The sequence below is a fragment of the Kiloniellales bacterium genome (genome assembly GCA_030064845.1).
Taxonomy (GTDB): Bacteria; Pseudomonadota; Alphaproteobacteria; order Kiloniellales; family JAKSDN01; genus JASJEC01.
The window spans coordinates 1-55,645 of the sequence record JASJEC010000024.1 but is presented as its reverse complement, the minus strand read 5'-3'; the positions used below and the strand labels follow the sequence as shown (position 1 = coordinate 55,645).

Genomic DNA, 55,645 nt, shown 5'->3' with positions numbered 1-55,645 from the left:
TGCCTACGGGGTCAGCAAGGCGGGCGTCGCCTACATGACCCGCCAGATCGCGGCGGACTATGCCGAGGCGGGCATCGTCTGCAACGCCGTGGCGCCAGGAAAGATCCTGACCGGCAAGGGCGGAGCGGCCGTCGAGCCGGAGACCCTCGAATACGCCAGGGCGCGGACGCCCTGGCCGCGGCTCGGGCGGCCGGAAGACGTGGCCGGGGCAGCGCTCTTCCTGGCCAGCGAGGAAGCCAGCTACGTCACCGGCGAGAACCTGCTGGTCGACGGCGGCTGGATGGCGGGGTAGGGCGCCCTCCTCAGTCGATCAGGTCGCCCAGGCCGCCCAGGATCGATCCCTCGCCCTGTCGGTTGCCGCCGTTCTGCGGCGCCGCGGCCAGCATGCGGCCGGCCAGGCGGGAAAACGGCAGGCTCTGCAGCCAGACCCGACCCGGACCCGTGAGGCGTGCGAAGAAGGCGCCCTCGCCGCCGAACAGCATGGTCTTGATGCCGCCGGCCTGGACGATGTCGTAGTCGACGCTGTCGGTCAGCGCCGCGAGGCAGCCGGTATCGACGTGGAGCACCTCGCCGGGCGCCAGGTCCCTCGCGACCAGGACGCCGCCCATGTGCACGAAGACCCAGCCGTCGCCTTCCAGCTTCTGCATGATGAAGCCCTCGCCGCCGAACAGGCCTGTCAGGATCTTCCGCTGGAAGTGAATGCCGATGGAGACGCCCTTGGCGGCTGCCAGGAAGCTGTCCTTCTGGCAGATCAGCCGGCCGCCGAAATCGCTCAGCTTGAGCGCCAGGATGCGGCCAGGGAAGGGCGCGGCGAAGGCGACGCGGGCCTTGCCGAGGCCCTCGTGGGTGAAGACCGTGGTGAACAGGCTCTCCCCGGTGATGACTCTCTTGCCGGCGCCGACCAGCTTGTCGAAGAAGCCGCCCTCCTGGGCCGAGCCGTCGCCGAAGATCGTCGTCATGCCGATGTCGGCATCCTTGAACATCATGGCGCCGGCCTCGGCGACGGCGCTCTCGCCCGGGTCGAGCTCGATCTCGACGAACTGAATGTCCTCGCCGTGGATCTGGTAGTCGACGTCGTCGCTGCGGCTCTGGTGGGCGCGGCCGACCGAGGGAATGTAGCTGGCTTGTGACATGGGGCACCCGGCAGGTGGTTGCGGAAGCAAGATATAACGGGTATGGCAAAAGGGTTTAAGTATTCAGTAAAAAACACTGATTTTTATAAGGTTTTAACATCCTGACGTCATAATGAATCATTAACACCCTTCCGTTTTGAGACGTGGTTCTTTCCATGACCCGGGTTCGGCTCAACAGTAAGTCATTGATCGTCGTGGCGCTGCTGGCGCTGCCGGCGACGGCGGCCTATTTCATCAGCGCCGAGCAAATCGACCTCGTTGTCGAGGACAAGAGCGGCCGTGTGGGACGCAGCGGGACCTACGTCAACGTCGGAACGAGCCGTCACGACCGGCGGGACAGGTTCCTGATCTATACCCGGGACGAGGTCTTCGAGGTCAGCACTTCCTACGTCTTCATGAAGTTCGAGAGCGCGGAACGTTTTCACTCGCTCAAGGCCGGCAACAGCTACCGGGTCGTGGTCGCCGGTTGGCGGATCCCCATGCTCGGTCAGTACCGCAACATCATCGAAGTCTTGCCGAACTGAGGCCTTGCCGCCTCAGGGTCCGGTGAAGCTGACCGTGTGGAAGCGCCCGGAGCGCTCGTAGCCGATCTTGCGATAGAGATGGTTGGTGAGCGGGTTGTCCTCGTCGGCGAAGATCAGGCAGCAGGTAGAGCCGCGCTCGAGCAGGGTCCGGCTCAAGCGGGTCACGCAGGCCGTGGCGTAGCCCTGGTTGCGCACGTCGGGCGGCGTGTAGACGAAGTTGATCCGTGGAAAGGTCGGCGTCGCCCCGCCGGGATTGACGCCCGCGACGGAAACGGCTCGGCCATCGAGGCTCCAGAGATGAATCTCGCCTTCGGTCAGGCGCTGCCCCAGGTAGGCGCGGGCCTCCTCAAGTTCATCATGAGGCAAACCGGTCTCTTCGAAGAAGCCGTCCTGCCAGTCCAGCAGGAGCGCCAGGTCGTCTTGCGAAGCCTCGACGAGGGATCCACGGATCCTGGTGTCCGGAATGAGTCTGGTCAGGCTATAGAGGTTGAGCTGGAACTCCGGTTCCGGCGCGATATCGATATGTTCGCGGAGTGCCGCGACCAGCCCCTCGAGCAGGCCGGCCGGGCCGCTCACGCCCGGCAGGACAACTGCGCTTTCGGCCAGCCACCCGGCGAGGCAGGGAAGCGCAGCGGGGTCTCCGTGAGAGAGAACGAGCTTGAAAGGCGGCGTTTGTACGGCGGCGAGGCATATCTCACCGGCGCGCTCGACGGCCAGCATCTGCGCCGACGACCGCCGCTCCCTGTCCAGGGCGTGGAGCGCGCCGAGAAGGACCGTGTTCTCGGCTTCCCGCCCCGCGAAGTGCATCCGGGTCTCGCGCAAGAAGTCTGCCGGCGAAGGGTAGCCTCGGCAGCGATAGAGCGCAGGTGTCTTGGCACCGCCCATCGGGACACTCACTCTTCCAGCGCGATCCGTCGGCCGGTCTCGTGGGAGCGGTAGATCGCCTCGACGATCTCCATGTTGGTCAAATAGGCCCGACCGTCGTTGACCAGGGGCCGGCCGTGGAGCAGGTGGTCCACGACATGTCGCTGCAGGGCGAAGACGCAGTCGCCTGCGAAGCCTTGGGCGGGCAGGTCATAAGGCTCCGCGACTTCGGCGCCGCCGTGGTCCTTCCACCAGAGGCGGGCGTGGCCGTCGAGGCGCAGCACGCCGGCCGAGCCTTCCAGGTGCATCTCGCCCATGGTGAGCCGCGTGTTCTCGGCGACGTGATCGTTCAGCCGGTTGCCGTCGAAAACTCCTAGGGCGCCGGACTCGAACTCGAAGACTACGGTGCCCGCGTCCTCGCCGGCGATCACGGGGTTGACCCGGCGCAGCCGGGCGGTGACCGCGGTGACCGCGCCCATTAGGCTGCGAAAAGTATCGACGAAGTGGATGCCGGTCTCGTGGATCAGGAAGCGGGGCATGGTCTGGAAGTAGGGCTGCCGGTCGAGATAGGCCCGGGGACCCTGGCCGTCGCCGGGGCGCAGTCGGAAGTCGATACCGTGGAGCTGGCCGAGCCGGCTTTCGCCGATCAGAGCGCGGGCATGGGCGAACCAGGGCTGGAAGCGAAAGTTCTCGTGAACCACCAGGAGGATGCCCGCCTGTTCCGCCGTCTCGACCACCGCGACCGCTTCCTCGAGGGTCGGCGCCAGGGGTTTCTGGCAGATCACCGCGATGCCGCGCCGGGCCGCTTCCCGCACGAGGGCTAGGTGAGTCTCCGGCGGCGTCACGATATCCAGGAGATCCGGCTCGGCGGCCTCCAGCATGGCGCCGACCTCCTCGAAGACCGCCGGCACGGCGAAGCTCGCCGCGCGCTCCTGGGCGCTCCCGGCGTCGCGGCTGGCCAAGGCGACCAGCTCCGCTCCGGGAAGCCGCCGCCAGGCGTCGTAGTGGAATTGGCTGAAGTACCCGCTGCCGGCGACGGCAATCCGCAGGGGCGCGGTCATGCCGCCGCCGCCGGATTTTCCAGGCAGGCCAGGACGGCATCGGTGATCGCCGCGGTGCCGTGGCTGCCGCCGAGCTCGAAGGGCCGGAGCTCGCCGGCGGCGTAGGCCCGGTCGACGGCGTCACGCAGGCGACGTCCGGCCGCGTTGCAGGCGGGGAGCGACCGGCGCTCGCCGAGCCACTCGAGCATCATGGCGGCCGAGAGGATCATGGCCGTGGGGTTTGCCTTGCCGCTGCCGGCGATATCCGGCGCGCTGCCGTGGCAGGGCTGGAAGACGGCCTGCCGGTCGCCGATGTCGGCCGAGGGCGCCATGCCCATGCCGCTCATCAGGCCCGCGCCGAGGTCGGACAGGATGTCGCCGAACATATTCTCGGTGACCAGCACGTCATAGGCCCAGGGCTGGCGCACCATGTCGAGCGCCATGGCGTCGACGTAGCGGTGGTCGGCCGTGACGTCGGGGAAGCGTGCCGCGCGCTCGTCGAAGATCTCGCGGAAGAAGGCGAAGGCCTGGAGCACGTTGGCCTTGTCGACGCAGGTGACGCGCCCCGGGTGTCCCGCCGCCTTGCGTTGGCGCGCCAGCGCGAAGGCGAAGTCGAACAGGCGTTCGCAGGCGGGTCGGGTGATTTCTAGCGTATTGCGGGCGACCCGGTCGTCTTCCACCGTGCCGCTGGCGCGGCCGGCGAAGAGCCCCTCGGTCGACTCGCGGATCAGCACGAAGTCGGTCTCGGCGGCGCGGGGGTGGGCGAGGGGACTGGGCAGACCGGGAAAGATCCGCACGGGACGGATCCCGGCATAGAGCTGGAACTTTTCGCGCAGGTCGAGCTGCGGCGCGATCTCCCGCCCGTCGGGATAGCGGATTTCCGGCAGCCCCATGGCGCCCAGCAGGATGGCGTCGGCGCCGGCGGCCCGTTCCAGGGTGCGCGTGGGCAGAGCTTCCCCGCTGCGCCGATAGCACTCGGCGCCGGCCTCGAGAGTCTCGAACTCCAGCGCGAAGCCGGTCTCCTCGGCGGTCAGCCGCTCCAGCAGTCCGAGACAGGCGGTCATCACCTCGGGTCCGATGCCGTCGCCCGGCAGCACGGCGATGGCGAAGGTATGTACAGAAGACAAAGCTTCCTCCTCTCTCTCGCGCTGCGCGCGCGAACTCGCGTCGAAGGCGATCCTGTTCAGAGCGTGACGCCGCCGTCCGCGGTAAAGACCGCGCCTGTGGTGTAGCTCGATTCCTCGCCCGCGAGGTGGACGGCCAGGCTGGCGATCTCTTCGGGCTTGCCGAGGCGCCCGATGGGCTGTCGTTCGATGAAGGCCTTGCGCGCCGCCACGGGATCGTCGAAGGCGGCGATCCGGCCCTCCAGTGAGGGCGATTCCACCGTGCCCGGACAGATCGCGTTGCAGCGGATACCTTGCCGGATGAAATCGGCTGCGACCGACTTGGTCAGGCCGATCACGGCGGCCTTGCTTGCGCCATAGACGAAGCGGTTGGGCAGGCCGCGGATGGAGGAGGCGACCGAGGCCATGTTGACGATCGAACCGCCGCCGGCCTCGAGCATGGCCGGCAGGAAGGCGCGGATCGTGCGGTACATGGACTTGACGTTGAGGTCGAAGGAGAAGTCCCAGTCTTCTTCCGCGCAGTCGAGGATCGAGCCGTGATGGACGAAGCCGGCGATGTTGAGCAGGGCGTCGACCGCGCCGACCTCCTCGGCGAGCTTGGCGACGGCGGCCTGGTCTGTGACGTCGAGGCGTTTCGTCTCGATTCCCGTGGTGCCGGCTAGTCTCTCCAGCGCGGCCGCGTCGACGTCGGTCGCCAGGACCCCGGCGCCTTCGTCCGCGAGGGCCAGGGCCGTCGCCCTGCCGATGCCCTGGGCTGCGGCGGTTACCAGGGCTTTTTTTCCCTTCATCCTGACACCCAAGTCGCAAACCTCCCCTGTTGCTTCTAGCTGATCGCCTGGACGAGCGATGCCACAAATACCGCTCCCAGCCCGACCAGGACGATGGGATGCAAGGCAACCGTGCGCGCATCGGGACGGGCCCGTGTCGCCGGCGCGGCAAAGGTCATCAAGAGCAGGCCGAGCCACGAGACGGCGGCGACGTAGAAACTCCAATCCAGATAGCGGTTACGGGCCTCGCGCTTTTTCTCCCAACGGGCAAAGTTCTTCGGCCACAACATCAAACGTTCCAGGGAAACATGGCCGTCGGGGCGTGTTGTCGGGGGGAGAGTGGTGATTCCACCTTTCTCGCTCGTGATCCCTAGTTCGTCTTCCGATAACACGAGGTCGGTGGTCTTGGGAAAGAGATGGAGGAAGTATGAGAAAAAAGTCAGGACGATGCAGCAGGCCAGGAAGCTCTTGTTCGGGGAGAGATCGAAGCGGGGCCATCTCGACTGGATGACGGCGAGGCCATGAGCGAAGGAGGCGGCCAGCAGGCCGGCCAGAAAGATCAAGAGGAGCAGAAGAAAGAACCCGCGAAGCGGCTGAGAGATAGCCCTGTGGGCGGCGAACACGAAGAAGAGCCCGCCGGTATAGAGCAGGAACCCGAAGAGCGGCCAGAAAAGGCGATCGAATCTGTCGCGCATGAGTTGTCCTGCCGCCCGCCGGAGTTACGACTTACCGCTCAGAAGCCGACCGGATCATAGCGCGGCTAGCGTTAATGACTTTCCCGCGGAATCGGCGCGCCGCTGCCGCCGACCAGGAAGTCGAGATCGCAGCCCTGGTCGGCCTGGTTGACGTGGTCGTGGTAGAGCCGTGCCCAGCCTCTGCCCGTCGGCTCCTCGGGGGGCACCCAGGCCGCGCGCCGCCGGGCTATTTCCTCTTCGCTGACGTCGAGATGCAGCTTCCGGCCCTCGACGTCGAGCTCGATCATATCGCCGTCCTGGACCAGGGCGAGCGGGCCGCCGACCGCCGCCTCCGGCGCGGTGTGCAGCACCACCGTGCCGTAGGCCGTGCCGCTCATCCGCGCGTCGGAGATCCGCACCATGTCGGTGATGCCCCGCTTCAGGATCTTGGCCGGCAGGGCCATGTTGCCGACCTCCGCCATGCCGGGATAGCCCCGTGCGCCGCAGTTCTTGAGCACCATGACGCAGGTCTCGTCGATGTCGAGCGCGGGGTCGTCGACCCGCGCCTTGTAGTGGTCGATGTCCTCGAAGACCACGGCGCGGCCCCGGTGCTTCATCAGTTCGGGCGTGGCCGCCGAGGGCTTGAGGATCGCACCGCTGGGCGCCAGATTGCCCTGCAGGACGGCGATCCCGCCCTGGTCCTTGAAAGGCTCGCCAAACGCGTGGATCACCTTGCGGTCGTAGCAGACCGCTTCCTTGCAGTTGTCCCAGATGGTCCCGCCGTTCACGGTGACGGCGTCCTTGTGCAGCAGACCGGCCTCGCCCAGTTCGCGCAGCACGGCCGGCAGCCCGCCGGCGTAGTAGAAGTCCTCCATCAGGTACTCGCCCGAAGGCATGAGGTTGACCAGGCAGGGCACTTCGCGGCCCAGGCGGTCCCAGTCGTCCAGAGCGAGATCCACGCCGAGCCGGCCGGCCAGCGCAAGGAGGTGCACCACGGCGTTGGTCGAGCCGCCGATCGCGCCGTTGGTCCGGATCGCGTTCTCGAACGCCTCACGGGTCAGCACCTTGGACATGGTCATGTTCTCGCGAACCATCTCGACGATGCGCCGCCCCGCCATGTGGGCCAGCGCGTTGCGCCGCGAGTCGGCGGCCGGGATGGCGGCGTTGCTCGGCAGGCCCATGCCGAGGGACTCGACCATGGAAGCCATGGTCGAGGCGGTGCCCATGGTCATGCAGTGGCCGACCGATCGGGACATGCAGGCCTCGGCGTCCATGAAGTCGGCCAGGGTCATCTCGCCCGCCTTGACCATGGCGTCGAACTTCCAGACGTGGGTGCCCGAACCGATCTGCTCGCCGCGGAAGCGGCCGTTCAGCATCGGCCCGCCGGAGAGCGCCAGGGTCGGCAGGTCGCAACTGGCGGCGCCCATGAGCAGCGCCGGCGTGGTCTTGTCGCAGCCGACCAGGAGGATCACTCCGTCGAGGGGATTGGCCCGGATGGTCTCCTCGACGTCCATGGAGACGAGGTTGCGGAACATCATGGTGGTCGGCCGCATGAGGGTCTCGCCCAGCGACATGACCGGGAACTCCAGCGGGAAGCCGCCCATCTCGTAGACCCCGCGCTTGACCCGCTCGGCCAGCTCCCGGAAGTGGGCGTTGCAGGGCGTCAGCTCCGACCAGGTGTTGCAGATTCCAATCACCGGCCGCCCGTCGAAGAGGTGGTGGGGCAGCCCCTGGTTCTTCATCCAGCTGCGATGGTGGAAGCCGTCCTTGTCCGCCTTGCCGAACCATTCGGCACTGCGGTTCTTGGTCTTGCTGTCGTCGGGCATCGTCTTGGCTTTCCTCCCTGTTTTATCGCCGATCTTAGAGCGAGCGCGGGCGTCAAGACAGAAAATCCGCACAGGCGAGATTCTCGTGGATCTTGTCGCAGAGACGGTCGGGCGCTACGCGGCGGGCTTGCCGCCTTCGTTGGGGTTTGAGCTTCGGATGCGTTTCACTTCCTGCCCGCTCGGACGGGTCAGGTAGTCGATCACGAGGTCGCTGTCCAAGACCTTGCCTATGGCGACTTCGAGCGCTTCGTTGAAGACCTCGTCCACGAGAAAGGTCTGCGGTCTCCGGCCCTTGAAGACGGCGAGCTTCGCGTCGCCGGTGGAGACCGCCACCACGACTTCGACGAAGGGGTTGAACGTGCCCCCGCCCATGTAGGCGGCCTCCACGCTCACCTTCAGGGACTTCTCGGCGGGGTCCCCGACGCGGTAGTTCTTGGCTTCCAGGCCTAGGCGCAGGAGGGCTACGGCGGAGTCGGTCCAGTCATGCAGGTCCATCAGCCATCTCTGTTCCCCCCAGGCATCGATCAGGACTTCGTGACCGACGACCTGAACGTTACTGATGGTGACCTTCACCGGCTGGGTTGTCGCCGGCAGTCGGCTATCTTTCGACCAGACTGCGGTCTCGCTCGGGGTGTAGTAGTGCGTGCAGGCCGTGGCCGCGAGGATGAGGCCCACCGCGGCGAGCCGGCGTCCGCCCCGAAACGCGGCGCGACACGCCGAGGCGAAAGGGCGGAGATCCATGCTTCTGCCTTTGCCTTTCACAGGTAATCCTCGATGTAGGCCTGGACGATCTCGTCCAGGCTGTCTTCTTTCGGCAAACCGAGCGCGGTGGCGCGTTCGTAGCTGGCGTCGAGCGGCCAGGTTGCGACGATCGCCTCTATGAAGGGGTCGGGCTCGACGGTGATCTTGCCCAGCGGCCGGTCGCCGGCGACCCGCTGGAGCGCCTCGATCATCTCGGCCACGGTCACAGTATGGCTCGGCAGCTCGACCGCCCGGTCGTCGCCGAGCGCGGCGCCGTCCGCCTCGTGCAGCGCGATCAGGCCCTCGACGATTGAGCGGTAGCCGAGCACCGGCATGACGGTTTCCGGCTTGACCGGCAGGGCGCAGTCGACGCCGTTCAAGGGCTCGCGGAACAGGCCGCTGACGAAGCTGGAGGCGGCGGCGTTGGGCTTGCCGGGCCGGACGATCACGGTCGGCAGGCGTGCCGAGCGGCCGTCTAAGAAGCCCTTGCGGGTATAGTCGTTGACCAGCAGCTCGCAGATCGCCTTGGTCGCGCCGTAGGTCGTCTGCGGCGTCTGCTTGACCGTGTCGCCAACGGCCTTTGGCATGGCCGAGCCGCCGAAGACGGCGATCGAGGAGGCGAAGACCAGGCGCGGCAGGCCGGCGCGCGCCCGGCAGGCCTCCATGACGTTGAGGCCGCCGTCGAGGTTGACCCGGAGCGCCAGATCGAAGTCCTTCTCGCCGCCGCCCGAGACGACGGAGGCGAGGTGGAAGACCGAGACCTCGTCGCGGTCGACCAGGGCCTTGACCTCGTCCCGGTTCGAGATTTCGCCCAGGGCAACGGCGACCCTTGAATCGTCGAGCCCCGCAGGCAGGGCCTCGGGGGCCTGCATGTCGAACAGCAGGAGAGAATCGATCGCCGCGCTTCTTCCCGAGGGTGTGGTGAGTTCGCCTCTTTCCAGCAGTTTCTGGGCCAGGCGCAGGCCGATGAATCCGCAGCCGCCGGTGATGACCACTTTCATGATGGAGCTCCCAGGAGGCCGCGCGCGGCCAGGTTAGCCATGAAGGCGGCGATGCCCATCTCCCACGGCGGGATCTCGCCGCTCAGCCCGACGGTGTTGACCAGGGCGCCGAGCTTGGGACTGGAGATGGTGACGACGTCGCCCTGCTTGTGGGTGAAGCCCTCGCCGGGCGCGTCGCGGTCCTGCACCGGCACGAACATGGTGCCGGTGAAGAGCGCCAGGCCGTCGGGATACTGGTGCTCCGGGCCGATCGCCTGTCTGGCCAGATCGAGCAGGTCGCGGCTGATCTCGGCGATCGAGTTGACGCCCTCGAGGGCGAAGCCGTCGGCGCCCGCGACCCGCAGGTGGACCTCGGCGCGCCGGGCGTCGTCCAGGGTGAAGGTCTCGTCGAACAGCCGGATGAAGGGGCCGAGGGCGCAGGAGCCGTTGTTGTCCTTCGAGCGCCCGAGCAGGAGGGCGCTGCGCCCCTCGAAGTCGCGCAGGTTGACGTCGTTGCCCAGGGTCGCGCCCACGGTCTCGCCGCGGGCGTTGATCACCGTGACCAGCTCCGGCTCCGGGTTGTTCCAGGACGAGCGGGGATGCAGGCCGATCCGGGCGCCGGTGCCTACGGCGGAGAGCGGCTGGGCCTTGGTGAAGATCTCGGCGTCGGGCCCGATGCCGACCTCGAGGTACTGAGACCAGAGGCCGCGCTCGATCAGCGCCGCCTTGAGGCGATCGGCCGCTTCCGAGCCTGGTTTAACCTCGGACAGGTCCGTGCCGATCTCGGCAACGATTCGCGCACGGGCCGCCTCGGCACCGGCCGGGTCGCCCTTGATCTGCTCCTCGATGACCCGCTCCAGGAGCGAGCGCACGAAGGTGACGCCGCAGGCCTTGAGAGCCTGGAGGTCGGTCGGCGCCAGGAGCGAAGGTCGGGCCCGGTCGTGCCGGGCGAAGTGGCTGTTCGCGACGATTTCATCGATCCCGTCCACCAGCACCTCGCCCCCGCTCGCCGCGCCGCGGGCGGCGGCCGCCGGATCCTCGGCGTTGATCAGGTGGGTAACGGTGGGGAAAGCCCCCGTGACGTCGACAAGCGATTGGCCCTCAAGGACGACGACGCTGGGTCCGCCCGGATCGCCCGGCCGCCAGACGCGACCGAGCAAGGTGCCCGCCGCACCGTCTTCCGGCAGACACGTCTTGGCATCCAGTTCCGCGCCCATGGCCCCGCCCCCTGATCGCTCGTGCCCTCACTATGCCGCTGCGGCTTGGTTCCGCAAAGTTGCAATGCTATCCATGGAGAGAGCGATCGGGATCCATAAGCCAGAACAGCCACACCGGGGGAGGAGCATGAAGCCCGAGATCGTCATGGTCGGGCCGATGATGCCCCATGTCGTGGCCGCGTTGGATCAGGATTTTCAGATCCACCGCCTGTGGGAAGCGCCCGATGCCGGCGCACTCCTGGGAAAGGCGGCGGCGGCGCGCGGCATCGCGACGACCGGGGACCTGGGCGCCGACGCCGCCCTCATGGACGCGCTGCCCAAGCTCGAGATCGTCGCCTGCTACGGGGTCGGCGTCGACGCCATCGATCTGACGCACGCCGCCAAGCGGGGCGTGACCGTGACCAACACACCCGACGTGCTGACCGACGACGTCGCCAACCTCGCGGTCGGCCTGATGCTCGACGTCACCCGCGGCATCAGCGCGGCCGACCGCTTCGTCCGGCGGGGAGACTGGCTCAAGGGGCCCATGCCGCTTTCCCGGAGCCTGGTCGGCTGGCGGGTCGGGATCCTCGGGCTCGGGCGCATCGGGCTCGCCATCGCAAGGCGGGCCGAAGCCCTGGGCTGCACGATCTGCTACCACGGGCGCCGGCGCAGGGAAGACCTGAGCTATCCCTACTACGAGGACCTCGCCGCCATGGCCCGGGACTGCCGCCTGCTGGTGGTCTCCTGTCCCGGCGGCCAAGGCACCCGCCATCTCGTCAACGCCGAGGTGCTGGCGGCCCTGGGTCCCGAGGGCGTGCTGATCAACATCGCCCGGGGCTCGGTGGTCGACGAGCCGGCGCTGGTGAGCGCGCTGGAGGCGGGGACACTCGGCGGCGCCGGGCTCGACGTCTTCGAAGCGGAACCGCGCGTGCCCGAGGCGCTCTTCGCCATGGAGAACGTCGTGCTGCAGCCGCACCTGGGCAGCGCCACGGTCGAGACCCGCCACGCCATGGGCGACCTCGTGGTCGAGAACCTGCGCGCGCATTTCAACGGCAAGCCGGCGCCGACGCCGGTTAAGTAACACCTTAACAAGGGGGAAAAACTCCATGAAGTTGCTTCGTTATGGTCCGGCGGGCCAGGAGAAACCGGGCCTGTTGGACGCCCAGGGCGCCATCCGCGACCTCTCGGGCGAGGTCGCCGACGTCGCGGGCGAAGCCCTGCTTCCTGCCTCGCTCGAGCGGCTTAAGGCGATCGATCCCGCCTCTCTGCCCAAGGTCGAGGGCAATCCGCGGATCGGGCCCTGCGTCGGCGCCGTCGGCAAGTTCCCGGCCATCGGCCTCAACTACGCCGACCACGCCGAGGAATCCGGTCAGCCCGTCCCCGAGGAGCCGGTGATCTTCATGAAGGCGCCGTCGTGCATCTGCGGGCCCAACGACGACACGGTCATGCCGCGGCACTCGACCAAGCTGGACTGGGAGGTCGAGCTCGCCATGGTGATCGGCAAGCCGGGCGTCTACATCGAGGAGTCTGAGGCCGCCGGGCACATCGCCGGCTTCTGCGTGGTCAACGACGTCTCGGAGCGCAATTTCCAGCTCGAGAGCACGGGACAGTGGGTCAAGGGCAAGAGCGCCGACAGCTTTGGGCCGGTCGGCCCCTGGCTGGTCACCCCGGACGAGGCGGGCGACCCTCACAATCTGGGTATCTGGCTCGAGGTCAACGGCGAGCGCCAGCAGAACGGCAACACCGAGACCATGATCTTCAACGTCTACCACCTGGTCAGCTACGTCAGCCGCTTCATGAGCCTGCAGAGCGGCGACATCATCACCACCGGCACGCCGCCCGGCGTCGGCCTGGGCCAGAAGCCGCCGCGCTTCCTTAAGGTCGGCGAGACCGTGCGCCTCGGCATCGACGGCCTGGGCGAGCAACAGCAGCGCATCGTGGCGGCGCCATGACCAAGTACAGCATCTCGGCCATCCCCGGCGACGGGATCGGCAAGGAGGTCGTGCCTCAGGGCATCGCGGTCTTGGAGGCCGTCGGGGCGAAGCACGGCATCGCCTTCGACTGGCGGCACTTCGACTGGAGCTGCGAGACCTACCAGGCGACCGGCCGGATGATGCCCGAGGACGGCCTCAAGCAGATCGAGAATGACGACGCGATCTTCCTGGGCGCGGTCGGCTTCCCCGGCGTGCCGGACCACGTCTCGCTCTGGGGCCTCTTGATCCCGATCCGCCGCAGCTTCCGGCAGTACGTCAACCTGCGGCCCGTGCGCCTCTTCGAGGGCGTGCGTTGCCCGCTCGCCGGCCGCAAGCCCGGCGACATCGACTTCATGATCGTGCGCGAGAACAACGAGGGGGAGTACTCCGAGATCGGCGGCCGGCTCTACGCCGGGACCGAGGAAGAGCTGGCGGTTCAGCAGAACATCTTCACCCGCAAGGGCGTCGACCGGATCCTGCGCTACGCCTTCGAGCTGGCCCAGGGGCGGCCGGCCCGGCACGTGACCTCGGCGACCAAGTCCAACGGCATCATCCACTCCATGCCCTACTGGGATGAGCGCTTCGCCGCCATGGCCGAGAGCTACCCGGGCGTGAAGACCGACCAGTTCCACATCGACATCCTCTCCGCCCACTTCGTGCTGCATCCGGACTGGTTCGACGTGGTGGTCGGCAGCAACCTCTTCGGCGACATCCTCTCGGACCTGGGACCGGCGGTGACCGGCACCATCGGCATCGCGCCCTCGGCCAACCTCAACCCGGAGCGCGCGCATCCCTCGATGTTCGAGCCGGTCCACGGCTCCGCGCCCGACATCGCTGGCAAGGGGATCGCCAACCCGATCGGCCAGATCTGGTCCGGCGCCATGATGTTGGACCACCTGGGCCACCCCGAGGCCGCGGCCGAGATCGTCGGCGCGATCGAGAAGGTCTTGGCCGCCGGCGCGCCGTGCACCCCGGACCTGGGCGGCGAGGCGAATACCGAAGAGCTGGGGCAGGCGGTGATCGCGGCGCTTTGAGTTCACTTAGTTGGAGCAAGCCATGATCAAGACCATTCTCGTTCCGATCGACACCGGCGAGAAGCAGGCGGGGGCCGCCGCGCTCGGCCTTGCCGCGAGCATCGCCAAGGCTCAGGGCGCGAAACTCGTGCTGCTGAACGTGGTCGAGAAGGTGCCGGGCTACCTCGTCTCGCAGTTGCCCTCGGAGTTTCACGAGAAGGCGCTCGAGGACGCCGAGGCGGCGCTCGGCGAGCTGGCCGACCGGCACGGCCTCTCGACCGCGGAGGTGGTGGTGCGGGCGGGCCTGCCTTCGAGCGAGATCCTCGAGTGCGCCGGTGAGATCAAGGCCGACATGATCGTCGTCGCCTCCCACGATCCTGGGCTGGTCGACTACCTCCTTGGCTCGGTCGCCGCCCGCGTCGTCCGCCACGCGCACTGCTCGGTCCTGGTCGCGCGCAACCTGGAGGACTGAGGCACGGCACTCGGGAGGCCTGCGCGCTCTACATCCTAGTTTTAGAGCAGATTCACCGGGTTGATGGATCGCCCGTGGCGATTCCATCTACCCCGGATCTGCTCTAGGCGCCGAAGTGCCGCTCCAGCCGGTCGAAAGCCCGGTCGATCGTTTCGTCGTCGACGCAGAAGGCCATGCGGACGTGGCTCTCACCCGTCGGCCCGAAGGCGGCGCCCGGCGTCAGGGTGACCCTAGTCTGTTCCAGCATGCGCAGGCAGAATTCCATCGAATTCTCGTGATCCGCGAGGATCCGCGGGAAGACGTAGTAGGTCCCCTCGGGCTTCACGTAGTCGAAAACGTGGGGTATCCGGTCCAGCCGTTCGCAGATCAGCGACCGCCGGCGCCCTAGGATCTTCCCGAACTCGGCGACATGCGCCTGCTCCTCGGTAAGGGCGGCGAGGGCGGCCAGCTGGGAGACCCGCGGCGCACAGATGATGGTCGCGTCGTGCACCTTGAGCACCTGCTTTTTCAACGCCTCGGGCAGCACCATGTAGCCGATCCGCCAGCCGGTCATGGCGTGGGCCTTGGAGAAGGTGAAAAGGTAGGCGACGTGGTCGCCGAACTCGGGGACCGCCGCGAGGTTGAAGTAGTGCCCCGCGTTCTCGTAGCAGAAGTGGTGATAGGGATCGTCGAGCAGGACGAGCACGCCGCGCTCGCGCGCGATCTCGCCGACCCGCCGAAGCTCCGGCTCGCAGAAGATCGTACCGGTCGGGTTCGACGGCGTGACCAGGACGATCGCCTTGGTCCGCTCGCCGATCAGCCCAGGCAGGAGATCGAGGTCGAGCTGCCAGCCCCGCGCCTCGTCGAGGGGCCAGAAGACCGGCGCGCCGCCGCAAAGGCGGATCTGCTGGAAATGGGAGGCGAAGCCGGGGTCGGTTACGATGATCTCGTCGCCCGGGTCGATCAGCACGTGGAACAGGGCGTTGAGGCCCTGCATGTTGCCCGCCGTCACCATCACCTGACGGTCCGGATCGGGCGTGGCGCCGGTGGCGCGCCGGTGCGTCTCGGCGGCAGCCTGGCGCAGCGCCGGCAGACCGTCGGGCAGCGTGTATTTTCCGAGGTCCGGATCGCTGTCCAGGAGCCGTTGAATGGCGCGGCGGATCGCCTCGGGCGTCTGGAACGACGGCAGACCCCAGGTCAGCGAGGCTACGTCCTCCACCCTGGCCGCCCGCATGGCCATCTCCTTGATCGCGGAGACAGTCATCCCGGAAACGTTCTTGGAGACCAGGGGGTGACCTTCGATCATTGGGATAGCACTCCTGAGGCGTGACGTGCTGTATAGGAACCCGCCTTGCCAATGCGGCGCCCTGATCTCGCGCAAAGCGCGTGACTTCTCCCCGCACGCGGCGGTGGCCGATGGAAGCCCTCCAGAGAAACAGTGCGAAGCGGAGCTTGAATGATGACCGACCGGCTCGAAACCATGAAACAGAACGCGAAGGCCTTCTACGACCTGATGTTCAATCAGTGTCAGCCCGCGCGGGCCGTCGAGATCTACACCGGCGACGTCTACATCCAGCACAACACCCATGTTGCAGACGGCAAGCAGGCCTTTATCGACTACTTCGAACGCATGGCGCGGGACTATCCGGGCAAGAAGGTGCTTTTCAAGCGCGCCATTGCGGAGGGCGACTACGTGGTCCTGCACTGCCACCAGATTTGGCCCAACGAGGAGTACGCAGGCATCGACATCTTCCGCTTCGACGAAGAGGGCAAGATCGTCGAGCACTGGGACGCCTTGCAGGTGATCCCGGCCGTGTCCGCCAACAGCAACACGATGTTCTAGGGCCTGTGGACATTCACGGCGCGCTCCTGGCGGGAGCGCATTTGCGCCGGGGCCAGGAGCGGGAGGTGCCGTGGGGTTGGGCCCCACAAGTCCTTCCGTGACGCCGCCCCGGCGCAAATGCGCCCCGTCCCGAAGGGATCCGGCGCAATCGGCCCGCTGCCGCGTTGCTTGTCGTCGAATATGCTCGGCATGTCCTTCCTCCTCGCGCCTAACAGCGGGCCGATTTCACTCGGACCAGGAGCGTGCCCTGTATGTCCACAGGCCCTAGGTCAGCTGCTCGGGTTCTCCGACCGGCCGCCCCAGATCCGGGCCACCAGCTCGTCGGCCCGCGACAGGCGCCGCTGGAGGAACTCCTTGGTTCGCTCCTGGCCCGGCGAGTCGTCCCGGGCCCAGACGCGCAGCGTCGCCAGGAAGAGGCCGGTCAGGCCGACCTCCTCGAGCTGCCGGCGGACGCCCGTCGCATCCAGGTAGGCCGCGTCGCGCAGCCACTGGATGGTCCGCGAGAGGTTGAAGATCAGGGGCACCCAGTGGTGCGGGTGGGAAAGGTAGATCTTCTCCTTCAGCATCTCGACCGCCACGGTGTGCCTCGGCGAGAGGGCGTCGAACCAGCGGCAGAGCAGGAGGTAGAGCCGCTCCTTGGGCGGCAGTGCGGCGAAGCCTTCGGGCGGCGTGTCGAGCATGGCCTGCCAGCCGCGCTGGAAGAGAGCGTCGGCGACCGCGTCCTTGTCGCGGAAGTGGGCCAGGATCTCGGCCGGGGAGATGTTGAGCGCCGCGGCCACCTGGCTCAGGCGCAGGTCAGGCCAGTTGCCCCGTTCGGCCAGGTCCAGGGTGGTCTCCAGGATCGCGCTCCGCAGGTCGCGCTCGGCCCTGCGGGCCGTGGATCCGGTCTTGCCCGCCCCCGCTTTCTCCGCCATGGCACCCATTCCATCCCAGGTGGTCGAAAATTATAGAGCCGCGACCGCGCGGCAACAACGCGCGGCTAGATCTGCTCTAGCCGCCGGTCAAGCAGCGGTTCTCGAGCTGCTTCAGGGCCTCGCCGGCCGCGGCCTCGGTCTCACCGCCGCCTGCGCCGACCTCAAGGCTGGGTGCGAAGCCCTCGGCTTCCAGCAGCTCCAGGGCCTTCCGCGCGCCCCGGATCTGCTTTGCCCGCTCCAGGCTGTTGACGGACTCCCTCAGGGCAATGGCGATACCCTCGTGCCCGTCTGCGAAGGCCTTGGCGACTTCGCCCAGCGAGAGGCCGGTCAGCTGGGTCAGGCTGCGGATCACGTCAGCTCGCTTCTCGTTCTTGCCGGGCCGCAGCGTGAGGGTCAGGCTCTCGACCGGCTCGCTGCCGATCAGGCCGGCCGGCGCCTGCCGGGGCGCCGTCGCGGCAAGCTCTTCGACCAGGGAGTCGGCCCAGTCCTCCAGAGAGGGGTGCTCCACATCGCGGTCCGGATCGTCGTGCCAGTAGGCGATCAGGCTGCCTTCCTCGAGATCGTAGGCCAGGTAGTCCGAGTTGCCGTTCAAGCAGAGGGGGAACCAGGTGGGCCGATAGGGCTCCAGATAGTCGCTCTCCGGGTCCAGGAACAAGCGCCACTCCCTGAGGGCCTCGGCGATCGGGAGCAGGCGAAAGGTCTCGCCCTCGACCAGCCGCTGGTCGGGCGCCTGGCCGTCGTGCCAACGATAGAGGGTGGCCAGGTCCTCGGGAAGATCGAGGCCCACCGCCTCGGAGACCGCCTCGCCGAGGGCGCGGATCTCGGCCTCGGTTGCCGGCGCACGGAAGGCCGGCGCCGCCTCGGCTCGGTCGATCGCCGCCAGTCTTTCCTTGAGGGACATGAGCGGGTTCCTTGAGGTTTGTGGGGCCGTCGAGGCTAGTAGTTCGGCCTAAAGGATTTCCTAGCGCGGGCGCGCTCTGCGGCCGCGCGCTCCACCCGTGGCGGCGCAGAGCAAATTTTTGGCGGGAAAATGCAAGACTTCGGAAGGGCCTTGTCGATAGCGTGCAGCCAGCTTGGAGAAACGCCCGCATCGCTGCCGGGGGCCGCATCTTGGGAGTAGCGCCGCCATGAACCGTGAAGTGATCGTCTCCTGCGCCGTGACCGGCGCGGGCGACACCGTGGACAAGCACCCGGCAATCCCGGTGACCCCGAAGCAGATCGCCGACGCGGCGATCGAGGCGGCGCGGGCCGGGGCCGCGATCGCCCACATGCACGTGCGCGAGCCCGACGGCCAGCCGAGCCGGAAGCTGGAGTACTACGGCGAGGTGGTGGACCGGGTGCGCGACGCCGACGTCGACGTGGTGATCAACCTGACGGCGGGCATGGGCGGCGATTTCTTCCCGAGCGAGGAGAATCCGGCGGTCGGCGGCCCGGGCACGGACATGGTCGGGCCCCTGGAGCGGCTGGAGCATGTCGAGGCCCTGCTGCCCGAGATCTGCTCGCTCGACTGCGGCACGCTCAACTTCGGCGCCGGCTGCTACGTCAGCACGCCGGAGATGCTCCGCATCATGGCCAAGAAGATCCAGGAGCTGGGCGTCAAGCCGGAGTTGGAGTGCTTCGACACGGGCCACGTGCGCTTCGCGACCCAGCTGGTCAAGGAGGGGTTGGTCGACGACCCGCCGCTCTACCAGATCTGCCTCGGCATCCCCTGGGGCGCGCCGGCGACCACGGCGGCCATGAAGACCATGACCGAGGACCTGCCCGAGAACGCCGTCTGGGCCGGCTTCGCGATCTCGGCCATGGAGATGCCCATGGTCGCCCAGGCCATTCTGCTGGGCGGCCACGTCCGGGTCGGTCTGGAGGACAACCTCTATCTCGAGAAGGGAGTCTTCGCCAGCAACGGCCAGCTGGTCGAGCGCGCGATCCAGATCATCGAGTTGATGGGCGCGCGCGCCGTGACGCCGGCCGAGGCTCGTGAGAAACTGGGCCTGAGGGCGAGAAACTAGCCTTGTGAGTGCAAACACGTTTTTCTTGTCATTGCCGTGCGCGACACGGCAATCCAGGGCGGTTGGCAACCCTGGATGCCCGGATCAAGTCCGGGCATGACAAGATGTAGGGAGTGGCCTCGATCCCTTTTTGTGGAGTCCTGAGATGACGGGAGCAGAAGTCGTCACCAGAAGGCGTGGCGGGCGCTCGGCCCGGCGCGAGCTGCGCGCCGCGCCGATCCCCGAGGCGGAGCGGGCGGTGAAACCCGGCATGGAGGGCGGTCGCTACAAGCCCCTTACCGACGCCGAGGTCGAGAAGATCCACAGAGCCGCACTGGATCTGCTGGAGACGGTGGGACTGGCCGACGCCATCCCCTCCTGCGTCGAGATGGTGACGGCGGCCGGCGGCAAGCTGAGCGAGGAGGGGCGGCTGATCTTTCCCCGGACCCTGGTCGAGGACACCCTGGCAAACTGCGCCCGGCACTTCCCGATCCACGGACGGGACCCGAAGCACGACCTGGAGCCCTGGGGCAAGAAGGTCTACTTCGGCACCGCCGGGGCGGCGGTCCACATGGTCGACGCGATGACCGGCGAATACCGGGAGTCGACCTCGCTCGACCTCTACGACATCGCCCGTGTCGTCGACCGGATGGACAACATCCATTTCTTCCAGCGCTCCATCGTCTGCCGCGACCTGGAAGACCCGCGTGAGATGGATCTCAACACCTGCTACGCGGCGATCTCGGGCACCGCCAAGCATGTCGGCACCAGCTTCGTCCTGCCGGAGCATGCCGCGGAATCCCTGGAAATGCTGCACTACGTCGCCGGTGGCGAGAAGCAGTGGCGCGAGCGGCCCTTCGTGTCGCTGTCGTGCTGCCACGTGGTGCCGCCGATGAAGTTCGCGGAGGACGCCTGCCGGGCGCTCGAGGTCTGCGTGCGCGGCGGCATGCCGGTGCTGCTGCTGTCGGCCGGACAGGCCGGGGCCACCAGCCCGGCGGCGCTTGCCGGCTCGATCGTGCAGGAGGTCGCGGAAGTGCTCGCCGGCCTGGTCTATGTCAACCTGATCGTGCCCGGCCATCCGGCGATCATGGGAACCTGGCCCTTTGTCTCCGATCTGCGCACCGGCGCAATGAGCGGCGGCAGCGGTGAGCAGGCGCTGCTCAGCGCGGCCTGCGCCCAGATGGCGCACTTCTACGATCTGAGCGGCGGCGTGCCGGCCGGCATGACCGACTCGAAGGTGCCGGACGCCCAGGCCGGCCTGGAGAAGGGTTATACCCAGGCGCTGGCCGGCCTTGCCGGCGCCAACATGATCTATGAGTCTGCTGGCATGCATGCCTCGCTCCTGGGCTTCTGTCTGGAGAGCTTGGTGATTGATAACGACACGATCGGCGCGGTGCTGCGCGGCGTGCGCGGCATCGAGGTGACCGACGAGAGCCTCTCCGTCGAGACCATCCGCCAAGTCTGCATGGAAGGGCCGGGGCACTTCCTCGGGCACGAACAGACGCTCGGCCTGATGCAGGCGGAGTACGTCTATCCCGAGGTCGGCGACCGTTCGAGCCCGAAGGAATGGGTGGAGCAGGGATCGACCGATGTCCGCCAAAAGGCCCGCGCCCAGGTCAAGGCCATCCTGGCGGAGCATTATCCGGACTACATCACGCCGGATCAGGATGCGGCCATTCGCGAACGCTTTCCGGTCAGGATCGCGCGTGACAACATGCGGCTCGGCAACGACCGCTGGTAATCAGGAACGGGGATACGAAGACATGAAAAGCCATGCGCGCGTGGTGGTGATCGGCGGCGGTGCCATGGGGGCCGGCCTGCTCTATCACCTGACCAAGGAAGGCTGGTCCGACGTCGTGCTGATCGACAAGGGCGAGCTCACCTCGGGCTCGACCTGGCACGCGGCCGGCCTGATCCCGCACTTTATCGGCGGGCTCTCCATGGCCGCGATCCACGCCCACGGGGTGGAGCTCTACAAGACCCTCGAGGCGGAGACCGGGCAGGCGACGGGCTGGCACGGCTGCGGCGCGATCCGCCTGGCGACCAAGCCCGACGAGGTCGACTGGTTCCGCTACGTCCAGGGCCAGCTCGCCTACATCGGCGTGGAGATGCACATCATCGGCCCCAACGAGATCAAGAACCTGCATCCGCTGCTGAATGTCGAGGGCATCCTGGCGGGCGCCTACACGCCCCACGACGGCCACACCGACCCGGCCAGCGCGACCCACGCCATGGCCAAGGGCGCGCGCATGGGCGGCGCCGAGATCGTGCTGCGCAACCGGGTGCTCGACACCAAGCAGCGCGCAAGCGGCGAATGGGAGGTGATCACCGAGCAGGGCACGATCACCTGCGAGCACGTGGTCAACGCGGCCGGCTCCTTCGGCGACCAGGTCTCGGCCTGGATCGACTACCGGGTGCCGATCGTCAACATGAGCCACCAGTACCTGGTGACCGAGAACCTGGCCGAGGTGGAGGCGCTGGACAAGGAGCCGCCTGTGGTCCGCGACCCCATCGCCTCGGCCTACTACCGCCAGGAGCAGAAGGGCATCCTGATCGGGCCCTACGAAATGGAGAACGCCCAGGCCTGGGGCCTCGACGGGATCGACTGGGGCTTCGACATGGAGCTGCTGCCGCCCGACCTGGACCAGATCTCGACCAGCCTCGAGCACGCCATGCACCGGCTGCCCTGCTTCGAGACCGCCGGCATCAAGCGGATCGTCAACGGCCCGATCACCCACCTGCCGGACGGCAGCTTCCTGCTCGGCCCGGCGCCGGGCGTGAAGAACTACTGGATGTGCTGCGGCGCCTCGATCGGCATCACCCAAGGACCGGGCGCGGGCAAGTATCTCGCCCAGTGGATGGTGCATGGCCAGGCCGACATCAACATGTATGGCCTCGACCCCAGGCGCTACGGCGACTGGTCGCTCGGCGACTACGCCTTGCAGAAGTCGATCGACGAGTACCAGCAGATGTACCAGGTGCACTACCCGGGCGAGTTCCGCGAGGCGGGCCGTCCGGTCCGAACCACGCCGCTCTACGGCAAGCTCAAGAACCAGGGCGCGGTCTACGCCGAGGTCTTCGGCTGGGAGCGGCCGAAGTGGTTCGCGCCTGATGGGGCTGAAGAGGAGTACGGCTTCCGCCGGACCTCTACCTTCGATCACGTCGCCGAGGAATGCAGAGCGGTGCGCGAGAGGGTCGGGGTCTTCGACCTCTCGAGCTTCGCCAAGTTCGAGGTCGCGGGCCCCGACGCCGAGGCCCTCCTGAACCGGCTTCTGGCCAACCGCATGCCCAGGAAGGACGGCGGCATCGTCCTGGCCCATCACCTGACCGAGGCGGGCCGGATCGAGAGCGAGTTCACCGTGACCCGGGTGCACGAGGGCCGCTACTACCTGCTCTCGGCGGCGGTCGCCGAGCTGCGTGACCTCGACTTCCTGACCCAGGACCGGCGCGGCGGGGAGACGGCGACGGCGACCAACGTCACCGACGACTATGGGGTCCTGGTGCTGACCGGCCCCAAGTCGCGCGACGTTCTGGGCGCCCTGACCGACGCGGATCTGAGCAGCGGCGCGTTCCGCTGGCTGACCGCGCGGACCATCGCCGTGGCGGGCGTGGACCTCCACGCGCTCAGGGTCTCCTACGCGGGCGAGCTCGGCTGGGAGCTGCACACGCCCATGGCCCGGCTCGAACAGGTCTACGACGCCCTGATGGAAGTCGGCCAAGCCCACGGCATCGCCGACTTTGGCGCCTACGCGCTCAACTCCCTGCGCATGGAGAAAGGCTACAAGGGCTGGGGCTCGGAGCTGACCAACGAGATCACCCCGATCGAGGCGGGCCTGGATCGCTTCGTCGACTTGGACAAGGGTGACTTCGTCGGGCGAGAGGCCCTGGTTGCGCGGCGCGGCAACGGCATCGACCTCAAGCTGGTCTACCTCGACGTCGACGCCGCGGACGCCGACCCCCTGGGCAACGAGCCGGTCCACGCCAACGGCGCGACGGTGGGCGTGACCACCTCCGGCGGCTACGGGCACGCGGTCGGCAAGTCGCTCGCCTTCGCCTACGTGAAGCCGGCGCAGGCGGCGCCGGAGACAGCGCTCGAGGTCACGATCCAGGGTGAGCGGCGCGCCTGCCGGGTCCTGGCGAAACCGGCCTACGACCCGGGGAACGAACGCTTGAGAGCGTAGCGCCGTGGGCGGCGAGGGCGGCGAGGGCGGCGGGCTGCGGTTGCACCGCGACCGGGTCCAGCCCGAGTGGATCGACTACAACGGGCACCTTAACGAGGCCTATTACCTCCTGATCTTCAGCCGGGCGACCGACGCCTTTATGGACTTCATCGGCATGGACGCAGCCATGCGCGAGGAGACCAATACCTCGATCTATACCCTGGAGACCCACATCACCTACCTCCAGGAGGTCGGCGAGGGTGAGGGGGTCGAGGTCGAGACCAGGCTGCTCGATTTCGACCGCAAGCGCTTCCACCTGTTCCACATCATGGTGCACGGGGAGAGCGGAGACCGCCTCTCGACCGCCGAGTGCATGCTGCTCAACGTCGACATGAGCGTCCCGCGGGCCGCGCCCTTCGGCGAGGCCGTGCTTTCGCGGCTGCAGGAGGTGGCACGGGCGCAGAGCGCGCTGCCGCGCCCCGAGGAGGCCGGAAGATCGATCGCCATCCCGCGGCGGTCCTGAGGGCGCCGCCCGCGCAGTCACAGGTCTTAGGTCGCGGGAGCCTGGATCGCCGAGAGGGCGCCGTTACGGGGGAATTTGACGGCCCGGTAGTAGATCTGCTGCTGCCCGGTCACCTGGCCGAACCACATGGGCTCGTAGTCGTAGAAGATCTCAACGATGATGGCGTTCTGCGTCGGTCTTAGGCTGAAACCGGTGGGCAGGTTGGCCGCCTGTCCTTCGACGCCGATCTGACTGTCGTAGTCCACGCCCGAACCGGCGATATTGCGCTGCCAGCTGACCGCGACCGGCGGGGTGGCGTCGGGGTCGGGATTGGCGGTGACCGAGCTGATCACCACAGCGCCCTGCACGTCGAGCTGATAGGGCAGGGCGACCGTCGAGGAGGCGCCGAGGATCTGCTGCAGGTCCTGCTCGGTGACTTCCGGCGTGCGGGTTGTGAGATCGGCGGTGGTAGACGCGACCCGCCCGAGCTTGTTGTGCAACAGCACGTAGGTAGAGAGCTCGATGCCGCCCATCAGCAGGAAGAGAAGGAACGGCAGGACCATCACGAACTCCATGGCCGTGACGCCTTCATCGCCGCGTAGAAGCCTGCCAATTCTGTTGCCAGTGGTCATAGTTCGGGCCTCGCTCGCCGCCTGTCCAAACACTAAGTCGCTTGAGAGTCGAGGCAGAGGTCCGAGTTGCCGAAGGGCTCGTTGCGGACCGCGACCCGAGCGGTCAGTGGCACCTTGCCGTCGCCGCCGATCATGGGTGACAGGAGGTTGGTCATGAATTCGTGCTGATAGTCGACGACGTAGATCACCACATCGTTGCCACCGCCGGCGCCGGGGCTCTTGGCGATGTCCTCGTCCCAACTACCGTTGCAATTGATGTCGGTGTAGCCGTCGTCTATCCCCGGTTCGTAGACGCCGATCTCGCCCGCATCGCCGACGATCGGTTCGGCGGTGTCGATGTCGGCGAAGTCCTGGTAGATCTCGGTGGTGATGTTGTCGGCGGTGACCTTGACGATGCCGTAGCCGTTCTTGTTGATGATGTTGATGATCTCCTGCTCGCGACTGGCGCCGTCGGTACGGCCGGTAATCGCGTAGCGCGCGGCTTCCCTGAGGCCACCCTCGAGGGCCGTGTTGGCGAAGAACAGCATGCCCATCTCCATCACGCCGATGAGCATGAGGACGAAGAGGGGCACGACGAGGCCGAATTCGAGCGTCGCGCCGCCGTTTTCCTCGCGGACGAGATCTTTCCGGGTTCTTGTCATCGGGCAACTCTCAGTTCAGAGGTGAGGTCTTGGGCGATGCCCTCGAAGACGGCTTCGAGGGCGATGGCGTCGGGCGCGAAGTTGTAGTAAGGCGGGTTCGGTTCCTGGGCGACCTGCATCAAGAGGTTCTGCAGAGTTTCATCCTCATCGGCGTACTGGATGACGTAGATCGTGGCGCCTTCGTCCTTGGCGTTCTGGGCAATCGTGAGAAGACGTTCGTTCATCTTCGCTTCGTTGAGACGCCCACGGTAGGCGTCCTGTGATGTGACGGTGTTGGCGCCGTCACTGAGCAGCACGATTGCGCGCTTGTGGCCCCCCGTAACGACGCTGTCGGCCTGCGTGTAGGGCACGCCCGGCATGAGCACGCGCCAAGCCCAGGCGAGCCCTTGGGGAATGTTGGTGTTTCCCGCGGGGCTTAGCAGGTCCCGGATTTCCTGGCGAACCGCTTCCTGATCCGCAGTCAGCGGCGTGATGGTGTGACTGAGGCACTGACCGTTGTCCTGCTTGGGCTCCCACCCGAGCCAATCCACGTTGCTGTCGCTCAGGTTGACTTGGCCGCGCAGGAAATCCGCGTCGTCGTTGTCGGTGGTGTTGGTCCAGAGGGCCAAGGGGCCAGCCGTGATGAGGCGCGCATAGACGCAGCCGCCCCACCCGCTGGGCGGCGTGGTCAGCAAGGGCACGGGCGAATTGTTGGCGAAGTAAAGTCGGTCCTGCATTACGAAGTCGCCGGTGCCGTCGGACGGTGTGTCGACTATGCGGAAATCCGGTGTGACCGTTTGCCAGGTCGTGGCGGCGGCGCTGTAAGTTGTGCCGTCGCTGACGTTGACGTTGGAGTTCCAGGGCACCACACCAAAACGGACGTTGCCGTCGATGTTGTCGTTGCCGGTTCCGGCGACGAGTGTGTCGATGAGGATCTCGGCCGCGTCCCGCGCCGAGGAGATACGCGAGCCGGCCATCGAGCCCGACATGTCGAAGGAGAGCACGACGTCGACCGTGCTCAGGCCCGTGGTCACCGTGGTGCTCGCGCCGACCTCGATCGTGTCGACGTTCAGGAGGCGCATCAGGGTCGTGTCGATCTCTGCCGAGGCGCTGAGTTCGATAGTATTTCCGTCGGCGCTGACCTTGGGCGCGTCCAGGGTGACATTGGCGCCCAGGTAGCCCTGCGGGAAGTTCACGTCGAAGTACTGTTGCACGTCGCCCTCGAAGTACTCCGTGCCGACCGAGTGGATGCTGGCGAGAGCGGCGGCATCGAGTGCGTTGCTGACGCGGCTCTTGATCGCGTAACCACGGCTGGTGTCGACCGCGAGGCCGATGAAGCAGACCAGAGGAATAAGAAGCAGGCCGAAAAGCGGCAACGAACCGCCTTCTTCGCTGCTGGTAAGCTGTTTGATGCGATCCGACAGGTTGGATCCATGTTCTTGGCCGCGCATTCCGAGAAATCCCGAAATTAGTTAATTTAGTTATCAAATAATATAACAAAAAATCAAAATAATGGTCAAACTAATTGTTGTATTAATCAAATATTATTGTGGAGCATTTGAGATAAATTACTTTATTTTTTGACTTCTATAAAGGGTTGTAGTTTTGAAACTTGGCATGAAAACTGAAATTGTTGTTAGCAAATCGTCAATTTGCTGCTAGGCTTTGATCGGGGATTACACGCTGAACGGGTCAATGTTCAGCTTGGGTTAACCACGTAGGTTAGTCATGGCTAGGGTCTATAAGCGCTTCTCCAGTGCCGGGAGAGCCAAGGCCGTTGGCGCTTTCCAACGCCTGGAGCCGACCGCGACCTATTGGAACACCCGGCAGGCCTTTCCGGTAATCGACAAGGAAAGGCCCGGGTACGGCTATCGCCACCTGCTGCGCCGCGACGACGTGATCCGCTTCCTCGAACTGCTGCCGACCTGGAACGAGTTGTCCGAGGGCCTCGACGCCATTGTGCTGACCGCCGGCGATCCCGAGATGGAGGGGTGGTACACCGACGGCGTGGTCGGTATCTGCGCCTGGCGGCGCGGTCTTTGGCGCCGTCATCCGGCCCATTACTACGAGGAGAACCAGGGCGTCTTCGATCGTCTCGGCGTTCCCGCCGAGCGCCGCGGCGATTGGGTCCTGTGCAAGTTCACTCTAGCCCAGGCGCGCGCCTATCAGCTCCTGAACATCCTGCTGCACGAGCTCGGACACCATCACGACCGAATGACGACCCGCTCCCAGTTCGAGTGCTCCCGCGGCGAGCCATACGCCGAGGCCTACGCCCTCAAGTACGAGGCGATCATCTGGGAACGTTACTGGGAGGTCTTCGGTCTCGACTGAGTGGCGTCGCGCCCGCCGTCAGATGTGGAAGCTCTCGCCGCAGCCGCAGCGGCCCTTCTCGTTGGGGTTCTTGAACACGAAGCCGGTCTGGAACTGCTCCTCGACGTAGTCCATCTCGCTGCCGATCAGGAACATGACGGCCGTGGGATCGATGAAGATCTTGACCCCCTTGTCCTCGACCACGTCCTCGAACTTCTTCTGCTCCTCGGCGTACTCGACGAAGTAGCTGAGCCCGGAGCACCCACGGCTCTTCACCCCGACGCGCAACCCGATCACGGGCGTGTCGCTCTTCTCCATCAGCGCCCGAGCGCGCTCGGCGGCGATATCGGTCAGGGTAATCATCGGTGCGACCATGGCGGTTACTCTAGCTCCGTGTTCCTTAAGGCCAATATAAGCGCGCTCTAGGCTCAGATCATCCCCAGGGCGAGCCTGGCGTCCTCGCTCATCCGCTCCGGGGTCCAGGGCGGGTCCCATACGAGACGCACCGTGACACGCCCCGTCCCCTGAACCTTGGCCACCGTTTCGGCCACCTCGCCGGGCATCTCGCCGGCCACCGGGCAGCCCGGCGCGGTCAGCGACATGAGAACCTTCACGTCTCCCGAGGGCGCGATATCCAGCTCGTAGATCAGCCCCAGTTCGTAGATGTCCACCGGGATCTCGGGATCGTAAACCGTATGGAGCGCCTCGATGATCTCCACCTCGTTGGCGACAGTGCTGCCCTCCGGCAGCGGCTCGCCGGCGGTCGCCTCGAACTCGTCGGGCTGATCGAAGCCCGGCGGGTAGGGATAGGGGCGTTGATCCATCATGGCTATTCCGTCGTGACCTCTTGTTCGCCCTTCACCGCGGCGTTCATCGTGTGCCAGGCGAGGGTGGCGCACTTGACCCGGACCGGAAACTCGCGCACGCCGGAGAGCACGGCGAGGCGGTCCAGCGCCTCTTCGTCCGCCTCGGCCGAGCCGGGGTCGAAGTCTTCCTCGGTGCACATGCGGTGCACGCTGTCGAACAGCACCTGGGCCTCGGCGGTCGTCTTGCCCTTGAGGATCTCGGTCATCAAGGAGGCGGATGCGACCGAGATTGCGCAGCCGTGGCCGACGAAGGCGGCATCCTGGATGATGCCCTGGTCGTCAACCGTCAAGAACACCGTAAGCGTGTCGCCGCAGATCGGGTTGTTGCCCAGCGCCTGGCGGTTGGCGCCCTCGGGGTGGCCCAGGTTCCGCGGATTGCGGCCGTGATCCAGGATCACCTCCTGGTAGAGTTCTCGCAGTTCGTCGAGCATCAGCCGAAGATCTCTTTCACCTTTTCCAAGGACCCGGCCAGAGCGTCGACCTCGTCGAGCGTGTTGTAAAGGCCGAAGGACGCCCGCGCCGTCGCCGCGACGCCGAGGCGTTGCATCAGCGGCATGGCGCAGTGGTGCCCTACCCGAACCGCCACGCCCTCCCGGTCGACGATGGTGCCTAGGTCGTGGGCGTGTGCACCGTCCAGAGTGAAGGAGACAATGCCGCACTTGCCGGGCTGGGTGCCATAGATTCTCAGGCCTTCGATGGCCGAGAGCTTCTGGGTTGCGCGCTGCAGCAGTTTCGACTCGTGCGCCGCAATCCGCTCCATGCCGATCGCGGAGACGTAGTCGATCGCCGCGCCTAGGCCGATCACCTCGACGATCGGCGGCGTTCCGGCCTCGAAACGGTGGGGCGGCGGGGCGAAGGTCGACTTTTCGAAGGTGACCGAGCGGATCATGTCGCCACCGCCCAGGAAGGGCGGCAGGGCCTCGAGCAGCGCCATCTTGCCGTAGAGCACGCCGATCGCGTTCGGTCCGTAGAGCTTGTGGCCGGTGAAGACGTAGAAGTCGGCGTCGAGGTCCTGGACGTCCACGTGGGAATGGACCACGGCCTGGGTGCCGTCGACCAGCATGAGCGCGCCCTGTGCGTGGGCAAGCTCGGCGATCTTCTTGATCGGATTTACCGTGCCGAGCACGTTGGAGACGTGGACGATCGACACCAGCTTGGTGCGTGGTCCGATCAGCTCGGCCAGGGCGTCGAGCCTGAGCGCGCCGTCGTCGGTGATCGGCGCGACTTTGATGACGATGCCCTTGCGGTCGCGCAGCAGCTGCCAGGGCACGATGTTGGCGTGGTGCTCCATCTCGGAGATCACGACCTCGTCGCCCGCCGAAAGGCTCTGGCCGAGGCTGTGGGCCAGCAGATTGAAGGCCTCGGTGGCGTTACGGGTGAACACGATCTCGTTGTCCGAGGCGGCGTTGATGAAGCGGGCGACGGTGCCGCGCACGCCTTCGAAGCGCTCCGAGAGGTTCTGGCTGAAGTTGTAGACGCCGCGGTGGACGTTCGCGTAGCCCTCGGTCATAACCGCCTGCATCGCGTCCATGACCGCGGTGGGCTTCTGCGCGCTGGCCCCGCTGTCCAGGAACACCAGCGGCTTGCCGTAGACTTCCTGGCTCAGGATCGGGAAGTCCGCCCTGATACGCTCGACGTCGTAGCCGTCGGCTTGCTCTCTCGCCAATGAGACGACTTCGTTCATTCCGGCCTCCTCACTCGGCCTTGAGCCAGTCTGCGATGCTCGCCAAAAAGGCCGGGCAGAGGTCCTCAGCGGCGATCGCCTCGACCGCCTCGGTCAAGAAGGCCTCGATCAAGAGCGCGCGCGCCCGTGCCTCCGGCAGGCCGCGGGCCCGCAGGTAGAACAGCGCGTCGTGGTCCAGATCGCCGGCCGTGGCCCCGTGGGAGCATTTGACGTCGTCGGCGTAGATCTCCAATTCCGGCTTGGCGTCGATCTCGGCCCGGTCGGACAGCAGCATGGCCTTGCTGAGCTGGTGACCGTCGGTCTGCTGGGCGCCGGGATGCACCACAATGCGGCCCTGGAAGACGGCGCGGGCTTCGTCGTCCAGCACGCCCTTGAACACCTCGCGGCAGGAGGTGTGGGGAACGCAGTGCTCGATAACCGTCGTGTTGTCGCAGTGCTGGGTGCCGCGCATCATGTAGGCGCCGTTGAGGTGGCAGCGCGCACCCTCGCCGGTTAGGCGCAGCGACACCTCGTTGCGCGAGAGACGCGCTCCCAGGGCCATGGCAAAGCCGTCGTAGTGGGCATCCCGGCCGACCACGCCGTTCACGGTCGAGAGATGAAAGGCCTCGGGGCCCTCGGCCTGCATCTTGTAGTGATGCAGCAGGGAGCCCCGACCGAGCGAGATCTCCGTCGCGATGTTGGCGAGGCTGGGGGCCTTGCCCGCGCTGACGAAGTGCTCGATCAAGACGGCCTTGCTGTCTTCCTCGAGCACGATGAGGTTCCGCGGGTGGTGGGAAACGGCGCCTTGGTCGCTGTCCGAGAGGTAGATTACCTCGATCGGGGAGTCGATGGCGACGCCGCGCCCGACCCTCAGGACCAGGCCGTCCTGCATCATGGCGGTGTTCAGGTCTAAGAGCGGCTGATCCGCCTCGGAACCCAGCTGGCCGAGAAACTCCTCGACCGAGCCGCCGCCGTCGCGCAGGTGGTCGGCCAGGCTGCCAAGGCGCACGCCCAGGGGCAGGCGGGTCACCATGGAGAGGTCGGGTCGGAAGCGGCCGTTGACGAAGACCAGGCGGTGGTTGCTCGCCCCGGCCGGCAGCAGCGATGGGAGCCGGTCCGGTCCGGGCCGGTCGGTCGCGGCCGGCGTGAAGGCGAGCTTTTCCAGGGGCCGGAGGTTGGTGTACTTCCAGGCCTCCATCTTGGGGTTCGGCAGACCGGTCGCACGGAAGGCGCCTATTCCGGCCTCGCGCAGATCGGCCAACCAGGGCAGATCTCCACCCGGCAGCGCGCCCTTCAGCGCGCTGTACTGCTCGGTGTAGGGCAGGGCGGAAGGCGCGGTCATGCAGCCACCTCGTCGCTCGGCACGAACTCGGCGTAGCCCTTCTGTTCGAGCTCCCGCGCCAGCTCCTTTCCGCCGGAGCGTTGAATCCGGCCGCCGGCCAGAACGTGCACATGGTCGGGCACGATGTACTCCAGCAGCCGGTTGTAGTGGGTGATCACCAGCATGGCACGCTCAGGGCCGCGCAGCGCGTTCACGCCGTCCGAAACGGTTTTCAGGGCGTCGATGTCGAGGCCGCTGTCGGTCTCGTCGAGGACGGCCAGGCTCGGCTCGAGCATGGCCATCTGGAGCATTTCGTTGCGCTTCTTCTCGCCGCCGGAGAAGCCGACGTTGACCGCCCGCTTCAGCATGTCGTCGGCGATGCCGAGCTCCTTGACCTTGGCGCGCATGACCTTGAGGAACTGCATGGCGTCGAGTTCGCTCTCGCCGCGGTGGCGGCGCACCGCGTTGACCGCTTCCTTGAGGAAGGTCGTGTTGGCGACGCCCGGGATCTCCACCGGATACTGAAAGGCGAGGAACACGCCTTCGGCCGCCCGCTCCTCCGGATCGAGGCCGAGCAGGTCCTTGCCCTTGTAGAGCACCTCGCCGCCGGTCACCTCGTAGCCTTCCCGTCCTGCCAGCACGTAGGAGAGCGTCGACTTGCCCGAGCCGTTCGGGCCCATGATGGCGTGGACTTCGCCGGGCGCGATCTTCAGGTCGATGCCCTTCAGGATTTCCTTGCCCTCGACGGTGACCTGCAAATTCTTGATCTCAAGCATAGAACTTTTCGTCCTTCTCAGTTCGTCTCGGTCGGCCTCAGCCGACGCTGCCTTCCAGGCTGATACCGACCAGCTTCTGGGCCTCGACCGCAAACTCCATGGGGAGCTGCTGCAGCACCTCTCGGCAGAAGCCGTTGACCACCAGGGCGACCGCGTCTTCCTCCGCGATGCCCCGCTGGCGGCAGTAGAAGAGCTGCTCTTCGCTGATCTTGGAGGTCGTCGCTTCGTGCTCGATCTGGGCGCCCCGGTTACGGCTCTCAATGTAGGGCACGGTATGGGCGCCACACTGGTCACCGATCAAGAGCGAGTCGCACTGGGTGTAGTTGCGCGCCCCGGTCGCCTTGGGCGAAACCTTGACCAGGCCCCGGTAGGTGCTCTGAGAGCGGCCGGCCGAGATGCCCTTGGCGATGATCCGCGACTTGGTGTTGCGACCCAGGTGGATCATCTTGGTGCCGGTGTCTGCCTGCTGGCAATTGTTGGTGATAGCGATGGAGTAGAACTCGCCGACCGAATTGTCGCCCTGCAGGATGCAGCTCGGGTACTTCCAGGTGATCGCCGAGCCGGTCTCGACCTGGGTCCAGGAGACCTTTGAGTTGCGGCCCCGGCAGGCGGCGCGCTTGGTGACGAAGTTGTAGATGCCGCCGACACCGTTCTCGTCGCCGGGATACCAGTTCTGCACGGTCGAGTATTTGATCTCGGCGTCGTCCAGGGCAACCAGCTCGACCACGGCGGCGTGCAGCTGGTTCTCGTCGCGCATCGGCGCGGTGCAGCCCTCGAGATAGCTCACGTAGGAGCCGGCGTCGGCGATGATCAGGGTGCGCTCGAACTGCCCGGTATTGGCGGCGTTGATCCGGAAGTAGGTCGAGAGCTCCATCGGGCAGCGCACGCCCTTGGGCACGTAGACGAAGGACCCGTCGGTGAAGACCGCCGAGTTCAGGGTCGCGTGTTTGTTGTCGGTGTAGGGAACCACGCTGCCGAGATACTTCTTGACCAGCTCCGGGTGCTTCTGCACGGCCTCGGAGATCGAGCAGAAGATGACGCCGACGTCCTCGAGCTTCTTCTTGAAGGTGGTCGCCACCGAGACGCTGTCGAACACGGCGTCGACCGCGACCCCCGCGAGCCGTTCCTGCTCCTTCAAGGGGATGCCCAGCTTCTCGTAGGTCTTCAGCAGCTCAGGATCGACCTCCTCGAGGCTCTTCGGCCCGTCGGCCGTCTTGGGCGCGGAATAGTAGTAGGCGTCCTGGTAGTCGAGCGGCGGGAAGTCCACCTTGGCCCACTGCGGTTCCGGCATATCGAGCCAGTGACGGTAGGCCTTGAGGCGCCACTCGGTCAGCCATTCGGGCTCGTCCTTCTTGTCGGAGATGAAACGGACGATGTCTTCGCTCAGCCCCTTGGGCGCCGTATCCGCCTCGATATCGGTGACGAAGCCGTACTTGTACTTCTCGGTGACGTCCTGAACCTGCTGGACCGTTTCGACCGTTGCCGCCATGCCGTCCTCTACTCCTTGCGTATTTGCCTGAAGCGCAGCGTCTAGTGCGCGTTGGTCACGCCGCAGGGCGCGCCCTTCTCGACCTCGTCGAACACCATGCCGGGTGTCGACATGTCCTCCAGTGTTACCTGTGACAGAGCGTTTTGGATCGCCTTGTTGACCTTGTCCCAATTGCCGCGCATCGGGCAGAGCGACGCGACGTCGCAGTGGCCGTTGCTCCCGTCCACGCAAGCGGTCAGCGCGATCGGGCCTTCCAGGGCCTGAATGATCTGCGCCACGGTGATCTCGTCGGCCGGGCGGGAGAGGGTGTAGCCGCCCGCGGCGCCGCGCTGGGAGGCAACCAGGGAATCCCGCGCCAGAGCGTTCATCAGCTTCGAGACAGTGGGCAGAGGCACCCCGGTTTCTTGGGCGATCTGCTGAGCGGTCCGAACCCGGTTGCCGGGCCGAGCCATCTGTGCCATCACCACCACCGCATAGTCGGTCAAGCGATTGAGACGAAGCATTGGCGTTCCTTAAATCATACCGAATTGGTATGGTTTCGTAGATATCGGTTTTCCGGCTGAAATCAAGCTTTTTCGAACCGAAGCGGCGCTGAATCCGGGAGGATTCGTCGAACGCTCACCTCCGCGCGTTCCAGGGACACCGCTGGCCTCCTCGAACCCTTTCAAACGCTTGTGATCGCAAGTGATCCCGACGTGCGGCCGGCGGCTGCCATACTTCGGCTGCCCGATTGGGGGGAGCTGCGACAGGAGAAGTTGAGATGCAGTCGAGGAAGAGCAAACTGCTTTCGTCCACGGTGGTGCCCTTCGTCATGATGGCCGGTGTCGCCGTCGCGGGCATGGCGGTCGCCCCGGAGGTGGCCGCGCCACCCGCACGGGCGGCCTGCAACCCCTGCGCCGTGAAGAAGAGCAATCCCAGCGCCGCCGCGGCCTGCAACCCCTGCGCGGCGGCAAACCCGTGCAACCCCTGTGCTGCCGGCAATCCCTGCAACCCCTGCGCCGCCGCCTGCAACCCCTGCAATCCTTGTGCCGCCGGAGGCGGGCAGGCCAGCCTGAAGTGCGCCGTTCCACGGCTTCGCACGGCGGCCCTGTCCAACCCCTGCAATCCCTGCGCGGCAGCAGCCTGCAATCCGTGCAATCCCTGCGCGGCGGCCAACCCCTGCGCGGCAGCGGCCTGCAATCCGTGCAATCCTTGCGCAACGGCCAACCCCTGCAGCCCCTGTGCGGCGGGCAGTCCATGCAGCCCGTGCAATCCCTGCGCGGCGGGCGAACCGGCGGAACTCACCACGGCCGAAGCCGTGGCCGCCTACGACTGCCTGATCGGGGACATGCGGGCCGCCTACGCAAAGTCGAACGACCGCAACGCCGTCAGCTACGCCTCTTTCCGGCGCTACAGCACGCAGCCCTACGTATCGGCGACACACGGCAGCCGCTACGTCCAGAACTTCGCGAACGACCAGGCGCGCAACTATGGGCTCTTCGAGAACGCGGGCACCTTCCGGCCCGGCGCCGTTCTCGCCAAGGACAGCTTCCAGGTAAAGGGCAACGGCCAGGTCGCCATCGGCCCCTTGTTCGTCATGGAGAAGATGCGCGCCGGCTTCAATGCCGAGAGCGACGACTGGCGCTACACCATGGTCATGCCGAACGGCTCGGTCTTCGGGACGACCAAGGGCAAAGGCGCGCAGAAGGTTCAGTTCTGCATCGGTTGCCACCAGTCGGTCACGCCGGAGCAGGACAACGTCTTGCTGTTGCCGGAGGAATACCGGTCGAACTAGGAAACCGGCCAAGCCCTCTTGCGACTAGTCGCCGAGAATGGCGCCGGTGTCGCCGGCGGTTTCCTTGCCGGGCAGGACGGCGTGCAGGACGATACCTATGATGGCCGCCAGGGCCATGCTGGAGACCTCGGCGAAGTCGCCCAGCTTGAGGGTCGCGCCGCCGATCCCGATCACCAGGATGACCGAAGCGATCAAGAGGTTGCGCTTCTCGCCGAAATCGACCTTGCCCTCGATCATGGTCCGCAGACCAGATGCCGCGATCACACCGAACAGCGCAATGGCGACGCCGCCCATCACGGCCATCGGGATCGATCCGATGAAGGCGGCGACCGAGCCGACGAAGCCCAGCAGCATCGCCAGGACCGCCGCGCCCGCGACCACCCAGACGCTGAAGATGCGGGTGATCGCCAGTACGCCGATGTTCTCGCCGTAGGTCGTGTTGGGCGGTCCGCCGAGCAGGGAGGCCAGCATGGTCGCTAGGCCGTCGCCGAGCAGCGACCGCTGGAGGCCCGGCTTGACCAGGAAGTTGCGCCCGACAACGCGGCTCACCACCACCTGATCGCCGATGTGCTCGGCGATCGTCACGATCGCGACCGGCACCAGAAGGGGAAGGACTTCCCAGGGAATCCCACCGGTCGCGGCGGTCAGGCCGGAGAACAGGGCCACGAAGTCGGGCACCGCGAAGAACGGGGCGGCGGCGACCGGTCCGAAGTCGACGAAGCCGAAGACCAGGCCGACCAGGTAGCCGCAGATGATGCCGAGGAGGATCGGCACGACGGTGAAAAAGCCCCTCAGCACAATGGAGAAGGCCAGGACGCAGGCGAGCGTGAAGAGCGCCAGGACGAAGTGTCCCAGGCTGTAAGCTCCACCGCCCGCGGTGTTGGTGGCCATGCCGATGGCGACGCTCGCCAGCCCGAGGCCGATCACCATGATGACCGGCCCGACGACGATCGGCGGCAGCAGGCGCAACAGCCAGCGCACGCCGAACAGCTGGATCAGGACGGCGACCACGAGATAGACCAAGCCCGCGCAGAACGCGCCGAACATGGCGCCGGCGACGCCCGCCATCTGGGCCCCCGCGACAATCGGCGCGATGAAGGCGAAGGAGGACCCGAGGTAGACCGGGATCCGGAAACCCGTGACCGCCATGTAGAGCAGGGTGCCGAGCCCGCTGCTGACCAGGGCCACCGCGGGACTGAGCCCGGTCAGGATCGGCACCAGGATGGTAGCCCCGAACATGGCGAAGAGGTGCTGCAGGGAAAGCACCAGCCAGACGTGGGGCGCGGGGCGTTCGTGGGTCGCAAGGCCGTCCCGGCCTGCGCTGGTCGTCGTCTCGATCGTCATTGGTCTTTGACCCCAATTCTTGTCGGTTCGCAGCCGCTTCGCCCCGGAGCCCCGCCAGAGATTATAGGGCCGGGCGAGCGGCCTGTCGCCGGTCGGCGCGGCGGCGCCGGCTCCGCATTGTCGAGCGGGCGGCTTTGTGGGAAGAATCAGCGTCTTCGGTAAGGAAGTTGGCAAACGCTCGGAATTCAGTAACAAAGGCGCGCTACTACTGCGCGTGGCATCGCCATTCGGCTGGAGCCCCGTGAGGCTTGAGATGACCGGATCGAAACGCCCAAGTAAGCACATCGTTCTCACCTCCCACCCGGGCGGTGGCCAGAAGCCGGTGCCGATCACCTGGGCCTCCGCCGATCCCAAGGCCCGCGGGCCGGTGATCGGTTCCCTGACCAATCCGGGGCAGCGCAACGTGATCGGCGCCCACGCGGGCTCCTACGCGCTTTATCGGGCGCTGGCGATCGCCGCCGGGAGCCTCGATCCCCTGCACAAGGCGGATCTGACCAACACCGCGCCCACCGAGACCATCGGCCCCCACCCGCAGTGGTCCGACGCCGACAAGATTGTCTCACTCGACCCCTTCGGCCATCTCGCCGGCGAGGTGTTCAAGGATCTGATCGATCAGGGTCAGGACATCCGCCCGACCATCGCCGTCACGCGGGCCCGCCTGACGGTTCCCGAGATGAAGGAGCTCCTGCGTAGCGAACGGCTCAAGCCCGACGGGCGGGTGCTGCTCGAGAGCGGCGAGATAAACTGCATTAAGGCCGCCATTGAACCGGTGTGGTATCTGCCGGGGATCGCGCGCCGCTGCGGCGTCAGCGAGAAAGACCTTCGGCGCAGCCTGTTCGAGCATACCGGCGGCATGTTCCCGGAGTTGGTGACCCGCTCCGATCTTCAGGTCTTCCTGCCCCCGATCGGCGGGCTGACGATTTATTGCTTCGGCGACCCCGGCGCAATCTCCGATCCGGCCCGCAAGCTGGCCTGTCGGGTGCACGACGAGTGCAACGGCTCGGACGTCTTCGGGTCCGACATCTGCACCTGCCGGCCCTATCTCGTGCACGGCATCGAGATCTGCGTCGAAATCGCGCAGCAGGGCGGCGCGGGGCTGATCGTCTACAACCGGAAAGAAGGACGCGCTCTGGGCGAGGTCACCAAGTTCCTGGTCTACAACGCGCGCAAGCGCCAGGAGGGCGGCGACCGGGCCGATCAGTACTTCGAGCGCACGGAATGCGTCGCCGGGGTCCAGGACGTCCGGTTTCAGGAACTCATGCCCGACGCGCTCCACTGGCTCGGCGTCACCAGGATCGATCGCTTCGTTTCCATGAGCGATATGAAGCACGACGCCCTGACCCGCCAGGGCATCGAGATCGTCGAGCGCGTGCCGATCCCCGAGGACCTGATCCCGGTGGATGCCCGTGTTGAGATCGAGGCCAAGAAGGCGGCGGGCTATTTCACGGAAACGGCAGTGCCGGCCGAGTCCGACTTGGCGCGGACCAAGGGCCGCGGCCTTACGGATTACTAGGAACACCTTGGAGACCTTGACCGATCCGCGCGCAGCCGCCGCCTGGCTGCGCACACCTGCGGCGATCCGCGCGCGCTGCCGAATGGTGTACGACGCCGCCGAGGCCGGTGCGCTGCGCCACTTCGCGCTCGATTCCGGACGCCTCGGTGAGGCGGCGCGCTACGTGCTCGAGACCATGAGGGAGCGTTATCCGGCGCTCGACGTTCCCTACCACAGCCGTTGGCGTCACTTCGCCGTCGACGGCCGGGACCGCTGGTTGGAACTTCGGGATCGTCTGGCCGAGACGTCACTCGACGAGCTGGCCCGGATCCGTATCGACCTGGCGGTGACCAGCGTGCTGCTCGACGCCGGCGCGGGCGCCCAGTGGCGCTACCGCGAGCCCGGGTCGGGCGCGCTCCACGCGCGCTCGGAGGGCCTCGCGCTGGCCAGTCTTTACGCTTTCCAGGACGGTCTGTTCTCCACCGACCCGGCGCAACGATACCGGGCCGACGCCGACGCCCTGGAGGAGATCACGACCGAGGCGCTGGGTCGCTCTTTTCAGGCCGACGCCGGCAATCCCCTGGTCGGCCTGGAGGGCCGAGCCGCGCTGCTGCGACGACTCGGTGGCGCACTCCGCAACCGGCCGGATCTCTTCGGCGCCGAGCGGCCGCGCATCGGCGCGCTGTTCGACTTCTTGAAGGCGGCTTCGGGAGAGGACGGCCTGCCGGCCGCAAGCATTCTCGACACCCTGCTCCAGGCCCTCGGGCCGATCTGGCCCGGCCGGCTTGCCATCGACGGCGCGGTCCTCGGCGACGTCTGGCCGCATCCGGCGGCCGCCAGCAACGACCTGACCGACCGCCTCGTGCCCTTCCACAAGCTCTCGCAATGGCTGGCCTATTCCCTGGTCGAGCCTCTCGAGGCCGCCGGCGTGACGGTCACCGGACTCGACGACCTGACCGGCCTCGCCGAGTACCGCAACGGCGGCTTATTCCTTGACCTCGGAGTCCTGAGGCCCAAGCATGACGATGTCCTCGGCCGCAGGCACGCCGCGGACAGCGAGCTTGTCGTCGAATGGCGGGCGCTTACCGTCGTGCTTCTCGACCGCGTCGCCGAGCAGATTCGGGCGGACCTGGACCTGAGCGCCGCCGGGCTTCCGCTGGCGCGGGTACTCGAAGGGGGCACCTGGAGCGCGGGACGCAGGATCGCCCGGGAAAAGCGGTCCGACGGGCGGCCGCCGATCGCGGTAGAGAGCGACGGCACGCTTTTTTGAGCGCAGGGAGCGCGGTTCGGAGGAGGTAGCATGGGACACGCGGTTACCGTGGTCGATCATCCCCTGGTCCAACACAAGCTGGCGCTCATGCGGCGCAAGGAGACCCCGACGGCGACGTTCCGGCAGCTGATGCGGGAAGTCTCCCTGCTGCTCGCCTACGAAGTCACGCGGGACCTGCCGCTGACCACCGCCAACATCGAGACGCCGCTGGGGCCCATGCGGGCGCCCAAGCTCGCGGGCAAGAAAATGGTGCTGATCTCGATCCTGCGGGCCGGGAATGGCCTGCTGGAAGGCATACTCGACCTGGTGCCTTCGGCCAGGGTGGGCCACGTCGGGCTCTACCGCGACCCGGAGACGCTGACCGCCGTCGAGTACTACTTCAAGGTTCCCGAAGGCCTGGGCGAGCGTCTGGTGATCGCCGTCGATCCGATGCTGGCGACCGGCAACTCGGCCGCCGCGGCGCTTTCGCGGATCAAGGACGCGGGCGCGACCAACATCAAGTACGTCTGTCTCCTGGCGGCCCCCGAGGGGATCGCCGCCTTAGCGGCAGAGCATCCGGAAATCCCGATCTTCACGGGGTCGATCGACGAGCGCCTGAACGATCACGGCTATATCGTCCCCGGCCTGGGAGACGCCGGGGACCGCCTCTACGGCACCAAGTAGGTCGATCAGCCCGGGAGCCGGGACCGCAGGGCGCTGATGCGCCGGCGGGCGGTCGCGAGCTGCTCGGTCGAGAGCTTGCTGGCGGCCCAGTCCCGATTTCGGGCGGCCCAGTGGGGATCCGCGATCGCCCAGGTCTCGCGCTGGCGATGGGCGTAGGTCGATGCCGCCAGGGTGAACCAGACATGGGCCGAGACATAGTCCCGGTCGAGCCCGATACCGTTGGCATACATCAGTCCCAGGTTGAACTGAGCGTCGGCGTCGCCACCTTCCGCGGCGCGCCGGTACCACTCGGCGGCCTCGTCATAGCTCTGGCGCACGCCCTCGCCGCGGTAGTACATGACGCCTAGCTGGTACTGGGCTTTTGGATCGCCGTCTTCGGCGAGCGGGCGCCAGACGGAGAGCGCCCTGGAAAAGCTCATCCGGTAGTAGGACTGCAAACCATCCTGGAAATCGGCCGACGCCGACATTGTTGGCACCGGCTGCGCCAGGATGGCGAGGAGGACGACGAGCAGGCTTTGGCGGCGGCACATGGCGCAGTAGACGGGCGATGATTTCGAGACCCGGGCAGCCTAGCGGTGCCTTGGTTAATCAATGGCAAACCGCTTCAACAGGCGGTTAGGACCGCGAGTGATCAGAATCTCAACCTCTTGTCCACGGTCGCTTAAGCATGTTCGTTCAGCCCATATAAACGTGCTTGGCGTAGTTTTTTCGCCAGCCAGGCAGGCTCACGAGCGCCCAGGTAGGGCCACTTTCAGCCCCTGACCTCCCGACAGCAGAGTTTGATTGAAACAGGATCGCCCAGAGCGATCCATTCGCGCGCCTTCTAGGACAGCACCACCGCCAAGCCGAGCAGGGCGAGGGCGCCCATATGGGCAAGTCCGATGAGGTTCGACATGTTCATGGCATTGACCTCCAGCTTGGCGTTCCGGGCCGCTTCCTGGCCGCTCCGGATAATTGATCCGTCGGCGGTCGCGGGACCATTGCCGAAACGCCTTGTCAGACCACCGCAATTTGCATGGCTGGCGCTCAGGAGCCGACGTCGTCGTCGTAGCCCCGCCGGCTGCTGTAGAAGATCAGGAACATCAAGCCGGCGCCCAGGAGCAGGCTCAAGACGACCCCGAGAACGAGGGCCAGGATCCCGTGGGGACTGATGTCGACTTCGGCCATGCTGGTCCAGGCGTAAGCGACGACCGCCGCCGTCGCCGCCAGGAGGCCGCCCAGGATGCCGATCAGAACCAGCAGGCGCATCGCCCTTCAACTCTCGAATTCGCAGGGGACCGGAGGCCGATAGCCCCGGTCCCGGAGCACATGGGCACGGAACACGAGGCTGCCAATATTTCCGTTGCCCTTTTTCCGCCAGACGTTATAACACGCTCCGCTCTTCTCAGGGTGCTTTCCGCCTGTCGGCACCTCATGCGGCTGTGGCGGAATTGGTAGACGCGCAGCGTTGAGGGCGCTGTGGGGGCAACCCCGTGGAGGTTCAAGTCCTCTCAGCCGCACCAACGGCGCCGGATCACCGGGCTGGAAAGCACACCCCAAGGAGCCGCCCGCGGCTGTGGCGGAATTGGTAGACGCGCTAGCTTCAGGTGCTAGTGGGCGAAAGCCCGTGGGGGTTCGAGTCCCTCCAGCCGCACCACACTAAAATTCGGTGACCTTTGCACCGGCCCCGCCGCGCCCTATGCTCCGCGCAACGAGGGGGCAGGTCCCAGCGCCGCGAGTCTCGACGACTTCGACAGCGACGATGCCCGACCGGCAAGGCTTGTTGGGGGGAGAGCATTGTGTTCGAAGGCTTTGAGCAAAGAAGAGTTTCAAGCAGCGAGACCGAGATCAATCTCAGGATCGGCGGCTCGGGGCCGCCTCTGCTGCTGCTGCACGGCTACCCGCAGACCCACGTAATGTGGCACAAGGTCGCTCCCGGCCTTGCCGAACGCTTCACCGTGGTCGCCGCCGACCTGCGCGGTTACGGCGACTCCGGAAAACCGCCGGCGGGCGAAGGCCACGCCGGATACAGCAAGCGGGCGATGGCCCGCGACCAGGTCGAGGTCATGGCGGCCCTCGGGTTCGAGCGCTTCGGCGTCGCCGGCCACGACCGGGGGGGCCGGGTGGCCCATCGCATGGCGCTGGATCACGGGGAGCGGATCGAGAAGGTGGCCCTGCTCGACATCGCGCCGACCAAAACCATGTACGAGCAGACCGACAAGGACTTCGCGACCGCCTACTATCACTGGTTCTTCCTGATCCAGCCCTACGACCTGCCGGAGCGGCTGATCGGCGCCGATCCCGGGTACTTCCTCGATCACAAGATCGGGCACTGGAGCCGGGAACCCGGCGCCTTCCCGGTAGAGGTCGTGGCCGAATACAAGCGCTGTTTCGCCAACCCGCAGACGATCCACGCTACCTGTGAGGACTACCGGGCGGCGGCCAGTATCGACCTGGAGCACGACGCTGCCGACCTCGCCAAGCGTCTCACCTGCCCGCTGCTCGTGCTCTGGGGCCAGAAGGGCGTCGTCGAGCGCTGCTTCGACGTCCTCGCGGCCTGGCGGGAGCGGGCGGAATCGGTCCAGGGACGAACACTGCCCTGCGGTCACTTTCTGGCGGAGGAGGTGCCCGAGGAGACCCTGGCGGAGCTCTTGGCCTTCTTCTAGAAGGTTCCGCCGAACCGGTTAAACAATTTGCACGGTTTTGCCGTAACCTGCTTCAGCACCTATGTTTATGGTGGAGGGGCGACATGCCCGGTCGCCACGAGCGTTGAGGACACATGAAGCAAAAGCGGGAACGGCAGTTCGGGTTCAAGGCCGGGGGGCCCAAGGTAAGGCGTCCACGGACGCCGAAGAACCTGCGGCCGAGCTTGGCGGCGCGCCTTCGAAACTACTTCCTCGCGGGTATCCTGGTGACGTCGCCGGTCGGCATCACCTTCTGGATCGCCTGGAACCTGATCGAGTTTGTCGACGATTCGGTGATGCCCCTCGTGCCGGTGGCCTGGAACCCGGAAACCTATCTGCCCTTCAGTCTGCCCGGCATCGGCCTGATCGTGGCGGTGATCATCCTCATTCTGATCGGAGTGGCGACCGCCGGCTTTCTCGGCCGGATCATCACCGGCCACAGCGAACGCCTCCTGGCCCGCGTGCCGGTGGTGCGCTCTGTCTACAGCGCCACCAAGCAGATCCTGGAGACGGTCCTCGCGCAGAAGTCCAACGCCTTCCGCCAGGTGGCGCTGATTGAGTATCCCTCGCGCGGCGTCTGGGCCGTCGGCTTCGTGACCGGCGAGACGGTCGGGGAAGTGCAGGCCCTGACCGACGACACCACGATCAACGTCTTCATCCCGGCGACGCCCAACCCGACCACCGGGTTCCTGCTGTTCGTCCCGAAACGCGATGTCCACGTGCTCGACATGACCGTCGAGGAGGGCGTCAAGCTGGTGATATCCGGCGGGATCATCACGCCCCCTGCGCCGGGAGAGGCACCGAAGACGGTCACCATTCGGGCGTCGGACCTGGAGCCCGAGGAGTCCAAGAGCCGACCGAAGCGCCGCTTCAGCTTCGCCGCGCGCCTGCGCAACTACTTTCTCGCCGGCATCCTGATCTCCGCCCCGATCGCGATCACCTTCTGGCTGACCTGGAAGTTCGTGTCCTTCGTCGATGCCCAGGTCGACCCCTACATCCCCCTCTGGTGGCATCCGGAAACCTATCTGCCCTTCGACATCCCCGGCCTGGGGCTGATCTTCGCCCTGATCGGACTGACCTTGGTAGGCATGTTCACGGCCGGCTTGACCGGGCGCATGCTGATGCGCAGCGGCGAGCGCGTCCTGGCCCAGGTGCCCGTGATCCGCAGCCTCTACAGCGGGGTCAAGCAGATCCTGCACACCATCCTGTCGCAGCAGTCCACGGCCTTCCGCAAGGTGGTGCTGTTCCAGTATCCGCGCCCCGATGTCTGGGCGATCGGTTTCCTAACCGGCCAGGCCGATGAACGCATCCTGGACAAGACGACGGCTCCCGATGTTCTGAATGTTTTCTTGCCGACCACGCCGAACCCGACCTCCGGCTTTCTCCTCTTCGTGCCCCGGGAGGAGGCGCAGGAGCTCTCCATGACCGTGGAGGAGGGCCTCAAGATGGTAGTCTCCGGCGGCATCGTCACCCCGCCAGACCGGCGCAAGGAGAAGCAGGCGGACGAGCCGCAGCCCGAGACCGGATCCCGGCAGGATACCCTGGAGCCGGCCGAGCCTGCGGAATAGGCGCGCCGCTTATCCCGACCTCAGATACTTGATCGCCTGGTCCCGCTCGAAGAGGTAGAGCAGGACCCTTAGCGCTTCGCCGCGCGGACCGGTGAGCCCCGGGTCCTTTTCCAGGATCAGGCGGGCGTCGTCGCGGGCCATGGCCAGGAGGTCGCCGTGGACCGCCAGGTCGGCCACGCGGAAGGTGGGCATGCCGCTCTGGCGGGTCCCGAGCACCTCTCCGGCGCCGCGCAGCCTGAGATCCTCTTCGGCGATGCGAAAGCCGTCGTCGGTCTGGCGCATGATCTCGAGGCGGGCGCGGGCGGTCTCGCCGAGCGGCGCCTGATAGCAGAGCAGGCAGGTCGACTTGCCGGCGCCGCGCCCAATCCGGCCGCGCAGCTGATGGAGCTGCGCCAGGCCGAAGCGCTCGGCATGCTCGATCACCAGCACCGTTGCGGCCGGGACGTCGACCCCGACCTCGATGACCGTCGTGGCCACCAGCAGATCGACCGGCCCCTCGGCGAAGGCCGCCATCGCCGCGTCCTTGTCCTCGCCCGACATGCGGCCGTGGACCAGTCCGACGCGGCGGCCGAAACGCTCGGCCAGGACGGCGTGGCGGTCCTCGGCGGCGGCCACGTCGATCGTCTCGGATTCCTCTACCAACGGACAGACCCAGTAGCCCTTGGCGCCGCGGTCGAGCGCCCGGCCGACCGCCTCGACCACGTCGTCGAGGCGCTCCAGGGGCAGGACCCGGGTATCGACCGGCTGGCGCCCGGCGGGGCGCTCGGTCAGCTTGGAGGCCAGGAGGTCGCCGTAGGCGGTCAGCATGAGGCTGCGCGGGATCGGCGTCGCGGTCATGACCAGGATGTCGACGGCGCGCCCCTTGGCCCCGAGGGTCAGGCGCTGGTGGACCCCGAAGCGGTGCTGCTCGTCGATCACCGCCAGGCCGAGATCGTGGAACGCAACGTCCTCCTGGAAAAGGGCGTGAGTGCCGACCGCGAGACGAGCCTCGCCGCTGGCCAGGCGCTCCAGCGCCTCGCGCCTGGCCTTGCCCTTGCGGCGCCCGGTGAGCAGTTCCACGCGGAGGCCAGCGGGCGCCGCCAGGGCGCTCAGGGTATCGTGGTGCTGGCTGGCCAGGATCTCCGTCGGCGCCATCAGGACGGCCTGACAGCCCGCCTCGACCGCGGCCAGCATGGCGAGCAGGGCGACCACGGTCTTGCCGCTGCCGACGTCGCCCTGAAGCAGCCGGAGCATGCGCTCCTCGGCAGCCATCTCGGCCAGAATCTCCTCCAGGGCGGTTTCCTGGGACCCTGTGAGGCTGTAGGGCAGGGCCTCGATCACCGGCCGCCGGAACCTGCCGTCGCCCACGATAGAGCGGCCCTTGCGGCGCCTCTGGCGCTCCCGGACCAGGCCCAGGGCGAGCTGGTTGGCCAGCAACTCGTCGTAGGCGAGCCGCCGGCGGGCGGGCACCCCGGGCTCGAGGTCGGCGGCCCCGGCGGGCTGGTGGACCCGGCGCAGGCTCTCTGCCCAGGGGCGCCAGCTTTCGCGCTGGACCAGGGCGGGATCGAGCCATTCCGGCAGGTCCGGCACGCGCTCCAGGGCCGCCTGGACCGCCTTGCCGACGACCTTGAGCGACAGCCCGGCGGTCAGGGGATAGACCGGCTCCACGGTCATCAGGGTGGCGCGGTCAGCGGGCCGGCCGATGTGATCCGGGTGGGTCATCTGCAGGCCTTCGTTGAAGAGCTCGAGTCGGCCGCTGACGACGACCTCCTCACCGACCGGCAGGACCTTGCTGAGATAGTCGCCGCGGGTGTGGAAGAAGACCAGCTCCAGCCGCCCTGTCCCGTCGCTGCAGGTCACGCGGTAGGGCCGGCGGGGCACGCGGGGCGCCTCGTGTCGTTCGACGCGCAGGCTGAGCGTGGCGACCCGGCCCGGCAGGGCTTCCGCCAGGCTGGGCGCATAGCGCCGGTCGATCAGGCCGGTCGGCCAATGCCAGCAGAGATCGAGAACGTGCGGTCCGGCCAGCCCCTCGAACAGCTTCGCCAGGCGTGCTCCGACGCCCGGCAAGGAGGTGAGGGGCGCGAAGAGGCCGAAGAGGATTTCCGGGCGCAAGACTTTTCCCGCTGAGGCACGGTTGTGCGGTCAGCAGGATCGCCGGACAGACGGGATGGAATCAAGGCGGACCGGACGAGGTCCAGCGGCCGAGTTACCAGAGGAAGAAGATCAGGACCGCACAGAGGCAGAGCTGGATCGCCTGCGGCACGGTGATGGCGCGGCCTTCGGGCCGATCGGGGATGAAGTCGTCGTCGTCCGCACTGGCGCGACGGGCCTTCTTGCCCGGGAAGTGGATGTCGGGCTTGATCGACGACTCCTGGTCGTCGTCATAGACATCGTCGCCGTAGTCCTCGATGTATTGCTCGACCGCACGGTTAAGGAAGTCGAGGGCCTCGACCCTGCGCTCCCGATTGGCCGGAATCGGCAGCGAGAGCTCCAGCGTCTTGACTTCGTCTGGCGCGCTTCTGGCAGAAGTCAGTCTTTTTGTGCGGGTCGACGACATTGGAGCATTCCATCACATTTCAATGAAGATTTGACTAAAACCGCTCCATTGCTTTCCCAAGTTCGAACAAATTTGCGCATTTGGATTGTTCTCCCGAGAACATCTCATGAATATCCCCAGGGGCCATTTTTCCGCATTGCAATAGTAACACGCAGAGCCGTGACTGGTTCTAGAAATACGTGAAGAAATTGTCCGTTTACCATGAGATATAGAAAAGTTTTATTTCAAATTTTGCCGAGTCCCTTGACCGGACAGGGGGCTTTCGATTTTGCGCCGCCGTGCTATGTCTCTGCGCGCAACTGGGAGCCGAGCCCCATGACAACCGACGCCGCACGACGCAAGAGGCTGCGCTACCGCGCCGCGCACCGCGGCATGAAGGAGTTGGACATTCTGATCGGGCGTTTCGCCGAGAGCCATCTCGGGGACTTCGACGCCGCCCAGCTGGATCGCTTCGAGCAGCTGCTCGAGGTGCCGGAACCCATCTTGTACGACTGGATCACCGGCAACGCGGAGCCCGCGCCGCCTCACGACCACGACGTCACGCGCCTACTGCTGGCCTTCAAGCTCCACACGCCGAACTCTTGAGACTGCTGCCGGACATCGCCCTGAGACCGGGTGACACCCTGGTTTCCAACGCTCCTGAGGGTGTCGAATCGGTCTTTCTGAGCCAGTTCTGGCGGACGGGCGGAAGCGACCGGCCCGGTCCGATCCTACACGTCGCCCGGGACGACGCGCAGATGGCCCGGATCTGCGAACTGCTCTCCTTCTTGAGCCCGACTTGCGAGGTGGCCACGCTCCCGGCCTGGGATTGCCTGCCCTACGACCGAGTCGGTCCGCATAGGGACATCGTCGCCCGGAGGATCGATACTCTGACCCGGCTCTGCGCCGGACCCGCGCCGGATATCGTCGTGACCACCGTGAACGCCGCGGTGCAACGGGTTCCGCCGCGCAGCGCCTTCGAGGGCCGGAGCCTCGTGGGCCGCACCGGGGCACCGCTGAGCCAGGAGGAGCTCAGGCTGTTCTGTGTCGGGAACGGCTATCAGCGGGTCGAGACCGTGAGCGAGCCGGGCGAGTTCGCCCTGCGGGGCGGCATCGTTGACGTCTTCCCGCCCGGCGAGCCCGAACCGCTGCGTTTCGACTTCTTCGGCGACGAGCTCGATTCCTTGAGGCGCTTCGACTCGCTCAGCCAGCGGACCATCGAGCCGCTCGAAAGCTTCGCCCTGAAGCCCGTCAGCGAAGTGATCCTCGACGAGGCGTCGATCTCGCGGTTCCGCACGCGCTACCGCGAGGCCTTCGGCTCGGTATCCTCCGAGGATCCGCTCTACGAGGCGATCTCGGCCGGACGGCCCCATCCAGGGATGGAGCATTGGCTGCCCCTGTTCTACGACGGACTCGAGACGGTCTTCGACTACCTGCCGGACGCGGCCGTCACCCTCGACCGCCAGATCGAGGAGGCGCGCAGGGCCCGGCTCGAGAACATCCTGGAGTTCTTCGACTCGCGCGTATCGCTGCAGGACGCCAAGGACGTCGGCGGCTGGCCCTATCGTCCCCTGCCGCCCGAGGCGCTCTACGTCGATGGCCAGAGCTGGTCGGCCTGTCTCGCCGGCCGCCGTTCGGCGCAGTTCTGGCCCTTCGCCGCGCCGTCGGGGAACGGTGCGGTCTTGGATGCCGGCGGCCGGGCGCCGCTGGACTTCTCCGAGGCACGCACGGCGGCGGACCACGGCCTGTTCGACCAGCTTCGCGCCCGCGTCGAGGCCGAGGCCGGGCAGGGCAGGCGGGTGCTGCTCGCCGGCTACAGCCAGGGCTCGCTCGACCGCCTGACCGGGCTGCTCAAGGACCACGGGCTGCGGCAGACCAGGGCGATCACGACCCTGGAGGAGCTGGACCGGGTCGAGGAAGACGGTCTGGCGGTAACCGTGCTGGGTCTCGAGCGCGGTTTCGGCGCCGGCGCCCTGACGGTGATCACGGAACAGGACATCCTGGGCGAGCGCTTGGCGCGGCCGGCGGCCAAGCGGCGTCGGCCCGAGAACTTCCTGACCGAGGTCACTACCCTGCAGGAAGACGATCTCGTCGTGCACATGGATCACGGGATCGGGCGCTACGAAGGGCTCCAGACACTCGCCGTCTCGGGGGCGCCGCACGACTGCCTGCGGCTGGTCTACCAGGGCGGCGACAAGCTCTTCGTTCCGGTCGAGAACATCGACGTGCTCTCCCGCTTCGGCTCCGAGAGCGCCGGGGTCGAACTGGATCGGCTCGGCCAGGGTCAGTGGCAGGCGCGAAAGGCGCGGGTCAAGGCGCGGATCAAGTCGATCGCCGACGAGCTGATCAAGCTCGCCGCCGCGCGCGAGCTGAAACATTCCGACCCGATCGCCCCCGAGGCCGGGCTCTACGACGAGTTCTGCGCCCGCTTCCCTTTTCCGGAGACCGACGACCAGCTGCGGGCGATCGAGGACACCCTGGACGACCTGGCGGCCGGGCGGCCCATGGACCGGCTGGTCTGCGGCGATGTCGGCTTCGGCAAGACCGAGGTCGCGTTGCGCGCCGCCTTCATCGCTGCGATGACCGGGCGCCAGGTGGCCGTGGTGGTTCCGACCACTTTGCTGGCCCGGCAGCACTACCGGACCTTCCGGGACCGGTTCCAGGGCCTGCCCGTGCGCATCGCCCAGCTGTCCCGCCTGGTCGCGGCGAAGGATGCCGCCCGGATCAAGGACGAACTGCAGCGGGGTCAGATCGATATCGTGATCGGGACGCACATGCTGCTGTCCCAGTCGATCGCGTTCCAGGACCTCGCCCTGCTGATCGTCGACGAGGAGCAGCACTTCGGCGTCAAGCAGAAGGAGCGCCTGAAGCGGTTGCGCGAAGACGTCCACGTGCTGACGCTGACCGCCACACCGATCCCCCGGACGCTGCAGCTCGCGCTCTCCGGCGTCAGGGAGATGAGCCTGATCGCCAGCCCGCCGGTCGACCGCTTGGCGGTCCGCACCTTCGTGCTGCCCTACGACCCCGTCATCGTGCGCGAGGCGATCCTGCGCGAGCACTTCCGCGGCGGGCAGGTGTTCTATGTTTGCCCGCGGATCGAGCACCTGCCCGACCTGCAGGAGCGCCTCGAAAAGCTGGTGCCCGAGGTCAAGATCGCCACGGCGCACGGCCGCATGGCCCCCGGTCCTCTGGAATCGGTCATGAGCGCCTTCGTCGACCGGCGCTTCGATCTGCTGCTGTCGACCAATATCGTGGAATCCGGTCTCGACATTCCCAACGCCAACACCATCGTGATCCACCGCGCCGACATGTTCGGCCTGTCCCAGCTCTACCAGCTGCGCGGCCGGATCGGCCGCTCCAAGCAGCGGGGCTACGCCTACCTCACCGTGCCGCCGGGCCGGCTGCTGACGGCGGCGGCGGAACGGCGGCTCCAGGTTATGCAGACCCTGGATACCCTCGGCGCCGGCTTCACGCTCGCCAGCCACGACCTCGATATCCGCGGCGCGGGCAACCTGCTCGGCGAGGAGCAGTCGGGGCAGATCAGGGAAGTCGGCATCGAGCTCTACCAGCAGCTGCTCGAGGAGGCGGTCACCGCCGCGCGCGAAGGCGGCGCCAAGGCCGACCAAGTCAGCGCCGAGTCCTGGACGCCGCAGATCTCGCTTGGCACCTCGGTGCTGATACCGGAGAGCTATGTCACCGACCTCAACCTGCGTCTCGGGCTCTATCGGCGCATCGCCCTGCTGGTCGACCGCGGCGAGATCGACGCCTTCGCCGCGGAGCTGATCGACCGCTTCGGCGCGCTTCCGGACGAGGTGCAAAACCTGTTGCAAACTATTGCAATTAAACAACTTTGCCGGGAAGCCGGGGTCGAGAAAATCGACGCGGGGCCGAAGGGCGCGGTCGTTGTGTTTCGCGAGAGCGCCATGGAGAACGTCGAGGCCCTGCTGCGCTTCGTTCAGGCCGAGTCCATGACGGTGCGGCTCAAGCCGGACGGCAAGCTGGTCTATCAGGAGAACTGGGCCGATCCGGCGCGCCGCGTGGCCGGCGTTCAGGAGCTTCTGGGCGAGTTGAAGGCGCTGCGCACCTAGCGCAGCCTGCGCACCGCCACTGGTTTCCAGGTCAGGAGGCTGAAGCCGGCGCGTCCTCGCGTCCCAGGTCGAAGAGCTGCAGCAGGACCTCGGGCGGGTGGGCGCCCGAAAGCACGTAGCGGCCGTTCCAGATGAAGGTGGGAACGCCCTGGATGCCAATGCGCCGCGCCTCGGCGTCCTCGTTGCGCACCGCTTCCAGGTCCTGGTCGCTCGCCAGGTAGTCCTGCGCCGCAGTGGGGTCCAGCCCGACCGTCTGCGCTACCGCGACAAGGGTCTCGGGATCGCCGATGTCCCGGCCGTCGAAGAAGTAGGCCGAAAACAGCGCCTCCACCACGGCCATCTGGCAGCCCTCTCGGCCTGCCCAGCGGATCAGGCGATGGGAATTGAGCGTATTGGGCGTCCGCCGGATGGCGTCGAAATTGAAGGCGATCCCCTCGGAGGCCCCGGCCTGCTCGACCTGCCCGTAGACCTGGCGGGCGCCTTCTCCGCCGCCGAATTTGAGCTCCAGGTAGCGGCGCCGATCCATGCCGTCGGCCGGCATCTCCGGATTGAGCTGGAAAGCGTGCCAGGTAACCTCCAGGTCGGGCTGGGGCCGCTCGGCGAGCGCGCGCTCCAGCCGGCGCTTGCCGATCAGGCACCAGGGGCAGATCGTGTCGGAGTAGATTTGTAGCTGCATGGCGCGGTCCTTTTCTCGCCCGGGGTGGGGTGCGCCGAAACAGGGGCGGGCCGACGCGGCGCGGCTCTGCGTCCTGTCGTCAGGCTGTGCGGGCTTGACCTGTCGAGAGCTGACATCGACCATAGCGCAGTTCAAGGATCTCCGCGGGCGAATTCGAAGGCATCCCGCGCTGTCCGGGAGTTTGTGCAGGGATATGGTGCAGGCGATGAATGACGCGGGGGCCGGGACAGGCGGGATCTACGACCAGGGGCTGGAGCAGAACGCGGCCAATACTGCGCCGCTGACTCCGATCAGCTTTCTCCGCCGGGCGGCCGCGGTCTACCCCGACAAGGTCGCCGTCGTTCACGGCGAGCTCCGCTACAGCTACCGCACATTCCACGAACGCGCCTGCCGTCTCGCCTCGGCGCTCCGCAAGCGGGGTATTGGGACCGGCGATACCGTTGCGGTGATGGCCCCCAACGTGCCGGCGTTGCTGGAAGCCCACTACGGCGTCCCCATGGCGGGCGCGGTGCTGAACGCGCTCAATGTCCGGCTGGACGCCAAGACCATCGCCTTCATCCTCGAGCACGGCGAGGCCAAGGTCCTGATCACCGACAAGGAGTTCTCGCCGGTGATCGGACCGGCGCTGGCCGCGCTCGACAACCCGCCATTGGTGATCGACATCGACGATCCTCTGGCCGAGTCCGGCGAACTTCTCGGCGCGCTCGACTACGAGGCGTTCCTGGCCGAGGGCGAGCCCGTCTTCGACGAGGTGCAGCCGGCGGAGGAGTGGCAGTCGATCTGCCTGCTCTACACCTCGGGCACGACGGGCAATCCCAAGGGCGTGGTCTACCACCACCGCGGCGCCTACCTGAACGCCCTGGGCAACCTCATCACCATGGGTCTCGGCAGAGACTCGGTTTACCTCTGGACCCTGCCGATGTTCCATTGCAACGGCTGGACCTTCACCTGGGCGGTGACCGCCGCCTCGGCGACCCACGTGTGCCTGCGCAAGGTCGAGGCCGGCGCGGTCTACCGGGCGATCGCCGAGGAGGGCATCACCCACATGTGCGGCGCGCCGATCGTCCTGACCATGCTGGCCCACGCGCCGGAGGCCGAGGGACAGCGGTTCGAGCGGACGGTCGAACTGGCGACCGGCGGCGCGGCGCCACCGAGCGCGACGATCGAGGCGATGGAGAAGATCGGCTTCCGCGTGACCCACCTCTATGGCCTGACCGAGTGCTACGGGCCGGCGACGGTCTGCGCCTGGCAGTCGGCCTGGGACGGCCTGCCGCTCGAACAGCGCTCCGGCTTCATGGCCCGGCAGGGGGTCAACTACCTGACGCTGGAAGAGATCAGGGTCGCCGATCCCGAGACCCTGGCCGAGGTGCCGTCGGACGGCGAGACCCTGGGCGAGCTGATGATGCGCGGCAATACCGTGATGAAGGGCTATCTGAAGAACCCGGACGCGACCGAGGCGGCGCTCGAGGGCGGATGGTTCCGCACCGGGGACCTCGCGGTGCGCCACGCCGACGGCTATGTCGAGGTCAAGGACCGCTCCAAGGACGTCATCATCTCGGGCGGCGAGAACATCTCAAGCCTGGAGATCGAGGAGACGCTCTACCGTCACCCCAAGGTCATGGAGGCGGCCGTGGTCGCCCGGCCCGATTCGAAGTGGGGCGAGACGCCCTGCGCCTTCGTCACCCTGAAGCCGGGGCAGGAGTCGACACAGGACGAGATCATCGCGTTCTGCCGCGACAACATGGCGCACTTCAAGGCGCCCAAGACCGTGGTCTTCCAAGGCCTGCCGAAGACCTCGACCGGCAAGATCCAGAAGTTCGTCCTGCGCGAGCAGGCCAAGGTTTTGTAGGCGCCGAGGGCCATGAACCCGACCGGTCCCTTCGATCTCGAAGGCAGAGCCGCCATCGTCACCGGCGCGTCGAGCGGGCTCGGCCGGCATTTCGCCATGACCCTGGCCCGGGCTGGCGCCAAGGTCGCCCTGGCCGCGCGGCGGCTCGACGCGCTCTGCGAGCTGGCGCGCGAGATCGAGGCCTTCGACGGCCGGGCGATCCCGATCGAACTGGACGTGACCAACGGCGAGTCCGTGAAGGACTGCGTGACCACGGCGGAGATGGAACTGGGGCACATCTCGATTCTGGTCAACAACGCGGGCATGGCTGAGACCAAGGCGGCCTTGGACATCGGCGAAGCGGACTGGGACCGGGTCGTGGACACCAACCTCAAGGGGGCCTGGCTGATGGCCCAGGAGACGGCCCGGCACATGGCCAAGCTCGGCCACGGCGGCAGCATCGTCAACGTGGCCTCGGTCCTGGGACTGCGGGCGACGGGCCGGCTCGCCCCTTACTGCGCCTCGAAAGCGGCTCTGGTCAACCTGACCCGGGCCCTGGCGATCGACCTGGCCCGCCACGACATCCGCGTGAACGCCCTGGCGCCCGGGTATGTCGAGACGGACATCAACCGCCTATTCATCCAGAGTCCCGACGGCGAGGCTCTGCGCAAGCGCATTCCGCAGCGCCGCTTCGGCCAGCCGGAGGATCTCGAGGGGGCGCTCCTGCTGCTGGCTTCCGACGCGTCGCGCTACATCAACGGCAGCGTCATCGTGGTCGACGGCGGCCATTCGGCGGCGCTCTGATGGACTTCACGCTCGACCCGGCGGTGGCGGAACTGCGGCAGCGCATCCGCCGTTTCGTTGCGGAGGAGATCCTGCCGCTGGAGGCCGACCCCTCGGCCTACGACGACCACGAGAACATCGCCGAGGCGCGCCTGCAGGCGCTGCGGGACAAGGTCAAGGCGGCCGGACTCTGGGCGCCCCAGATGCCCGAGGCGCGCGGCGGCCTGGGCCTCGACGTGGCCGGTATGGCGGTGTGCTACGAGGAGATGGGTCGTTCGATCTTCGGCCCGGTCGCCTTCAACTGCGCCGCGCCCGACGACGGCACCATGATCGCGCTCGAGAAGATCGCGACCGACGCTCAGAAGGCCCGGTGGCTCCAGCCGATCGTCGACGGCACGGTCCGCTCGGCCTTCGCCATGACCGAGCCGGCGCCGGGGGCCGGCTCCGACCCCGGCCTGATGCGGACCACGGCCGAGCGGCGCGGCGACCGCTGGGTGGTGAACGGCCACAAGTGGTTCATCACCGGCGCCGGCGTCGCCCGGCACTTCATCCTGATCGCCCGGACCTCGGACGATCAGCGCAAGGGACTGACCGCCTTCCTGGTCGAGCGGGACCGGCCGGGCCTGGAGATCGGGCGCCGGATACCGATTATGGGACCGGAGGAACACGGCGGCCATTGCGAGGTCTTTCTGCGCGACCTGGAGATCCCGGACGAGGACCGGCTCATGGGGGTCGGCGACGGCCTGAAGGTGACCCAGATCCGCCTGGGGACGGCGCGCCTGACCCACTGCATGCGCTGGCTCGGCATGGCCAAGCGCGCGCTCGAGATCGCCGCGCCCTACGTCTCCGAGCGCCGCAGTTTCGGCAGCACCCTGGCCGAGCACGAGGGCGTCCAGTGGATGCTGGGCGAGGCGGCCATGGAGATCGAGGTCGGCCGGCTGCTGACCATGAAGGCGGCGGTCAAGCTGGACCAGGGCGACTTCGCCCGCAAGGAGGTCTCGATGGCCAAGGTCCAAGTCTCCGAGACGTTGCACAAGGCGATCGATACGGCGATCCAGCTGCTCGGCGCCAAGGGCTACGCCAAGGACACGCCGCTCGAGTGGATGTACCGCTACGCCCGACAGGCCCGCCTGGTGGACGGCGCCTCGGAGGTCCACAAGATGGTCCTGGCCCGCGCCTTCCTGGCCGAGGGGCACGACTTCTGGGGTTGGCCGTGAGCGCGCCGGCCGAGGGGCTGCCGGCCCGCAAGAGCGCCCTCGAGGCCTTCGTCAAGCGGGCGAGCGGGGCCGAAGCGGTCGAGGTGCGTTCGACCCGCACCCTGACAGGCGGCGCGATCCAGGAGAACTGGCTGGTCGAGATCGAGGTCCGGGGCGGCGCGCTGGACGGGCGCCACGAGCTGGTGCTGCGCACCGACGCGCCCTCGGGCGTCGCGGTCAGCCTGTCCCGGGCGCAGGAGTTCCGGCTCCTGCAGGCGGCCTGGGAAGCCCGGGTCACCGTGCCGGAGCCGCTCCTGCTGTGCGAGGACGCGGGCGTCCTGGGCAAGCCTTTCTACCTGATGCGGCGGGTCGGCGGGACCGCGGTCGGCTACGGA

General features: G+C 66.9%; 54 protein-coding genes, 2 tRNA genes and 1 pseudogene (1 of these 57 cut by a window edge). 27 read left to right on the top strand and 30 right to left on the bottom strand.

The genetic code is table 11. The features are described from left to right. Positions 1-292 carry the end of an SDR family oxidoreductase gene (locus QNJ67_11160; protein MDJ0609523.1) on the top strand. The gene continues 488 nt to the left of window position 1, outside the view, so only the last 292 of its 780 coding nucleotides appear in the window; its start codon lies beyond the left edge, outside the window; its stop codon occupies positions 290-292. Positions 293-302: 10 nt separating this feature from the next. Here the strand turns inward: QNJ67_11160 and QNJ67_11155 are convergent, their stop codons facing one another. Beyond that, on the bottom strand, positions 303-1,133 hold the full coding sequence (locus tag QNJ67_11155) for an AIM24 family protein (protein MDJ0609522.1): 831 nt from the start codon (positions 1,131-1,133) through the stop codon (positions 303-305). Positions 1,134-1,288: 155 nt separating this feature from the next. On the opposite strand from QNJ67_11155, the gene QNJ67_11150 reads away from it, so the two are divergent. Beyond that, positions 1,289-1,657: a hypothetical protein gene (locus tag QNJ67_11150; protein ID MDJ0609521.1), complete on the top strand. Its 369-nt coding sequence runs from the start codon at positions 1,289-1,291 to the stop codon at positions 1,655-1,657. A gap of 12 nt (positions 1,658-1,669) precedes the next feature. Here the strand turns inward: QNJ67_11150 and QNJ67_11145 are convergent, their stop codons facing one another. The 9 genes from QNJ67_11145 to QNJ67_11105 all read right to left on the bottom strand — a co-directional run bounded on the left by QNJ67_11145 (position 1,670) and on the right by QNJ67_11105 (position 10,890). Next, positions 1,670-2,464 carry a GNAT family N-acetyltransferase gene (locus QNJ67_11145; GenBank protein ID MDJ0609520.1) on the bottom strand — a complete coding sequence of 265 codons (795 nt, stop codon included), beginning with the start codon at positions 2,462-2,464 and terminating at the stop codon, positions 1,670-1,672. Between the two features lie 86 nt (positions 2,465-2,550). Next, positions 2,551-3,582: a Gfo/Idh/MocA family oxidoreductase gene (locus tag QNJ67_11140; protein ID MDJ0609519.1), complete on the bottom strand. Its 1,032-nt coding sequence runs from the start codon at positions 3,580-3,582 to the stop codon at positions 2,551-2,553. Next, positions 3,579-4,688: an isocitrate/isopropylmalate dehydrogenase family protein gene (locus QNJ67_11135; GenBank protein ID MDJ0609518.1), complete on the bottom strand. Its 1,110-nt coding sequence runs from the start codon at positions 4,686-4,688 to the stop codon at positions 3,579-3,581. Before QNJ67_11135 ends, QNJ67_11140 begins: the two co-directional genes overlap by 4 nt. A 56-nt stretch (positions 4,689-4,744) precedes the next feature. Next, positions 4,745-5,473, bottom strand: a complete 729-nt coding sequence (locus QNJ67_11130; protein MDJ0609517.1) for an SDR family oxidoreductase — start codon at positions 5,471-5,473, stop codon at positions 4,745-4,747. A 35-nt stretch (positions 5,474-5,508) separates the two neighbouring features. Further along, complete coding sequence (locus QNJ67_11125; GenBank protein ID MDJ0609516.1) at positions 5,509-6,147, bottom strand: hypothetical protein; 639 nt, start codon at positions 6,145-6,147, stop codon at positions 5,509-5,511. Between the two features lie 71 nt (positions 6,148-6,218). Beyond that, entirely contained in the window at positions 6,219-7,952 is a 1,734-nt protein-coding gene (locus QNJ67_11120; GenBank protein MDJ0609515.1) for an IlvD/Edd family dehydratase, read from the bottom strand. A 114-nt stretch (positions 7,953-8,066) separates the two neighbouring features. After that, on the bottom strand, positions 8,067-8,693 hold the full coding sequence (locus QNJ67_11115; protein MDJ0609514.1) for a hypothetical protein: 627 nt from the start codon (positions 8,691-8,693) through the stop codon (positions 8,067-8,069). A gap of 17 nt (positions 8,694-8,710) precedes the next feature. After that, positions 8,711-9,694 carry an NAD-dependent epimerase/dehydratase family protein gene (locus QNJ67_11110; protein ID MDJ0609513.1) on the bottom strand — a complete coding sequence of 328 codons (984 nt, stop codon included), beginning with the start codon at positions 9,692-9,694 and terminating at the stop codon, positions 8,711-8,713. Beyond that, positions 9,691-10,890 (bottom strand): fumarylacetoacetate hydrolase family protein, encoded by a 1,200-nt coding sequence (locus QNJ67_11105; protein MDJ0609512.1) that lies wholly within the window; start codon positions 10,888-10,890, stop codon positions 9,691-9,693. Before QNJ67_11105 ends, QNJ67_11110 begins: the two co-directional genes overlap by 4 nt. Before the next feature lie 127 nt (positions 10,891-11,017). Here QNJ67_11105 and QNJ67_11100 point away from each other — a divergent pair, with 127 nt between their 5' ends. The 4 genes from QNJ67_11100 to QNJ67_11085 are packed head-to-tail and all read left to right on the top strand — an operon-like array spanning position 11,018 to position 14,330. Further along, the gene (locus QNJ67_11100; protein MDJ0609511.1) at positions 11,018-11,953 is read left to right on the top strand and encodes a 2-hydroxyacid dehydrogenase; all 936 of its coding nucleotides are present in this window, start codon (positions 11,018-11,020) and stop codon (positions 11,951-11,953) included. Between the two features lie 25 nt (positions 11,954-11,978). Continuing rightward, positions 11,979-12,824: a fumarylacetoacetate hydrolase family protein gene (locus QNJ67_11095; protein ID MDJ0609510.1), complete on the top strand. Its 846-nt coding sequence runs from the start codon at positions 11,979-11,981 to the stop codon at positions 12,822-12,824. Continuing rightward, positions 12,821-13,879, top strand: a complete 1,059-nt coding sequence (locus QNJ67_11090) for a tartrate dehydrogenase (protein ID MDJ0609509.1) — start codon at positions 12,821-12,823, stop codon at positions 13,877-13,879. Before QNJ67_11095 ends, QNJ67_11090 begins: the two co-directional genes overlap by 4 nt. 22 nt (positions 13,880-13,901) lie before the next feature. Further along, positions 13,902-14,330, top strand: a complete 429-nt coding sequence (locus QNJ67_11085) for a universal stress protein (GenBank protein ID MDJ0609508.1) — start codon at positions 13,902-13,904, stop codon at positions 14,328-14,330. 103 nt (positions 14,331-14,433) lie between these two features. Here the strand turns inward: QNJ67_11085 and QNJ67_11080 are convergent, their stop codons facing one another. Then, positions 14,434-15,615, bottom strand: coding sequence for a pyridoxal phosphate-dependent aminotransferase (locus QNJ67_11080; GenBank protein ID MDJ0609507.1), 1,182 nt, complete (start codon positions 15,613-15,615; stop codon positions 14,434-14,436). 153 nt (positions 15,616-15,768) lie between these two features. Here QNJ67_11080 and QNJ67_11075 point away from each other — a divergent pair, with 153 nt between their 5' ends. Further along, entirely contained in the window at positions 15,769-16,152 is a 384-nt protein-coding gene (locus QNJ67_11075; GenBank protein ID MDJ0609506.1) for a nuclear transport factor 2 family protein, read from the top strand. Positions 16,153-16,421: 269 nt separating this feature from the next. Here QNJ67_11075 and QNJ67_11070 read toward each other — a convergent pair whose 3' ends face one another. Together QNJ67_11070 and QNJ67_11065 are read right to left on the bottom strand one after the other, a co-directional pair. Beyond that, complete coding sequence (locus QNJ67_11070; protein MDJ0609505.1) at positions 16,422-17,066, bottom strand: TetR/AcrR family transcriptional regulator; 645 nt, start codon at positions 17,064-17,066, stop codon at positions 16,422-16,424. A gap of 76 nt (positions 17,067-17,142) precedes the next feature. Further along, a complete protein-coding gene (locus QNJ67_11065; GenBank protein ID MDJ0609504.1) occupies positions 17,143-17,967 on the bottom strand; it encodes an SMI1/KNR4 family protein in 825 nt (274 codons plus the stop codon). A gap of 226 nt (positions 17,968-18,193) precedes the next feature. Between QNJ67_11065 and QNJ67_11060 the strand changes: the two genes are divergently transcribed. The 4 genes from QNJ67_11060 (at position 18,194) to QNJ67_11045 (ending at position 23,734) form a co-directional block, all read left to right on the top strand. Then, positions 18,194-19,072 carry a 3-keto-5-aminohexanoate cleavage protein gene (locus tag QNJ67_11060; protein ID MDJ0609503.1) on the top strand — a complete coding sequence of 293 codons (879 nt, stop codon included), beginning with the start codon at positions 18,194-18,196 and terminating at the stop codon, positions 19,070-19,072. Positions 19,073-19,217: 145 nt separating this feature from the next. Further along, positions 19,218-20,792 carry a trimethylamine methyltransferase family protein gene (locus QNJ67_11055; protein MDJ0609502.1) on the top strand — a complete coding sequence of 525 codons (1,575 nt, stop codon included), beginning with the start codon at positions 19,218-19,220 and terminating at the stop codon, positions 20,790-20,792. 22 nt (positions 20,793-20,814) lie between these two features. Continuing rightward, entirely contained in the window at positions 20,815-23,232 is a 2,418-nt protein-coding gene (locus QNJ67_11050; GenBank protein MDJ0609501.1) for an FAD-dependent oxidoreductase, read from the top strand. A 4-nt stretch (positions 23,233-23,236) separates the two neighbouring features. After that, positions 23,237-23,734, top strand: a complete 498-nt coding sequence (locus QNJ67_11045) for a thioesterase family protein (GenBank protein ID MDJ0609500.1) — start codon at positions 23,237-23,239, stop codon at positions 23,732-23,734. Between the two features lie 26 nt (positions 23,735-23,760). On the opposite strand, the gene QNJ67_11040 is transcribed toward QNJ67_11045, so the two are convergent. The 3 genes from QNJ67_11040 to QNJ67_11030 are packed head-to-tail and all read right to left on the bottom strand — an operon-like array spanning position 23,761 to position 26,341. Further along, positions 23,761-24,345 carry a pilus assembly protein gene (locus QNJ67_11040; protein MDJ0609499.1) on the bottom strand — a complete coding sequence of 195 codons (585 nt, stop codon included), beginning with the start codon at positions 24,343-24,345 and terminating at the stop codon, positions 23,761-23,763. Positions 24,346-24,377: 32 nt separating this feature from the next. Continuing rightward, positions 24,378-24,986, bottom strand: coding sequence for a pilus assembly protein (locus QNJ67_11035; GenBank protein ID MDJ0609498.1), 609 nt, complete (start codon positions 24,984-24,986; stop codon positions 24,378-24,380). After that, on the bottom strand, positions 24,983-26,341 hold the full coding sequence (locus QNJ67_11030; GenBank protein MDJ0609497.1) for a pilus assembly protein TadG-related protein: 1,359 nt from the start codon (positions 26,339-26,341) through the stop codon (positions 24,983-24,985). The genes QNJ67_11035 and QNJ67_11030 overlap by 4 nt, the downstream gene beginning before the upstream one ends. Positions 26,342-26,693: 352 nt before the next feature. On the opposite strand from QNJ67_11030, the gene QNJ67_11025 reads away from it, so the two are divergent. Next, positions 26,694-27,296, top strand: coding sequence for a hypothetical protein (locus QNJ67_11025; protein MDJ0609496.1), 603 nt, complete (start codon positions 26,694-26,696; stop codon positions 27,294-27,296). An 18-nt stretch (positions 27,297-27,314) separates the two neighbouring features. Here the strand turns inward: QNJ67_11025 and QNJ67_11020 are convergent, their stop codons facing one another. Genes QNJ67_11020 through QNJ67_10985 form a run of 8 tightly spaced genes read right to left on the bottom strand, consistent with a single transcriptional unit; the run spans position 27,315 to position 33,893 of the window. Next, positions 27,315-27,650, bottom strand: coding sequence for an iron-sulfur cluster assembly accessory protein (locus tag QNJ67_11020; protein MDJ0609495.1), 336 nt, complete (start codon positions 27,648-27,650; stop codon positions 27,315-27,317). A 53-nt stretch (positions 27,651-27,703) separates the two neighbouring features. Then, entirely contained in the window at positions 27,704-28,102 is a 399-nt protein-coding gene (locus QNJ67_11015) for an SUF system Fe-S cluster assembly protein (protein ID MDJ0609494.1), read from the bottom strand. A gap of 2 nt (positions 28,103-28,104) precedes the next feature. Then, complete coding sequence (locus QNJ67_11010; GenBank protein ID MDJ0609493.1) at positions 28,105-28,572, bottom strand: SUF system NifU family Fe-S cluster assembly protein; 468 nt, start codon at positions 28,570-28,572, stop codon at positions 28,105-28,107. Continuing rightward, a complete protein-coding gene (locus tag QNJ67_11005; GenBank protein ID MDJ0609492.1) occupies positions 28,572-29,825 on the bottom strand; it encodes a cysteine desulfurase in 1,254 nt (417 codons plus the stop codon). The genes QNJ67_11010 and QNJ67_11005 overlap by 1 nt, the downstream gene beginning before the upstream one ends. Positions 29,826-29,835: 10 nt before the next feature. Continuing rightward, positions 29,836-31,146: a Fe-S cluster assembly protein SufD gene (gene sufD / locus QNJ67_11000; protein ID MDJ0609491.1), complete on the bottom strand. Its 1,311-nt coding sequence runs from the start codon at positions 31,144-31,146 to the stop codon at positions 29,836-29,838. After that, positions 31,143-31,901, bottom strand: a complete 759-nt coding sequence (gene sufC, locus QNJ67_10995) for a Fe-S cluster assembly ATPase SufC (protein MDJ0609490.1) — start codon at positions 31,899-31,901, stop codon at positions 31,143-31,145. Before sufC ends, sufD begins: the two co-directional genes overlap by 4 nt. 37 nt (positions 31,902-31,938) lie before the next feature. Continuing rightward, positions 31,939-33,390: a Fe-S cluster assembly protein SufB gene (sufB, locus tag QNJ67_10990; GenBank protein ID MDJ0609489.1), complete on the bottom strand. Its 1,452-nt coding sequence runs from the start codon at positions 33,388-33,390 to the stop codon at positions 31,939-31,941. A 41-nt stretch (positions 33,391-33,431) separates the two neighbouring features. Then, positions 33,432-33,893, bottom strand: coding sequence for an SUF system Fe-S cluster assembly regulator (locus QNJ67_10985; protein ID MDJ0609488.1), 462 nt, complete (start codon positions 33,891-33,893; stop codon positions 33,432-33,434). Between the two features lie 257 nt (positions 33,894-34,150). Between QNJ67_10985 and QNJ67_10980 the strand changes: the two genes are divergently transcribed. Beyond that, positions 34,151-35,164, top strand: a complete 1,014-nt coding sequence (locus tag QNJ67_10980) for a hypothetical protein (protein ID MDJ0609487.1) — start codon at positions 34,151-34,153, stop codon at positions 35,162-35,164. Between the two features lie 24 nt (positions 35,165-35,188). Here QNJ67_10980 and QNJ67_10975 read toward each other — a convergent pair whose 3' ends face one another. After that, positions 35,189-36,508 carry a solute carrier family 23 protein gene (locus QNJ67_10975; protein ID MDJ0609486.1) on the bottom strand — a complete coding sequence of 440 codons (1,320 nt, stop codon included), beginning with the start codon at positions 36,506-36,508 and terminating at the stop codon, positions 35,189-35,191. Between the two features lie 253 nt (positions 36,509-36,761). Between QNJ67_10975 and QNJ67_10970 the strand changes: the two genes are divergently transcribed. From QNJ67_10970 to upp, 3 genes are read left to right on the top strand one after another with little or no spacing between them, the layout of a single operon-like run. Next, positions 36,762-38,021: a GTP cyclohydrolase II gene (locus QNJ67_10970; GenBank protein MDJ0609485.1), complete on the top strand. Its 1,260-nt coding sequence runs from the start codon at positions 36,762-36,764 to the stop codon at positions 38,019-38,021. Positions 38,022-38,037: 16 nt separating this feature from the next. Continuing rightward, a complete protein-coding gene (locus QNJ67_10965; protein MDJ0609484.1) occupies positions 38,038-39,270 on the top strand; it encodes a URC4/urg3 family protein in 1,233 nt (410 codons plus the stop codon). 30 nt (positions 39,271-39,300) lie between these two features. Then, positions 39,301-39,933, top strand: a complete 633-nt coding sequence (gene upp / locus QNJ67_10960) for a uracil phosphoribosyltransferase (GenBank protein MDJ0609483.1) — start codon at positions 39,301-39,303, stop codon at positions 39,931-39,933. A gap of 5 nt (positions 39,934-39,938) precedes the next feature. Here the strand turns inward: upp and QNJ67_10955 are convergent, their stop codons facing one another. Then, a complete protein-coding gene (locus tag QNJ67_10955; protein ID MDJ0609482.1) occupies positions 39,939-40,400 on the bottom strand; it encodes a tetratricopeptide repeat protein in 462 nt (153 codons plus the stop codon). Between the two features lie 559 nt (positions 40,401-40,959). Continuing rightward, positions 40,960-41,181: a hypothetical protein gene (locus tag QNJ67_10950; GenBank protein MDJ0609481.1), complete on the bottom strand. Its 222-nt coding sequence runs from the start codon at positions 41,179-41,181 to the stop codon at positions 40,960-40,962. A gap of 167 nt (positions 41,182-41,348) precedes the next feature. On the opposite strand from QNJ67_10950, the gene QNJ67_10945 reads away from it, so the two are divergent. From QNJ67_10945 to QNJ67_10925, 5 genes and pseudogenes are all read left to right on the top strand, one after another. Then, positions 41,349-41,435, top strand: a tRNA-Leu gene (locus QNJ67_10945). A gap of 47 nt (positions 41,436-41,482) precedes the next feature. Beyond that, positions 41,483-41,569: transfer RNA gene (locus QNJ67_10940), tRNA-Leu, on the top strand. Positions 41,570-41,711: 142 nt separating this feature from the next. Beyond that, positions 41,712-42,578 carry an alpha/beta hydrolase gene (locus tag QNJ67_10935; protein MDJ0609480.1) on the top strand — a complete coding sequence of 289 codons (867 nt, stop codon included), beginning with the start codon at positions 41,712-41,714 and terminating at the stop codon, positions 42,576-42,578. 191 nt (positions 42,579-42,769) lie between these two features. Then, positions 42,770-43,381 (top strand): annotated as a pseudogene (locus QNJ67_10930) (DUF502 domain-containing protein). A gap of 177 nt (positions 43,382-43,558) precedes the next feature. Continuing rightward, positions 43,559-44,164 carry a DUF502 domain-containing protein gene (locus tag QNJ67_10925; GenBank protein ID MDJ0609479.1) on the top strand — a complete coding sequence of 202 codons (606 nt, stop codon included), beginning with the start codon at positions 43,559-43,561 and terminating at the stop codon, positions 44,162-44,164. Between the two features lie 9 nt (positions 44,165-44,173). On the opposite strand, the gene recG is transcribed toward QNJ67_10925, so the two are convergent. Beyond that, positions 44,174-46,255, bottom strand: a complete 2,082-nt coding sequence (gene recG, locus QNJ67_10920) for an ATP-dependent DNA helicase RecG (protein MDJ0609478.1) — start codon at positions 46,253-46,255, stop codon at positions 44,174-44,176. A 94-nt stretch (positions 46,256-46,349) separates the two neighbouring features. Next, entirely contained in the window at positions 46,350-46,700 is a 351-nt protein-coding gene (locus QNJ67_10915) for a hypothetical protein (protein ID MDJ0609477.1), read from the bottom strand. 315 nt (positions 46,701-47,015) lie between these two features. Here QNJ67_10915 and QNJ67_10910 point away from each other — a divergent pair, with 315 nt between their 5' ends. After that, a complete protein-coding gene (locus QNJ67_10910) occupies positions 47,016-47,285 on the top strand; it encodes a succinate dehydrogenase assembly factor 2 (protein MDJ0609476.1) in 270 nt (89 codons plus the stop codon). A gap of 152 nt (positions 47,286-47,437) precedes the next feature. Next, positions 47,438-50,767: a transcription-repair coupling factor gene (gene mfd / locus QNJ67_10905; protein MDJ0609475.1), complete on the top strand. Its 3,330-nt coding sequence runs from the start codon at positions 47,438-47,440 to the stop codon at positions 50,765-50,767. 31 nt (positions 50,768-50,798) lie between these two features. On the opposite strand, the gene QNJ67_10900 is transcribed toward mfd, so the two are convergent. Beyond that, complete coding sequence (locus QNJ67_10900; GenBank protein ID MDJ0609474.1) at positions 50,799-51,443, bottom strand: DsbA family oxidoreductase; 645 nt, start codon at positions 51,441-51,443, stop codon at positions 50,799-50,801. Between the two features lie 205 nt (positions 51,444-51,648). On the opposite strand from QNJ67_10900, the gene QNJ67_10895 reads away from it, so the two are divergent. From QNJ67_10895 to QNJ67_10880, 4 genes are all read left to right on the top strand, one after another. Then, a complete protein-coding gene (locus QNJ67_10895; protein MDJ0609473.1) occupies positions 51,649-53,292 on the top strand; it encodes an acyl-CoA synthetase in 1,644 nt (547 codons plus the stop codon). Between the two features lie 12 nt (positions 53,293-53,304). Next, positions 53,305-54,075 (top strand): glucose 1-dehydrogenase, encoded by a 771-nt coding sequence (locus QNJ67_10890; protein ID MDJ0609472.1) that lies wholly within the window; start codon positions 53,305-53,307, stop codon positions 54,073-54,075. After that, positions 54,075-55,271 (top strand): acyl-CoA dehydrogenase family protein, encoded by a 1,197-nt coding sequence (locus QNJ67_10885; GenBank protein ID MDJ0609471.1) that lies wholly within the window; start codon positions 54,075-54,077, stop codon positions 55,269-55,271. The genes QNJ67_10890 and QNJ67_10885 overlap by 1 nt, the downstream gene beginning before the upstream one ends. After that, on the top strand, positions 55,268-55,645 hold a 378-nt coding region (locus tag QNJ67_10880), incomplete at its 3' end, for a phosphotransferase (GenBank protein MDJ0609470.1). The genes QNJ67_10885 and QNJ67_10880, both read left to right, overlap by 4 nt.

Coding starts and splice junctions, on each gene's coding strand:
- QNJ67_11155 (MDJ0609522.1), bottom strand. CDS start 1,133: ATGTCACAAGCCAGCTACATTCCCTCGGTCGGCCGCGCCCACCAGAGC.
- QNJ67_11150 (MDJ0609521.1), top strand. CDS start 1,289: ATGACCCGGGTTCGGCTCAACAGTAAGTCATTGATCGTCGTGGCGCTG.
- QNJ67_11145 (MDJ0609520.1), bottom strand. CDS start 2,464: ATGCACTTCGCGGGGCGGGAAGCCGAGAACACGGTCCTTCTCGGCGCG.
- QNJ67_11140 (MDJ0609519.1), bottom strand. CDS start 3,582: ATGACCGCGCCCCTGCGGATTGCCGTCGCCGGCAGCGGGTACTTCAGC.
- QNJ67_11130 (MDJ0609517.1), bottom strand. CDS start 5,473: ATGAAGGGAAAAAAAGCCCTGGTAACCGCCGCAGCCCAGGGCATCGGC.
- QNJ67_11125 (MDJ0609516.1), bottom strand. CDS start 6,147: ATGCGCGACAGATTCGATCGCCTTTTCTGGCCGCTCTTCGGGTTCCTG.
- QNJ67_11120 (MDJ0609515.1), bottom strand. CDS start 7,952: ATGCCCGACGACAGCAAGACCAAGAACCGCAGTGCCGAATGGTTCGGC.
- QNJ67_11115 (MDJ0609514.1), bottom strand. CDS start 8,693: ATGGATCTCCGCCCTTTCGCCTCGGCGTGTCGCGCCGCGTTTCGGGGC.
- QNJ67_11110 (MDJ0609513.1), bottom strand. CDS start 9,694: ATGAAAGTGGTCATCACCGGCGGCTGCGGATTCATCGGCCTGCGCCTG.
- QNJ67_11105 (MDJ0609512.1), bottom strand. CDS start 10,890: ATGGGCGCGGAACTGGATGCCAAGACGTGTCTGCCGGAAGACGGTGCG.
- QNJ67_11100 (MDJ0609511.1), top strand. CDS start 11,018: ATGAAGCCCGAGATCGTCATGGTCGGGCCGATGATGCCCCATGTCGTG.
- QNJ67_11095 (MDJ0609510.1), top strand. CDS start 11,979: ATGAAGTTGCTTCGTTATGGTCCGGCGGGCCAGGAGAAACCGGGCCTG.
- QNJ67_11090 (MDJ0609509.1), top strand. CDS start 12,821: ATGACCAAGTACAGCATCTCGGCCATCCCCGGCGACGGGATCGGCAAG.
- QNJ67_11085 (MDJ0609508.1), top strand. CDS start 13,902: ATGATCAAGACCATTCTCGTTCCGATCGACACCGGCGAGAAGCAGGCG.
- QNJ67_11080 (MDJ0609507.1), bottom strand. CDS start 15,615: ATGATCGAAGGTCACCCCCTGGTCTCCAAGAACGTTTCCGGGATGACT.
- QNJ67_11075 (MDJ0609506.1), top strand. CDS start 15,769: ATGACCGACCGGCTCGAAACCATGAAACAGAACGCGAAGGCCTTCTAC.
- QNJ67_11070 (MDJ0609505.1), bottom strand. CDS start 17,066: ATGGCGGAGAAAGCGGGGGCGGGCAAGACCGGATCCACGGCCCGCAGG.
- QNJ67_11065 (MDJ0609504.1), bottom strand. CDS start 17,967: ATGTCCCTCAAGGAAAGACTGGCGGCGATCGACCGAGCCGAGGCGGCG.
- QNJ67_11060 (MDJ0609503.1), top strand. CDS start 18,194: ATGAACCGTGAAGTGATCGTCTCCTGCGCCGTGACCGGCGCGGGCGAC.
- QNJ67_11055 (MDJ0609502.1), top strand. CDS start 19,218: ATGACGGGAGCAGAAGTCGTCACCAGAAGGCGTGGCGGGCGCTCGGCC.
- QNJ67_11050 (MDJ0609501.1), top strand. CDS start 20,815: ATGAAAAGCCATGCGCGCGTGGTGGTGATCGGCGGCGGTGCCATGGGG.
- QNJ67_11040 (MDJ0609499.1), bottom strand. CDS start 24,345: ATGACCACTGGCAACAGAATTGGCAGGCTTCTACGCGGCGATGAAGGC.
- QNJ67_11035 (MDJ0609498.1), bottom strand. CDS start 24,986: ATGACAAGAACCCGGAAAGATCTCGTCCGCGAGGAAAACGGCGGCGCG.
- QNJ67_11025 (MDJ0609496.1), top strand. CDS start 26,694: ATGGCTAGGGTCTATAAGCGCTTCTCCAGTGCCGGGAGAGCCAAGGCC.
- QNJ67_11020 (MDJ0609495.1), bottom strand. CDS start 27,650: ATGGTCGCACCGATGATTACCCTGACCGATATCGCCGCCGAGCGCGCT.
- QNJ67_11015 (MDJ0609494.1), bottom strand. CDS start 28,102: ATGATGGATCAACGCCCCTATCCCTACCCGCCGGGCTTCGATCAGCCC.
- QNJ67_11010 (MDJ0609493.1), bottom strand. CDS start 28,572: ATGCTCGACGAACTGCGAGAACTCTACCAGGAGGTGATCCTGGATCAC.
- QNJ67_11005 (MDJ0609492.1), bottom strand. CDS start 29,825: ATGAACGAAGTCGTCTCATTGGCGAGAGAGCAAGCCGACGGCTACGAC.
- sufD (MDJ0609491.1), bottom strand. CDS start 31,146: ATGACCGCGCCTTCCGCCCTGCCCTACACCGAGCAGTACAGCGCGCTG.
- sufC (MDJ0609490.1), bottom strand. CDS start 31,901: ATGCTTGAGATCAAGAATTTGCAGGTCACCGTCGAGGGCAAGGAAATC.
- sufB (MDJ0609489.1), bottom strand. CDS start 33,390: ATGGCGGCAACGGTCGAAACGGTCCAGCAGGTTCAGGACGTCACCGAG.
- QNJ67_10985 (MDJ0609488.1), bottom strand. CDS start 33,893: ATGCTTCGTCTCAATCGCTTGACCGACTATGCGGTGGTGGTGATGGCA.
- QNJ67_10980 (MDJ0609487.1), top strand. CDS start 34,151: ATGCAGTCGAGGAAGAGCAAACTGCTTTCGTCCACGGTGGTGCCCTTC.
- QNJ67_10975 (MDJ0609486.1), bottom strand. CDS start 36,508: ATGACGATCGAGACGACGACCAGCGCAGGCCGGGACGGCCTTGCGACC.
- QNJ67_10970 (MDJ0609485.1), top strand. CDS start 36,762: ATGACCGGATCGAAACGCCCAAGTAAGCACATCGTTCTCACCTCCCAC.
- upp (MDJ0609483.1), top strand. CDS start 39,301: ATGGGACACGCGGTTACCGTGGTCGATCATCCCCTGGTCCAACACAAG.
- QNJ67_10955 (MDJ0609482.1), bottom strand. CDS start 40,400: ATGTCGGCGTCGGCCGATTTCCAGGATGGTTTGCAGTCCTACTACCGG.
- QNJ67_10950 (MDJ0609481.1), bottom strand. CDS start 41,181: ATGCGCCTGCTGGTTCTGATCGGCATCCTGGGCGGCCTCCTGGCGGCG.
- QNJ67_10915 (MDJ0609477.1), bottom strand. CDS start 46,700: ATGTCGTCGACCCGCACAAAAAGACTGACTTCTGCCAGAAGCGCGCCA.
- QNJ67_10910 (MDJ0609476.1), top strand. CDS start 47,016: ATGACAACCGACGCCGCACGACGCAAGAGGCTGCGCTACCGCGCCGCG.
- mfd (MDJ0609475.1), top strand. CDS start 47,438: ATGGCCCGGATCTGCGAACTGCTCTCCTTCTTGAGCCCGACTTGCGAG.
- QNJ67_10900 (MDJ0609474.1), bottom strand. CDS start 51,443: ATGCAGCTACAAATCTACTCCGACACGATCTGCCCCTGGTGCCTGATC.
- QNJ67_10895 (MDJ0609473.1), top strand. CDS start 51,649: ATGAATGACGCGGGGGCCGGGACAGGCGGGATCTACGACCAGGGGCTG.
- QNJ67_10890 (MDJ0609472.1), top strand. CDS start 53,305: ATGAACCCGACCGGTCCCTTCGATCTCGAAGGCAGAGCCGCCATCGTC.
- QNJ67_10885 (MDJ0609471.1), top strand. CDS start 54,075: ATGGACTTCACGCTCGACCCGGCGGTGGCGGAACTGCGGCAGCGCATC.